At 72.9% G+C, this 43,332-nt stretch carries 17 protein-coding genes; 9 read left to right on the plus strand and 8 right to left on the minus strand.

The genetic code is table 11. The features are described 5' to 3' along the window. On the minus strand, positions 1–1,076 hold a 1,076-nt coding region (locus CCN51_RS10375; protein ID WP_245881600.1), incomplete at its 3' end, for an Nramp family divalent metal transporter. Positions 1,077–1,820: 744 nt separating this feature from the next. Here CCN51_RS10375 and CCN51_RS10380 point away from each other — a divergent pair. Together CCN51_RS10380 and CCN51_RS10385 are read left to right on the plus strand one after the other, a co-directional pair. Continuing rightward, positions 1,821–2,588, plus strand: coding sequence for an AfsR/SARP family transcriptional regulator (locus tag CCN51_RS10380; protein WP_014181000.1), 768 nt, complete (start codon positions 1,821–1,823; stop codon positions 2,586–2,588). Between the two features lie 337 nt (positions 2,589–2,925). Beyond that, positions 2,926–3,555 carry a GntR family transcriptional regulator gene (locus tag CCN51_RS10385; RefSeq protein ID WP_014180999.1) on the plus strand — a complete coding sequence of 210 codons (630 nt, stop codon included), beginning with the start codon at positions 2,926–2,928 and terminating at the stop codon, positions 3,553–3,555. On the opposite strand, the gene CCN51_RS10390 is transcribed toward CCN51_RS10385, so the two are convergent. Genes CCN51_RS10390 through CCN51_RS10400 form a run of 3 tightly spaced genes read right to left on the minus strand, consistent with a single transcriptional unit; the run spans position 3,530 to position 6,092 of the window. After that, positions 3,530–3,901 (minus strand): cupin domain-containing protein, encoded by a 372-nt coding sequence (locus tag CCN51_RS10390; protein ID WP_014180998.1) that lies wholly within the window; start codon positions 3,899–3,901, stop codon positions 3,530–3,532. The genes CCN51_RS10385 and CCN51_RS10390 overlap by 26 nt on opposite strands. After that, entirely contained in the window at positions 3,898–4,689 is a 792-nt protein-coding gene (locus CCN51_RS10395; protein WP_014180997.1) for a carbon-nitrogen hydrolase family protein, read from the minus strand. Before CCN51_RS10395 ends, CCN51_RS10390 begins: the two co-directional genes overlap by 4 nt. A gap of 47 nt (positions 4,690–4,736) precedes the next feature. Beyond that, positions 4,737–6,092, minus strand: coding sequence for an MFS transporter (locus CCN51_RS10400; RefSeq protein ID WP_014180996.1), 1,356 nt, complete (start codon positions 6,090–6,092; stop codon positions 4,737–4,739). 140 nt (positions 6,093–6,232) lie between these two features. Here CCN51_RS10400 and CCN51_RS10405 point away from each other — a divergent pair, with 140 nt between their 5' ends. After that, the gene (locus CCN51_RS10405) at positions 6,233–6,919 is read left to right on the plus strand and encodes a DUF2848 domain-containing protein (protein ID WP_014180995.1); all 687 of its coding nucleotides are present in this window, start codon (positions 6,233–6,235) and stop codon (positions 6,917–6,919) included. A 519-nt stretch (positions 6,920–7,438) separates the two neighbouring features. Beyond that, positions 7,439–8,068 (plus strand): response regulator transcription factor, encoded by a 630-nt coding sequence (locus CCN51_RS10410; RefSeq protein WP_238545499.1) that lies wholly within the window; start codon positions 7,439–7,441, stop codon positions 8,066–8,068. Here CCN51_RS10410 and CCN51_RS10415 read toward each other — a convergent pair. Both CCN51_RS10415 and CCN51_RS10420 read right to left on the minus strand, forming a co-directional pair. Continuing rightward, the gene (locus CCN51_RS10415; protein WP_014180992.1) at positions 7,974–9,173 is read right to left on the minus strand and encodes a hypothetical protein; all 1,200 of its coding nucleotides are present in this window, start codon (positions 9,171–9,173) and stop codon (positions 7,974–7,976) included. The genes CCN51_RS10410 and CCN51_RS10415 overlap by 95 nt on opposite strands. After that, a complete protein-coding gene (locus tag CCN51_RS10420; RefSeq protein WP_014180991.1) occupies positions 9,166–10,356 on the minus strand; it encodes a sensor histidine kinase in 1,191 nt (396 codons plus the stop codon). Before CCN51_RS10420 ends, CCN51_RS10415 begins: the two co-directional genes overlap by 8 nt. A 295-nt stretch (positions 10,357–10,651) precedes the next feature. On the opposite strand from CCN51_RS10420, the gene CCN51_RS10425 reads away from it, so the two are divergent. After that, positions 10,652–10,864, plus strand: a complete 213-nt coding sequence (locus CCN51_RS10425) for a DUF5988 family protein (protein ID WP_014180990.1) — start codon at positions 10,652–10,654, stop codon at positions 10,862–10,864. A 144-nt stretch (positions 10,865–11,008) separates the two neighbouring features. Here CCN51_RS10425 and CCN51_RS10430 read toward each other — a convergent pair whose 3' ends face one another. Further along, a complete protein-coding gene (locus CCN51_RS10430) occupies positions 11,009–11,749 on the minus strand; it encodes an AfsR/SARP family transcriptional regulator (RefSeq protein ID WP_014180989.1) in 741 nt (246 codons plus the stop codon). Between the two features lie 63 nt (positions 11,750–11,812). Then, positions 11,813–12,574 carry an AfsR/SARP family transcriptional regulator gene (locus CCN51_RS10435; RefSeq protein ID WP_014180988.1) on the minus strand — a complete coding sequence of 254 codons (762 nt, stop codon included), beginning with the start codon at positions 12,572–12,574 and terminating at the stop codon, positions 11,813–11,815. 689 nt (positions 12,575–13,263) lie between these two features. Between CCN51_RS10435 and CCN51_RS10440 the strand changes: the two genes are divergently transcribed. The 4 genes from CCN51_RS10440 to CCN51_RS10455 all read left to right on the plus strand — a co-directional run. Further along, positions 13,264–22,008, plus strand: coding sequence for a type I polyketide synthase (locus CCN51_RS10440; protein ID WP_086859474.1), 8,745 nt, complete (start codon positions 13,264–13,266; stop codon positions 22,006–22,008). Between the two features lie 44 nt (positions 22,009–22,052). Beyond that, positions 22,053–28,688: a type I polyketide synthase gene (locus tag CCN51_RS10445; RefSeq protein WP_425444754.1), complete on the plus strand. Its 6,636-nt coding sequence runs from the start codon at positions 22,053–22,055 to the stop codon at positions 28,686–28,688. A gap of 12 nt (positions 28,689–28,700) precedes the next feature. Further along, the gene (locus CCN51_RS10450; protein ID WP_086859476.1) at positions 28,701–40,832 is read left to right on the plus strand and encodes a type I polyketide synthase; all 12,132 of its coding nucleotides are present in this window, start codon (positions 28,701–28,703) and stop codon (positions 40,830–40,832) included. Positions 40,833–40,852: 20 nt separating this feature from the next. Then, a partial coding sequence (locus CCN51_RS10455) for a type I polyketide synthase (protein ID WP_143675767.1) occupies positions 40,853–43,332 on the plus strand: 2,480 nt, incomplete at its 3' end.

Consider the following 43,332-nt stretch of genomic DNA (forward strand, 5'->3'; position numbering starts at 1 on the left):
GGCGCGTTGGCCAACGCGCCCATGAGGTCTCTGCGGCGTGTGACGACCACGAGCGGGAGCAGGGCGAAGGGGATGCCGAATGCGAGGACGACCTGGCTGAATACCAGAGTGGAGGTGATGGGAAGACCGGCGGACAGGATGAACAGCGCCGGTGCCATCGTGATGATCCGTCGTGCGAAGAGAGGGATACGCCGACGCAGGAATCCCTGCATCACCACTTGGCCTGCGCACGTGCCCACACTTGCAGAAGAGATGCCGGAGGCGAGCAGGGCCACGGCGAAGGTCATCGCTGCCCCACCTCCGATGGTCCTGCCCAGGTCGGTGTGCGCGGCGGTGATGGCATCCACGTTCCCCAAGTCCGTGTCACGGAAAAGAGCCGCGGAAAGGCAGAGAATGCCGAGGTTGACGGCGCCCGCGATGGCGAACCCCAGCGCGCAGTCGATTCGCAGGTAACGCAGTAGAAAACGTTGTTCGCTCGGCTTGTCGGCCTGCACCCTGCGCTGTGTGAGCGCGGAATGAAGATAGACAGCGTGCGGCATGATGGTCGCCCCGACAATGGCTGCCGCGAGCAGCCCGGTGGTTTCACCGCGGAGATGGGGCACCATGCCTGCTGCGGCACTCGCAGTGGATTGATGGCCTACGATCAGCAGATCGTAGGAGAATCCGGACAGGACCAGGAGCAGCAAGGCGAAAACGGCGAGTTCGAAGAAGCGGCAGCCTTTTTGCTGGCAAGCCAGAACGGCGAACGACACCAGCGCCGTCACCAGCCCGGCGAGCGGGATCGGCATGGCGAACAGCAGGCTCAGCCCGAGCGCGGCGCCGGCGAATTCCGCCAGATCGGTGGCCATGGCGACCAGCTCTGCCTGTGCCCACAGCAGTCGGCTCAGCCATCGCGGCGCGAGTTCACGGCATTGTTCGGGGAGGTTTTTCCCTGTGGCCAGCCCGAGCTTCGCCGACATGTACTGCACGAGCATCGCCATGATGTTGGCAAGCACGACAACCCATACGAGCATGTAGCCGGTGCGCGCGCCCGCCTCGACGTTGGTTGCCACATTGCCCGGGTCGACGTACGCCACAGCCACGACGAAGGCGGGGCCGAGCAGGGCCAGTCGGAACCGCCACCTGCCTCGGGACCGGAGGTCGCAAAGCCTTCCGAGGACCTGGGAGCGTTCGTCCGGGACTGCGGTACGGGTCGGATGCGTGACCGCCGGAGCACTCATCGGTGCCGCCCGTATTCCGGGAGGCCGGGCGCGGAAGGGCCGGGCGTGGAAGGTGTCAGCCAATTATGGGCGAGGGGACGGCCAATGACGCGGCACATGAGAAAGGCCGCCAGCAGAAGTCCCCGGCCAGGCGAGTGGTGTGCCACGGCGAGAATGACGAGAAGCAGCAGCATCCCGTCGTAGATCTTGGTCGGAATTCTGGTGCGTCGGTGCGAATGGAAGCGCGCAGACCAGCAGAACGGTGGTGAGGATGCGAAGCGGTGCGTGAACACGGTGTCTCCCCTCGTCTCTTTGCCGTCCCCAGTGCCGGGTCACCAGCCAGGTCACTGAGAGGAGCTTGGTGGAACCGGATCACCGGCTCGTCACCACGACGTCACCCCCGCGCGCAGATGTGCCAAAAGTCTTGCGGTGTTCCAATGGGAGGTGCGGCACTGATACAGCGCGGCACGCGCGTCGGCAGAGCCCCAGGTGGCAGCCGCCAAAAGGCGCACCACGGATTTCGACGCGAAGTGCGCAATCCTCACCGAGGACCGCCGGAGCTGCCGCGCCAGGGATTCCCACTTCGCCCGCGACGGCTTCTTCGTGGTCTGAGGAGGCGCAATGCAGAAGCACTCCGACGAGTACCGCCTGCACCACCTTCCCCATTTGTCGCTCATGGGAAGTTTCGAACTTCGATACGAGGGACAGTCCGTGCTGATCGCCCCTGCGGGCCAGCGGTTGCTGAGCCTGCTGGTGCTGAGTCGCCGCACACTCACCCGTGAACACGTCGCCGAGAGACTATGGCCGGACGCCTCCGGCATCCGAGCGGCCGGCTGTCTGCGCTCAGCGCTGTGGCGGTTGCCCAAACTGAATCAGCCGTTGGTCGTCGCCACGCCGAGCACCCTTCAACTGTCACAGGACATCGAAACGGATCTGACGGCCACCGAGGACATCCTGCGCCGGGCGATTGCCTGGTCGGAACCGTCGGGTGGCCACATCCCGCGAAGAACGCCCCTTCCGGACGTGGAACTCGCCGATCAGGCTCTGAGCAGCGACCTGCTGCCGGAGGCGTGGGACGAGTGGGTCATCGTCGAGCGGGAGAGATTGCATCAGATGCGCCTTCATGCTTTGGAATCGCTGGCCTGTGTACATCGATCCGCGGGCAACTTCGGTCAGGCACTGGACGCGGCACTTCGGGCGGTTGCCGGAGAACCACTGCGTGAAAGCGCCCACCGGCAGGTCATCGAGACCTACCTCGCGGAGGGCAACACAGGCGAAGCCATCCGGCATTTCAGGGAACTGCGAAGCCTTCTCCGTAGCGAACTCGGACTTGAGCCGTCATCCCTGCTGTGTCGCCGCGTGGCAAGCGCAGCCGGCCGTGACGTCTAGGTGGCGGCAGAGCGCAACGCTGGGGTCATGACTGTTCTTCACACTCCCACCGGAGTCCTCATCGTTCGTGTCTGGTGGGAGCCGGGACAAGCACCGGCCCTGCGGGCACGCGTACTGGTTGCCAACAGCGCCCAGCAAGCACCTGTCGTGTATTCGACCTCCGCGGGCCTGGACGACATCTGCGAACAGGTACGCGGATGGCTTCAGAAATGGAGTGAGAGCGTGGAAGCCCCGGGCGAGTGACAACAACCGACGTCCGGCTGCATCAGCCAGCCCAGCCCATCGAGCGCGTGGTAGCGTCTGTATACGCTATGTATACGAGCCTCTGGGGGTTGCGGTGGCGTCCGGTCGGGAGACGGCGTACGCGTATCTGAAGGACACGGTTCTGACCGATCCCAGTATGCAGGGGGCGTTTCTGTCCGAGCAGGAGATCGCCGACCGGATCGGGGTCTCCCGGACCCCCATCCGGGAAGCGCTGCTCCTGCTCGCCGCCGAGGACCTGGTCGAACTCGTACCCAAGCGGGGCGCCCGGGTGTCGCCGCTGACGGGGCGAGACATCAGGGAGCTGATGGAGCTGCGGGGCATCGTGGAGCGATATGCCGCGCAGCAGCTCGTCACCACCGGACGGGTGCCGGTGCAAGAGCTGCGGTCACTGCTGGAGCGGCAGGATGAACTCACCGGCCCCGGCCAGGCCCGGGAGTTCATCGCGGTGGACCACCAGTTCCACGCGGCGCTGGTGTCGGCCGTGGGGAACACGTTGCTGGACCGGCACTACGAAGGCTTGCGCAGCCGCCAGGTCCGGGCCGGGGTGGTGGCCGTGTTCAATCAGCAAGGGCGGCAGGAGGCGGTGCTGAAGGAGCACCGGGCCATCGTGGACGCACTTGCCGCCGGTGACGCCGGGCAGGCGTGCGCCGCGATCGACCATCACCTGCAGTCGACGCTCAAGGTGCTGCTCGAGGGCGCCTAGCCGGTGGTCCGGGATAGGTGACCACGAGCATCGTGACGCCGTTCTCGGAGGTCCACGGGCCGTGCGGCATACCGGGCGGGCGGCAGGCGAACATGCCCGCGGTGAAGGTCTTGCCGAGGGTCAGGTCGTGCAGCGCCCCGTCGACGAGGTAGACCTCCTCCCAGAAGTCGTGGCGTGCCACGCCCTGCGCCGAGGTGTCGGTACCGGGCGCCCAGTGGACCAGAACGGTCCGGCCGCCGCCGTCGGGGTCGTCGGCCAGCACGCGTTCCCGCACGCCCGGACCGGTCTCCGCGGAAGTGGTCCACGGTCCGGCGGGCAGGTGGAATTCCAGCTCCGGCTTGCTCACTGCCATACCTCCGGCCGCCTGTTGGCCAGCACCGATGTCTTTTTCCGTACTGTCGTGACCTCGTCGATGTCGAGGTCGGCCACCAGCAGATCCGGTTCAGCGTCCAGGGCGTGCCGCACGGTTCCGTCGGGGCCGACGATCCGGCTGTACCCGATGCCGGTCGGCGCGTCTCCCGGGGCGGTGCCGGGGTCGGCCTGGTCGACGGCGGCCAGCCAGAGGGTGGCGTCCAGGGCTCGTGCCCGCACCAGCAGCTCCCACTGGTCGAGCTTGCCGGGCCCGGCTCCCCAGGAGGCCGCCAGCAGTGTCGCGGCCGCCCCGGCGTCGGCGTGTGCCCGGAACAGCTCCGGGAAGCGGACGTCGTAGCAGGTGGCCAGGCCCAGGCGTACGCCGTCCACGTCCATGACGGTGGTCCGCGAGCCCGCGGCGACGGTGTCGGACTCGCGGTAGCCGAAGGCGTCGTAGAGGTGGATCTTGTCGTACGACGTCTCGACGCCGGGGCCGGTGGCCAGCAGGGTGTTGGTCACCTTGCCGCCGTCTGCCGGGGTGAACATGCCGGCCACGATGACGGTGCCGGTGGCCCTGGCGATCTCCCGTACTCCGTCGGCCCACGGTCCGTGCAGGGGTTCGGCGAGCGCTGCCAGTGGGGTGCCGAAGCAGGCCATCGAGGCCTCGGGGAAGACGACGACACGGGCTCCGGCGTCCGCGGCGCGCTGTGCCCATTCCTCGATGAGCCGCAGGTTCTTCCCGGGGTCCGGGCCGGTGGTGAGCTGGCTCAGGGCGATCCGCATATTTCCTCCTCAGTGGGTCGGACGGCAGTGGGTCGGACGGCAGTGGGTCAGACGGCGTCGGCCGTGGCCTGGGCGGCCGGTGTGGCGAGCTGGGCGTCCTCGTCGACGGCGGCTTCGGGATCGCGGCCCAGGAGCACCCCCGCGAGGGAGACGGCCGCGGCGACGGCGATGTAGAGGGCCAGCGGCAGCCAGCTGCCGTAGGCGCTCAGCAGGGTGGTGAACAGCAGCGGGGCGATGGCGCCGCCGATGATGCCGGCCAGGGTGTACGCCAGCGATGAGCCGGTGTAGCGCAGCCGGGGCGAGAACTGCTCGGCGATGAAGGCGGCCTGCGGCCCGTACAGGAAGGAGTGGATCACGAGGCCCACCACGACGCCGAGCGCCAGCGGGATCCAGCTGCCACCGCCGATCATCGGGAAGAACAGGAACGGCCACACACCGGCGGCCACCGCGGCACAGCCGTACAGCACGCGACGGTTGATCCGGTCGGAGACGGCACCGGCCAGCGGCATCAGGAAGACCTGCAGCGAGGAGCCGATGAGGACGGCCGCGAGGGCGGAACCGCGCGACATGCCCAGCTCTCCGGTGGCGTACGTCAGGACGAAGACGGTGAACATGGCGTACAGCACGTCGGGGCCGACGCGGCAGAGGATCGCGGCGAGCAGGGCGCGGGGCTGGGTGGTGAAGACCTCGCGGATCGGCGCCTCGGGCCGGGACTGCTCGGCCTCCATCGCCCTGAAGACCGGGGTCTCCTCCAGCTTCGCCCTGATCCACAGGCCGAAGGCGACGAGGGCGCCGGAGAGCAGGAAGGCCACCCGCCAGCCCCATGCCTCGAACTGCGCCTCGGTCAGCAGCGCGCCGAGGGCGGCCAGGACGCCGTTGGCCAGGAGGTTGCCCGCGGGCGGGCCCACCTGCGCGGCGGAGGCGTAGAAGCCGCGGCGGCGCGGGTCGCCGAACTCGCTGGACAGCAGCACCGCGCCGCCCCACTCACCGCCGACGCCCACGCCCTGCGCGAACCGCAGCACGACCAGGGCGATCGGGGCGGCGACCCCGATCGTGGAGTACGTGGGCAGGACGCCGATCAGGAAGGTGGCCGCGCCGATCAGGACCAGTGTGGCGATCAGCACCTTCTTGCGGCCGATCACATCGCCGAGGCGACCGAAGACGACCCCGCCCAGCGGGCGCGAGATGTAGCCGACCGCGTACGTGGAGAAGGCCAGCAGCGTGCCGGTGAGCGGGTCCTCCGAAGGGAAGAAGAGATCGCCGAAGACCAGGGCCGCCGCGGCGGAGTAGACGGCGAAGTCGTACCACTCCAGGGCTGTGCCGGTCAGGCTTGCGACAAAGGCCCGCCGGACGCCGGAGCGCCTCTCGGACGCCCTCGGATCGTCCTTGGTGGTGTCGTGCATGGTTCCCATCCTTGCTCGGGGGACATCGACCTTCCGGCATACTTCTTGTATACAGGTCGTATGCGCAAGCCCTGCGCGAGAAGTTAACCGCGGAGAAATCCACCACCGCGGACCGTCACCCGAACTCTGGGAGTGCCTTCATGGCCCGCCTGACCTTCGAACTGCCGGACGGATCGACACGCGAGGTCGACATCGTCCAGGTCCTCAACGCCGGGTACGCCGGGCGCAGCCAGGACGACGTCGCCGCGCACATCGCCGAACTCGCCGAGCTCGGCGTACCCACCCCCTCCGTGACCCCGACCCTCTACCCCGTCGCCCCCTACCTCGCCCAGCAGACCGACCGCGTCGCGGTCCAGCACCGGCACACCTCCGGCGAGGCCGAGTGGGCGCTCGTCGTGGCCGGCGACGGCGAGCTGCTGCTCACGGCCGCCTGCGACCACACCGACCGCGACCTCGAGGTGCACGGCGTGGCCTGGAGCAAGAACGCCGGCCCCGACGTCCTCGCCCGCCGTGCCTGGCGGCTCGCCGACGTCGAACCACGTCTGGACGACCTCACCCTGCGCGCCTGGGTCACCCGCGACGGCACCGAGACCGAGATCCAGCACGGCACCCTCGCCGAACTCCTCACCCCCGCCTACTGGGTCGACGTCCTGCGCTCCCGCGACGCCCTCAACCCGGGCACCGTCCTCATCTCCGGCACCATCCCCATGACCCCGGGTGTCGACCAGTTCGCCGACGCCTGGCGCGTGGAACTGGGCGACCCCGCCACCGGCGACACCATCCGCCTCGCCTACGACGTGCACCCCATGCCGGAACCCATCGGCTGACGAGCCGCTGCGGCCGCCGCGCGAAGCTGCGGCCGCAGGAGCGGACCGCCACCGATATCGGGGCGTATCGTCGCGAAAAAGCTCTCTTGGCCCTCATGATTCCGGGCGAGCACCCCCGTCGATGAGACTGTTCCGGGGGGAAGTCGGTGAGATCGTGATCCGCAGGGGGGAGACCCTCAAGCGGGACATCGTCCCGCCGGCCGCTGACCTCCGCAGGTCGGCAGCGGCCTTGCGAAGGCTACGGACCACCATCCACACGACCCGGACATATGTTCACTTTGTCGAACATGCGTTCATTAACGGAATCTTTCGCCGCACTTCCGCATCCGAGGTGTGAAACCCGGGGAGTCTTTGAGCAGGATCGGCTCCGATTGCACGGGAACCCCAAGCATGACGTGAAGCATCACAGCAAGCAGGTCCATTCCACAAAACTCGGGGCACGTCAGTTTGTCTACTCGTTGTACAGGTTCTCTCACGAATGGGTGGGTGAGTGTGGAGTTAGGGATTCCCCTCAGCGTCGTGTTGGTCGATGATCACCCCGTGGTGCGCGCGGGCATCTCGGCATGGTGTGCCGCCGCCGACGTACCGATCAGCGTGGTCGCAGAGGGGGCGAACGTGTCGGTGGCCCTCCATGGTCCGGGCCGGGTGGCGGATGTCGTGGTCATGGATCTGTTGTTGCAGAACGGGCGGCCCGCGTACGACGAGCTGCAGGAGCTCGTGGCCCAGGAGCGCAAGGTCGTCGTCTACACCATGCGGGACAGCCAGGATGCGGCGTTGACCTGCATGGATCTGGGCTCGGCCACCTACATCACCAAGGCGGAGGGGCAGCGGCACCTGGTCAAGGCGATCCGGGCCGCTGCCGAGGACATCCCCTATACACCCCCGTCACTGGCCGGCGCGTTCGGCAGCGACACCCGGCAGAGCCGCCCCGTGCTGTCCGTACGGGAGGTGGAGGTGCTGGTGGAGTGGTTCCAGTCCGAGTCGAAGGCGGTGGTCGCCCAGAGCCTGGGGATCTCGGAGCGCACGGTGAACACCTATCTGGACCGGGTGCGCATCAAGTACGCGAACGCCGGCCGGCCGGCGACCACGAAGGCCAAGCTGGTGGCCAGGGCGGTTCAGGACGGTCTGATAGCTCTGGACGAGCTGTGATCCGGCACGCGGCCTCCACGAGGAGACGGTCCTCGGCGTGGACCGTGCGTACCCGGATCCCGTTCGCCTTCGGCTCGGGCAGCCGGTCCCGCAGCGCGTCCACCACGACGCCCACCCGCACCTGATCCCCGCCGCGGACCACGGTGACGCGCGCCGTCTGCCCGGCGGCGGCCAGCGCGGCGATGACCGGGTCCAGGAGCGCGCGGCGCAGGGGCAGGGGCAGTTCGAGGGGGTCGCCGCGGACGGCGAGTTGCACGGTGGTCCCGTTGCGCTCGGCGACGTCGATACAGGCGCGCATCTCGTGGACCAGTGGATCGAACGTACAGTCGCTCTCCGCGAACAGCCGCCTCAGCCGGGCGGCTTCCAGCGCGCAGGCGTGCCGCACCTCGTCGTCCTCCGGGTCGAGGGAGCCGCTGGCGAGCCCGGTGAGCAGGGGGAGCACGGTGGCGTTCAGCTCGGCGTACCGGCGGCGCTGGTCCGTCTGGATCTGCCGGGCGACGGCGATACGGGTGCGTACTCGCTCCTGGGCCCGTAGTGCCTGGCCGATGGCCGCGCTGCTGTCGAGGAGCAGCTTGGCGCCGGCGGCGATGGTCATCTGGAAGCAGCCGGCGGACAGGGCGCTCAGGGCCATGCTCGCCCCGACGGACCGCGAGGGCACCTCGACGGTCAGCAACAGGGCGACGGTGACGGCCAGATGAGCGCCGAGGAAGGCGCCGGAAACCAACGGTCCTCGGTGGCCGAGCAGGACGACGGTGAACCAGCCCGCGAGCGAGTAGGACCAGTGGAAGGAGCTGACGAAGTAGTGGTCCGGCGGGACCTGGCTGGTGGTGGCCACTGAGGCGACGAAGGTGCCGGCCAGCGCGCATGGCACCCAGCCGCGCGGCCAGGGGCGCCCGTCGAGGCCGAGGACGACGCTGCCGCCGAGGATCAGCGTGAGCAGGCCGTAGGCGGCCAGGGGGATCCAGGGGTACCGGTATTCGCCCAGGCCGCCCAGCAGGCCGGGCAGCGCGGACCCGATGTGCAGAGTGACCAGGATGACCAGCCCCCCGGCGCGGATGCCACGGAGCTGGTGACGGGTGATCAGCTGCCGGAAGTCCTCACCCACGCGGCCACTCCAGCCGCACCGTCGTACCGTGTCCGGGCCGGGACTCGACGGTGGCGCGGCCCCCCACGTTCCACATCCGGGCGCGGATCGAACGCTTGATCCCGATCCGCTGGCTGGGAATGTGCTCCGGGTCGAACCCCACCCCGCTGTCGGCGATGGTCACGACGATGACATGGTCCACGCGCTCCGCCGTGACCCGTACGGCATCGACGCCCGCGTACCGGGCCACATTGCGCAGCGCCTCGCCGAGGCCGCCGCGCAGGGCCGCCGCGATGGGGCGCCAGGCCGTGCCCAGTTCCACGTCGAACCTGTTGATGACGCGGAGGGGATGCGCGGCGATCTCGTCCAGCAGTTCGGCGGCCAGGTCCACCTCCCCCGCCACCGGCTGCTCGGCGCGCAGCCGGAGGAGATCTCTGGCGGCCTGGGCGCGCAGCGTCTCCGCCCGCATCGACGCCCATGGTGCCGACGCGATCAGCAGGGTCGCGCAGGCGGTGTCGTGGAGCGCGGCCAGGTGTTCCCGCTCCGCGGCGCAGCGGGCCTCCGCCGCCTCCCCCTGCTGCCGCGCCCGCGCGGCCCGGTCGGCGGCCTCGTCGGCCGCCCGGCTCTCGCTGAACACCAGCCGGACCACGGCCCGGGCCAGGGCGATGTTCACCACCACCCAGATGACACTGCGCAGCACACCGGACCACTCGAGGTTCGGGTGCAACGCGGTGCCCACCACATCCGCGCAGCACAGCCACAACGTGGCCAGAATCCCGGTGAGCGGCGGCTGCATCAGCTGGTACGCCACGGCCGTGAAGCTGACGGACACCAGGATCCAGGTGCCCGCATGCGTGGTCTGCGCCTCGGGGATCGTGAACCGCTGGCTCAGACACAGCGCCGTCATGACCGTCAGATCCAGGGCGAGCAGCGGCCTCTGCCGCATCGCCGAGGTGGTGGCGAGCCGCAGATGGATCCAGCTCCAGGCGAGTACGGCCACCGCGACCACCGCCGCGGGCGCCATCTCGTCCACCGGCATGGCCGCCACGCCCAGCACGGCGCAGGCGCTCATCACCCCGGCGCGGCCGTATAGCGCCAACCGCCGGTTGAACGCGACGTATTCGCGCGCCCAGGGGCCGGCCGAGCCGGGAAGGCGCGCCGAGGCCGGCGGGTCGATACCGGGCGACAGTGAGCTAATCGACATGGGTCATCCATCCTCGACGGCCATCAGTGTGACGGGGCGATAGCGGAATCCTCACGATCCGTGAGGGAATTGATGCCTTTTTGTCGGTCGAACGACCCTCACACCGGATGACCCGGCGCCTCTAGGCTGGACCGAGCGCAGTGGCTTTGGGGGAGCAGATCGGGATGATCTGGAAGCCCACCCATGCCGGGCCCCCACAAGCCCTTTGTGAGCAAGAAGTATGTCGCCCATCGGTGCGCTTTCCGCCTCATACCAACCTTCTCTTGGGTGTATAGCGAAGGGAATGCAGCCTCTTATGTCCGCATCTGCGCCCAACGTCATCCTGCGCGGCGGCCCCACGGAGCTGGCCGATCCGCACACGCGGCATGTCGATGACACCGAGTCGACCCTGAAGCTTCTCATCGGCAACGCGTACGAACACTTCGAACCCACAGGCCAGTTCGTGGAGCACCACGGACAGCATCTGCGGGTCTTCGAATGGATCCGCCGGACCTACGTCGCCGAGTAATCAGCCAAGTGGCCAACGGGTCAACTGGCCAACAAGCGGCCAAAGCCCGCAAGGGCCCGGAACATCGCCGGTGGGTTCACTCGCGGCATGCGAGGAAACCCCCGGCGAGCTCGGGCCCAGATGGCGTCCGCCTGGTGAGTTCCGTCAGGTCGAGGCGAGCACCGTGTGCCGGAGCTCCCTGAGCTTCCGGCCGGGTTCGAGCCCCAGTTCCCTGTCGAGAACACGCCGGGCGGACTCGTATATGCCAAGCGCCTCCGACTTCTGGTCGGAGCGGTAGAGGGCCAGCATCAGCTGCCGATAGAACGTCTCCCGGAGCGGGAACTCGGCGACCAGGGACCGTAGTCGGCCGACGAGTTCCCGATGGCGGCCGAGTTCAAGATGCGCCTCGGCCGACATTTCCGCACATTCGATGCGCATCTCGTCCAGCCGCTTCAGAAAGCCGGTCACAATCGGCCCGGTCTGGACGTTGCCGAACGCCGGGCCCCGCCACAGCGCCAGGGCCTGCTCGAAACAGAGGGCCGCCTGCGCGGGCTCCCCGTATCTGACACACTTCCGGCCGTCCGCGACCAGCTGCTGGAAGACATCGAAATCGCATTCGCTGGACGCTCTGCGCAGCATGTATCCACCGGGGCGGGTGATGATGGGATTCTGCTGGCCCGGCCGGCTCAGGAACTTGCGAAGCCGCGAAATGCAGACGTAGATGCTCGCGGTGTCGCGGCGCGGCGGCAGCTCGCCCCAGATCTCTCTGGTGAGCTGTTCCGCCATCACGACCTGATCCGAGCGGATCAGCAGGACGGCGAGAACGGCAGCGAGTTTCTGCGCTCTGAGCGGTGAACCGCCCTTTTCGTCGACTACACGGAGAGGTCCCAAAATCTCGTACCGCACGAATTACCCCCTGCTCTGCTATTCCTGGATGCGTGACGAGTCGGCGGTGCGCACGGGATTCGGCTATGCGGCTTCGAGTTCCGGGGCGTCGACGAGCACGGCGTGATGCAACCGCTTGAGAGCGGCGGACGGCTCCAGCCCGAGTTCCTCGCTCAGCACAGCCCGCGCCGAGTGGTATACATTCAGGGCGTCGGCCCTGCAGCCCGAGCGGTAGAGCGCCAGCATGAGTTGCCGGTAGAACGCTTCGTTCAGCGGAAGCTCCTCTATCCGGGCATAGAGGTAGCTGACGAATTCACGGTGCCGGCCGAGTTCCAGGCCGGCTTCCACGAACGACTCGACGCATTCCAGCCGGGCCTGCTCGGCCCAGCATACGAAGCCGTTGACGATCGCCCCGTCACGCAGGTCTTCGAGGACCGGCCCCCGCCAGAACTCAAGGCCCTCCTCGTATGCCTCGCAGGCCTCATGGGTACGCCCGGCCCGCTGCGCGGCCCTCCCCTGGCGCACCAGGCCCTGGAAGACATGGAAGTCCAGCTCGTCGTCGCCCAGCCGCAGCACATACCCGCTGCGAGCGGTGACGATGGGGCTCTCGGTGCGGTTGGGGCGCCTGAGGAACTTGCGGAGTTGGGACACGTACACATGGAGCGCCGCCACGGCCTGCCGCGGTGCCCGGGTGCCCCAGATCTCCTTCACGAGATCTTCGCTGCTCACCACCTCGTCGGCCCGCACGAGTAATGCGGCCAGCAGCACCTCGATCTTCCGGGCGCTGATTGAGGTGACCGAAGATCGGTCAACCACGCGCAACGGGCCCAGTATCTCGTACCTCATGATACGCGAACTCCCCCCGTTGCCAGCGTCTTGTCGAACCAGGAGGGCTCTCCATTTTGATCGAATTCAGCCAGCATTCGAAAAATTCACCCCGATTTTGGAAGCCTTTTTGGTCGCGCTTCAGACCTCAGCGTCGTTGCCTACCCACGCCATCAACAGCTTAGCCAGATCGCAGCCGCATCCGCGCATTTCACACGGCTGCAACATTGCCCCCAGTGAGATTTTCAGTCAGGTGGGAGGTGGTCTTCCGGCCATGGAGATCGACGGCGTTGCTCTGCGATCGGCGGCTGCACCGACTCATGGTGCCGAACTACGCTCGGCACCACGGGCCGCGGTCCCCTCCATTGGGCGAACAACCAGCAGCAATGATCGCAGAGAGGGCAACATCAACGCATCCTAACCGTGCGGCGCGCGCCAGTGTGAGGGTCAAAAGACCCACAACCAGATGGGTACATATCAGGATTCGTCGATCAGTGACCGTCGCCGTACCCCGCAGTTTCGGTAGCGATCCCCCCAGGTCACCAGTTCGATCCGAAGGATCACCGGGGCAAGTTTCGCCCGGCGTATACAAGGCGCTCCCTAGACATTCTCGGTTAGATCAACTTTAGAAATCATTCGGAGAATGAGCGCTGTTCGGGGCATCTCGTAAGCCATAACCAGCGGTTTTGCGATTCAGGTATGGGGGTGTCATGGCCGGGAGCAGCCCGAGCCACGCGCAGCAGGCGACGTCTCCCGTCGCGATCGTGGGGCTGGCCTGCCGGCTGCCCGGCGCACCCGATCCCGAGGCGTTCTGGCGCCTGCTGCGCGCGGGCGAGAACGCCGTCCTGCCCGTCCCGGACAGCCGCTGGCCCGCCGAGCCCGGTTCCCCGCCGTACTTCGCCGGACTTCTGGAGCACGTCGACACGTTCGACGCCGGATTCTTCGGCATCTCGCCACGCGAGGCCACGGCGATGGACCCGCAGCAACGACTGATGCTCGAACTGGCGTGGGAGGCCATGGAGGACGCGGGGCTCGGCCCCAAGAACCTGGCGGAGCGCCGGACCGCGGTGTTCACCGGCGCGATCTGGGACGACTACGCCACGCTCCTCCACCGGCACCGACCCAACGCCAGCGCCATCACCCGGCACACGATGGCGGGGCTGCACCGCGGCCTCATCGCCAACCGGGTCTCCCACCTGCTGGGCCTGCGCGGACCGAGCCTCACGGTGGACGCGGCCCAGTCCTCCGGGCTCGTCGCCGTGCACCTGGCCTGCGAGAGCCTGCGCCGGGGCGAGGCCGACCTGGCGCTCGCGGGCGGGGTGAACCTGATCCTGGCCGAGGAGAGCATGCGCATGGCCGAGGCCCAGTTCCAGGGCCTCTCGCCGGACGGCCGGTGCTACACCTTCGACGCGCGCGCCAACGGCTTCGTACGGGGCGAGGGCGGCGGAATGGTGCTGCTCAAACCGCTGGCCGCGGCCGTCGCCGACGGCGACCCGGTGTACTGCGTGATCGAGGGCAGCGCGGTCAACAACGACGGCGCCACCGACGGCCTGACCCGGCCGAGCGCCGACGCCCAGACGGATGTGGTGCGGCAGGCGTGGCAGCGGGCCGCGGTGTCGCCCGCCGAACTCCAGTACGTCGAACTGCACGGCACCGGCACCCCGGTCGGCGATCCGATCGAAGCCGCCGCGCTCGGTGCCGCGCTCGGTGCCGCGCTCGGTGATGCGCTCGGTGATGCGCTCGGTGATGCGCTCGGTGACGCGCTCGATGGGGACCACCGGGACCGCGCGGTGGACGCGCCGCTGCGGGTCGGCTCGGTCAAGACCAACGTGGGCCATCTGGAGGCCGCCGCCGGTATCGCGGGCCTGCTGAAGACGGCCCTGAGCATCCACCACCGGCGACTTCCGCCGAGTCTCAACTTCGCCACCCCGAACCCCGACATCCCGCTGGCCGAACTCGGCCTGCGCGTCCAGACCGCGTTCGAGCCCTGGCCCGACGAGGGGCGGCGGCTCACGGCCGGGGTCAGCTCCTTCGGCATGGGCGGCACCAACTGCCATGTCGTCCTGGCCGAACCGCCCGCCCCGGCCGTGCTGCCGGACCGGCCCACGGCGCCCGGGGACGTGTCCGCGCGCACCGCCCCGCCGGTCATGCCCTGGGTCGTCTCGGCGGCGAGCCCGAAGGCGCTCACGGCCCAGGCCGCCGCGCTGTGCGAACACCTGCGCGCACACCCCGGGCTCCACCCGGTGGATGTCGGCCACGCGCTCGCCACGACCCGTACGGCTTTCCCGCACCGAGCCGTCATCCTGGGCAGGGGCGAAGACGAACTGCTGGGTCGCCTCGACGCGTTGGCCTCCGGGACACAGACGGCGGGAGTGATCCGTGGCCGCGCGGGCGGGGGCGGGGTCGCGTTCCTGTTCAGCGGCCAGGGCAGCCAGCGCCCCGGCATGGGCCGCGAACTGTATGCGGCGTACCCGGTCTTCGCCGACGCGCTGCGCGAGGTGTGCGCGCACCTGGACCCCTTGCTCGACACCGACACCCCGCTGCTGGACCTCATGTTCGCCGAGGCCCCACCGGACGGCGAGCCGCCGCTGAACCGGACGGCGTACACCCAGCCCGCGCTCTTCGCCATCGAGGTGGCCCTCTACCGCCTGGTGACCTCGTGGGGCGTGACCCCCGACCACCTGATGGGCCACTCGGTCGGCGAGATCACGGCCGCGCATGTGGCCGGGGTGCTGTCGCTGCCCGACGCCTGCACGCTGGTGGCGGCCCGGGGCCGCCTCATGCAGTCCATCACCGCCCCCGGGGCGATGGCCGCCTGGCAGGCCACCGCCGAGGAGGCCGGGCAGGCGCTGGAGGCGTACGGCGGACGGGTGGGCCTCGCGGCCGTCAACGCACCCGCCTCCGTGGTGATCTCCGGCGACCGCGAGGCCGTGGCGGAGGCGACCGCCGCCTGGCGGGCGCGGGGCCGCAAGGCCACCGTGCTCAAGGTCAGCCATGCCTTCCACTCCCCGCACCTCGACGGCATCCTCGGGGACCTGCGCACGGTCGCGGCCGGGCTGACATTCGCCGCGCCCGCCATCCCCGTCGTATCCAATGTGACCGGCGGGCCGGCCACCGAGGCCCAGCTGCGCTCGCCCGACTACTGGGCCGACCATGCGCGGCAGGCCGTACGGTTCGACGCCGGTGTACGGCACCTGTGCGACGCGGGGGTCGACACCTTCCTCGAACTCGGCCCCGACGCCTCGTTGACCGGCATGGCGCGGGAGAGCGCCGCGGCATGGGCCGGCGACGCGCCCCGCCCGGTGGCGATCGCGGTGCAGCGCCGCGGCCGACCGGAGGCACAGAGCTTCGTGTCGGCGATGGCCCAGGCGCACGTACGGGGCGTCGGCGTCGACTGGGCGGCCGCCTTCGCGGGCCACGAGACCCGGCGGGCGCCCCTGCCGACGTACGCCTTCCAGCGCGAACGCCACTGGCCCGACGGGCTGGACGAGCGGGGGGCGGGGCGGCCCGGTACCTCGCCGGTCGCGCCGCCAACTGACCGGGAGCCGCTGGCCGTTGCCGCGTCCCCGGCCGTTGCCGCCTCCCCGGGCGAGCTTCTGGCGCTCGTACGTACCCACGCCGCCCTCGTACTCGGGCACAACAGCCCCGACGGCATCGACCCGACCCTGACCTTCAAACAGCTCGGCTTCGACTCACTGGCCGCCACGGAGCTGAGCGAACGCCTCAGCGCAGCCACGGACACCGAACTGCCCGCCACCCTCACCTTCGACCACCCGACGCCGAACGCCGTGGCGGCGTGGCTGCGCGCGGCGCACGAGGGGCAGCCCACCGCCGTCCCGACGGCGGCGACAGGGCCGTCCATGGCCGATGACCCCGTCGCCGTGGTGGCCGTCAGCTGCCGCTACCCCGGCGGGGTCGACTCGGGCGAGGCGCTGTGGCGCCTGGTGGACGAAAGGGTCGACGCCGTGGGCGAGTTCCCCGGCGACCGGGGCTGGGATCTGGCGGAGCTGTTCGGCCAAGCGCCGGACGGGAGCGGCAGCAGCGCGACGGGCCGGGGCGGCTTTGTGTACGGCGCGGGGGACTTCGACGCGGAGTTCTTCGGGATCAGTCCGCGCGAGGCGCTGGCCATGGATCCGCAGCAGCGCATACTGCTCGAACTCTCCTGGGAGCTGCTGGAACGGGCCGGGATCCCCCCGGCCTCGCTGACCGGCAGCGCGACCGGCGTCTACGTCGGGGCGACGGCGGTGGACTACGGGCCGAGGCTGCACGAGGCCACCGCCGAGCTCGACGGACACCTGCTGACCGGCTCCACGCCGAGCGTGGCGTCCGGCCGGGTGGCCTACGCCCTCGGCCTGGAGGGGCCGGCGCTCACGGTGGACACGGCGTGTTCGTCGTCGCTGGTGGCGATGCACCTGGCCGCGCAGGCGCTGCGGCAGGGCGAATGCGATCTGGCGCTGGCGGGCGGTGTGACGGTGATGGCCACACCGGGCATGTTCACCTCCTTCTCCCGGCAGCGCGGGCTGGCGCCGGACGGGCGGTGCAAGCCGTTCGCGGCCGCCGCCGACGGCACGGGGTGGAGCGAGGGCGCCGGGCTCGTCCTGCTCGAACGCCTCTCCGACGCGCGCCGCAACGGCCACCAGGTGCTCGCCGTGATCCGCGGCTCGGCGGTCAACCAGGACGGCGCGAGCAACGGCCTGTCCGCCCCCAACGGCCCCTCCCAGCAACGCGTCATCCGCCAGGCCCTGGCCAACGCCCGCCTCGAACCCGCGGACGTGGACGCGGTCGAGGCCCATGGCACGGGCACGACGCTGGGCGATCCCATCGAGGCCCAGGCCCTCCTGGCCACGTACGGCGGGCAACGCACCGACGACCGGCCGCTGTGGCTGGGCTCCATCAAGTCGAACATCGGCCACACCCAGGCCGCCGCCGGCGTCGCGGGCGTCATCAAGATGGTGATGGCCCTGCGCCACGGCCGCCTCCCGGCCAGCCTCCACATCGACGCCCCCAGCCCGCATATCGACTGGTCCGACGGCACGGTCAGGCTCCTCAGCGAGCCCATCGACTGGCCCGGGGCCGACCGGCCCGGATCCGGTCGGCCCCGCCGCACCGCCGTCTCCTCCTTCGGCATCTCCGGCACCAACGCCCACCTCATCCTCGAACAGGCACCCGACCACCCCGAACCGGAGCCCACCACCTCGGGCGGCGTGGTGCCCTGGGTGCTGTCGGCCCGTACCGCCGACGCGCTCCGCGCCCAGGCCGGCCGCCTGGCCGAGTGGGTCGCCGCCGACGCCCTGGGCTCCCCGGCCGCGGTGGCCTCCCCGGCCTCCCCGGCGGACGTGGGGTGGTCGCTGGCCACCACGCGGTCGGCGGACCGCCATCGAGCCGTGGTCAGCGGTACGGACCGGGACGAGCTGCTGTCCGGGCTGCGCGCGGTGGAGGACGGCCTCGCGCCCGCCGCCGTTTCGGCGGGGGCAGCCCCCGGCCCGGTCATGGTGTTCCCCGGACAGGGTTCGCAGTGGCGTGGCATGGGCGTGGAACTGCTGGACTCCTCCCCCGTCTTCGCGGCCCGCATCGCCGCGTGCGAGGCGGCGCTCGGCGAGTTCGTCGACTGGTCCCTCACCGCCGTGCTGCGCGGCGCGCCGGGCGCGCCCGAGCCGTCCCGGGTCGATGTCCTCCAGCCGTGCCTGTGGGCGGTGATGGTGTCGCTCGCCGCCGTCTGGGAGAGCTACGGCGTGACGCCCACCGCGGTCGTCGGACACTCGCAGGGCGAGATCGCCGCCGCGTGCGTCGCCGGGGGCCTGTCGCTCCGGGACGGCGCCAGGGTCGTGGCGCTGCGCTCCCAAGCCCTGCGCGCCCTCGCCGGCCACGGCACCATGGCCTCGCTCGCGCTGAGCGGCGAGGAGGCCGAGCGCTTCCTCGCGGACCTGGGCGCGGCGGCGGCGCGGGTGACGGTGGCGGTGTTCAACGGGCCGTACTCCACGGTGGTGTCGGGGCCCACCGACCAGGTCGCCGCGGTGATGGCGGCCTGTGAGGCGGCGGGCCACCGGGCCCGCACGATCGACGTGGACTACGCCTCGCACGGCCCGCAGGTCGACCGGCTCGCGGACACGATCCGCACCGACTTGGCCGACCTCTCCCCTGGTGCCTCGGACGCGGTGTTCTACTCCGCTGTCACCGGCGCCCGGCAGCCGACGGAGGAGCTGGACGCCGACTACTGGTTCACCAATCTGCGGCAGCCGGTGCGGTTCGCGTCGGCGATCGACGCCCTGCTGGCCGCCGGGTACCGCGTGTTCATCGAGGTCAGCCCCCATCCGGTGCTGATCCCCGCGCTACGGGAGTGCTTCGAGGAGGCCGAGGTGGCGGCGGCCACCGTGCCGACGCTGCGCCGGGACCAAGGCGGCCCGGATCAGGTGGTGCGCGCCCTGGGGGACGGCTTCGCGGCGGGGCTCGCGGTCGACTGGAGCCGCTGGTTCGTCGGCGACGAGGGTGATGCGGGCGACGAGGGCCACCGGCCGCGTACGGTCGAGCTGCCCACGTATCCGTTCCAGCGACGGCGGTACTGGCTGGCGCCGGACCACGGCCGCCGCGAGGGCCGCGCGGCCGGGGCCGGAACCCGGCCGGCCGGGCACGCCCTGCTGTCCTCGGCGGTCGAACTGGCCGACGGCGGCCTGGTGCTGAGCGGCCGGCTTCCCGGCGACGCGGCCTGGGTGGGCGCGCACACCGTGGCGGGCGTCCAGTTGGTGCCCGGCGCGGTCCTGGTGGACTGGGCGCTGCTCGCCGCCGATGAGGCGGGCGGGGCGTCGCTGGAGGAACTGCTGCTGCGCGCGCCCCTGGAGCTGTCCGGGGCGTCCGGGCTGTCCGGGGCGTCCGGGGGTGTGCTGGCGCAGGTCGCGGTCGGGGCGCCGGACGAGTCGGGCCGCCGTGAGCTACGGATCTCCTCCCGGCCCGCCGACGCGGGCGCGGGCGAGGGCTGGACATGTCACGCGGTGGGGTCGCTGGCCCCGGGCGGCCCGCCCGCTCCGGCGGACACCGGGACCGCGACCGTCCCCTGGCCGCCCGCGGGCGCCGAGGCGCTGGACCCGGCCGGGCTGTACGAGCGGGCCGAGCGGCGCGGCTACGGCTACGGGCCCGCGCTGCGGGGCGTTGCGGCGCTGTGGCGGGACGGCGCCGACCTGGTGGCGGACGTGGCGCTGCCCGAGGAGGCCGGTGGCGGCGGTGAAGGCGGTGCAGACGGCGACGGTACGGCCGGATTCGGCCTGCACCCCGTCCTGCTGGATGCCGCGTTGCAGCCCGCGCTGCTGGCCGAACCAGGCCATGAGAGAGCCGCCGGTGGCGAGAGGGACGAGGGAGCGGGGCCGGAAGCCCGGTTGTGGCTGCCGTTCGCGTGGAGCGGCGTCCGTCTGTGGGCGACCGGGGCGCGCGCCGCGCGGGTCCGGCTGTCGCCACTGGACGGAGACGGTGGGCATGCCACGGAAGAACGCGAGCTGCGGATCGAGGTGTCCGACCCGACCGGGGCTCCCGTGCTGAGCGTCGCGTCGGTGGTGCTGCGCCCGCGCACCGTACGGCAGGTGCGCGAGGCGAGCGGGGCCGCGGCGGGTGGTCTCTTCGCCCTCGACTGGACGCCGGTGGCGCCTCAGGAGCCGTCCGGCACCGAGGACGACGCCGGGTGTGTGGCCGTACTGGGAGAGGCGCCGACGGAGCCGGGCGTGGACGGATGCCGGGACACATATACGGATCTCCCGGCGCTGCTGGCCGCCCTGGACGCGGGTGCGCCCGCGCCCTCCGTGGTGATGTGGCGGCCACCGGCCGCCGACCCCGGCGCCGCGCCCGAGGACGCCGCCCTGTCCGCCGTACGAGGCGTGGCGGCGGCGCTGCGCGCCTGGATCGCCGAGCCGCGGCTGGCGGGCAGCCGGCTCGCGGTGGTCACTCGGGGTGCGGTCGCGGCGGGCGGCGCCGAGGGCGAGCCGGTGGACCTGGCCGCGGCGGCGGCCTGGGGCCATGCCCGTGGTGTCCAGGCGGAACACCCCGGCCGCATCGTTCTCGTCGACGTGGACGCGGACACCGACCCCGAGACCGACACCGACATCGGCGCGGCGGCGGGTCTGGCGGCCGCGCTTGGCGAACCAGAGGTCGCGCTGCGCGGGGACACGCTGCTCGCGCCACGCCTGGCTCGTTCCGTGGCCGCCCCGGGCGGTGTGGCATTCGACCCGGACGGCACGGTCCTCGTCACGGATGCCGGAGGCCCGCTCGCCCGTGCGGTCGCCGAGCATCTGGTGCGCGCCGAGTGCGTCCGGCACCTGCTGCTGGTCCGCTTCGAGGGCGCGGACGGCACCTACGACACGTATGACACGCAAGACGCCCAGGTGCACATGGTCACGGTGGATCCTCGCGACACCGACGCGCTGGAACGGGTGGTGGCGCAGGTCGATCCGGCCCATCCGCTGACCGGCGTCGTCCATGTCGCGGGACTGTCCGCCGACATCGAGACAAGTGACGCGGCACGCGGGTGGGCCGTGGCGGCCGGGGTGGTGCGGGCGCTGCACCACGCCACCGCCGGGCTGCCGTCCGTCCGGTTTGTGACCCTGTCCGACGCCGCGACGGCCTGGGACGGCCCGGTGGCCCCCGAAAGGGCGGCGGCCAGTGCGTTCTGCGCGGCCGTGATGGACGTACGGCGCCGGGCCGGACTGCACGGCCTGGACGTCGCGTTCGGGCCCTGGGCCGCCGCCGACGGCGATGGCGGCGCCGGTTCCGGCGGGCGCTGGACCGGGGTCCTCGGCGCCGACCGCGGGCTCGCGCTGCTGCGCGCGGCCTGTCGCGCCGACCGCCCGCGGCTGGTGGCGGCCGACATCCGTACCCGAGCCCTGACCGCCCGCCCGGCCCACGAGCTCCCGGCCGCGCTGCGCACGCTCAGTGCGAGTGCGAGTGCGAGTGCGGGCGGCCGGGCGCCGGTCCGCCCGGTCGCCGCCGCCGCGCCCGGCCGCACCACCGACTGGGCGAGCCGGCTGGTGGGCCTCGGGCCCGCCGAACGGCGCCGCGCCGTCCTGGAGCTGGTACGCGATCACGCCGCCGCCGTGCTCGGGCAGCCCGACCCAAAGGCCGTACGGGCCGACGCCTCGTTCAAGGAGCTGGGCTTCGACTCGGTGACCGCCGTCGAGCTGCGCGACCGGCTGGTGGCGGCCGGCGGGCTGCGGCTGCCCGCCGCCGTCGTCTTCCGCCACCCGACGCCGGAGGCGCTGGCCCACCGTATCGAGCAGCAACTCGCGCCCGACGACACGAATAACGCAGACAACGCGGACAGCGCAGACAACGCCGCAAAGAACACCGAGAGCAACGGCAACGGCACGGCGCTCGACGCGGCGGACAAGCTCGCGTCGGCCACGGCCGACGAAATCCTCGACTTCATCGACAACGAGCTCGGCGTGCTCTCCGAAGCGCGTCCGCGCCCCTCCAACTGAAGGCAGGTGACGACATGGTCAGCGAGGAGAAACTGGTCGAGTACCTGCGCCGGGTCACCACCGAGCTGCATGACGCCAGGACCCGGCTGCGGGAGCTGGAGGAGGGCGAGCAGGAGCCGGTCGCGGTGGTCGGCATGGCCTGCCGTTTCCCCGGCGGGGTGCGGTCCCCCGAGGACCTGCGCCGGCTCGTCCTGTCGGGCGGCGACGCGATCGGCGACTTCCCCACCGACCGCGGCTGGGACCTGGACGGTCTGTTCCACCCGGACCCGGCGCACTTCGGCACCAGCTATGTGAGCCAGGGCGGCTTCCTGTACGACGTCGACCGGTTCGACGCGGGGTTCTTCGGGATCAGCCCGCGCGAGGCGCTGGCGATGGACCCGCAGCAGCGGCTGCTCCTCGAGCTGTCGTGGGAGGCGCTGGAGTCCGCCGGGGTGGTGCCGGGCGCGCTGCGCGCCAGCCGGACCGGCGTGTACGTGGGGGTGTCCAGCGAGGACTACATCTCCGGGCTGCCGCAAATCCCGGAGGGCTTCGAGGGCTACGCCACCACGGGCAGCCTCACCAGCGTCATCTCCGGCCGCGTCGCGTACACCTTCGGCTTCGAGGGCCCCGCGGTCACCGTGGACACCGCGTGTTCGTCGTCGATGGTGGCCATCCATCTGGCGGGGCAGGCCCTGCGGCAGGGCGAGTGTTCCCTCGCACTGGCGGGCGGTGTCACGGTGCTGTCCACGCCGCTGATGTTCACCGAGTTCTGCCGCCAGCGGGCGCTGACGCCCGACGCCCGGTGCAAGCCGTTCGCCGCCGCCGCGGACGGCACCGGCTTCTCGGAGGGGGCCGGACTCCTGCTGCTGGAGCGGCTGTCCGACGCGCGGCGCAACGGCCACGAGGTCCTGGCCGTCCTGCGGGGCTCGGCCATCAACCAGGACGGCGCGAGCAACGGGCTGACCGCGCCCAACGACGTCGCCCAGGAGAATGTGATCCGGGACGCGTTGGCGAGGGCCGGGCTGTCCGGCGCGGATGTGGACATGGTCGAGGCGCACGGGACGGGCACCCGGCTGGGCGACCCCATCGAGGCGGAGGCGCTGATCGCCACGTACGGGGCGGACCGCCCGGCGGACCGGCCGCTGTACCTCGGCTCGATCAAGTCGAACATCGGCCATACGCACGCCGCGGCCGGGGTCGCGGGCGCGATCAACACCGTGATGGCGCTGCGGGACGGCAAGCTGGCCAGGACCCTGCACATCGACGAGCCGACCCGCCACGTGGACTGGAGCGCGGGCACGGTACGGCTGCTGACGGACCCGTACGACTGGCCGGTGGCCGACCGGCCGCGCCGGGCGGCGGTGTCGTCGTTCGGGGTGTCCGGCACCAATGCGCATGTGATCCTCGAACAGGCCCCGGACGCCGGCGCTCAGCAGGATGCTCGGCAAAGGGACGGCCACACGTTCCACGGCGTGGTCCCCTGGCCCGTTTCGGGGCGTACCGACGCGGCGCTGCGGGACCAGGCCGCGCGGCTGGGCACCTTCCTGACGGCGGACGGCGTAACGGCGAACGGGGCGGCGACCGGTGGGGTCGCCGACGTGGGCTGGTCGCTGGCGATGCGCCGCACGGCGTTCGAGCACCGGGCCGTCGTAATCGGCCGCGACCGGTCGGACCTTCTCGCCGCGCTCGAAGGTCTCGCGGCCGACGAGCCGGGCCCCGCGGTGGTGCGCGGGGTGGCGGCGGACGTGGGCGCGGGCCCGGTCATGGTGTTCCCCGGGCAGGGGTCGCAGTGGCTGGGCATGGGCGTGGAACTGCTGGACTCCTCCCCCGTCTTCGCGGCGCGTATCGCCGCCTGCGAACGGGCCCTGGCCGCGTATGTCGACTGGTCGCTGACCGATGTGCTGCGCGGCGCGCAGGGCGCGGCCGACATCGGCCGGGTCGATGTGGTGCAGCCGGTGCTGTGGGCGGTCATGGTGTCGCTGGCCGCGGTGTGGGAGGCGCACGGCGTACGGCCGTCGGCCGTGGTGGGCCACTCACAGGGAGAGATCGCGGCGGCGTGTGTCGCGGGCGCGATGACGCTGGAGGACGGCGCCCGCGTGGTGGCGCTGCGGGCGCGGGCGCTGCGGACGCTGGCCGGACACGGCGCCATGGCCTCGCTGGGCTGCGGCGTCGAGGCGGCGGAGCGGCTGACCGCCGTACACGCGCCGGACGTGGCGGTCGCGGCGGTCAACGGCCCGTCGTCCACGGTGGTGTCCGGGCCGCCCGAGCAGGTCGAGAAGCTGGTGGCCGCCGTGCGCGCCGACGGGCTGCGGGCCCGCGCGATCGACGTGGATTACGCCTCGCACGGCCCTCAAGTGGACCGTATCGCCGACGAGTTGGCCGACGTACTCGCCGGGGTGTCCGGCGCCGCCACGGACACCGCCTTCTACTCGACCGTGACCGGCGCCCGTATGGACGCCTCCGGTCTCGACGCCGGCTACTGGTTCACCAATCTGCGGCAGCCGGTGCGGTTCGCCGAGGCGGTCCAGGCGCTGCTCGACGCCGATTACCGGGTGTTCATCGAGGTCAGCGCGCATCCCGTGCTGCTGCTCGGCCTTCAGGAGTGCTTCGAGGCGGCGGGCCGACCGGCCGTGGCGATCGGCACGCTCCGCCGGGACGAGGGCGGCCCCGAGCGGCTGTGCCGGGCGCTGGCCGAGGCGCATGTCGCGGGCGTGGCGGTGGACTGGGCGAGCTGGTACGCCGATGGGCCCGCACCCGCGGCCGTACCACTGCCGGCGTACGCCTTCCAGCGGGAGCGGTACTGGCTGCCGGCCGGTGGCGGGTCCGGTCCTGGCGATGTCGCGGGCGCCGGACTCACCGCGGTCGGACACGCGCTGCTCCCGGTGTCCGTACGTCTGGCCGACGGAAGCCTGGTGCTCACCGGGCGGCTGCCGGAGGCGGCGCGGGGCGGCTGGCTGGCCGAACACCTGGTCGCTGACCTGCCGTTGCTGCCCGGCGCGGTGCTGGTCGAATGGGTGCTGCGGGCGGCCGACGAGGCCGGCTGCGGTGGTGTCGAGGAGCTGGCGCTCCAGGTCCCGGTGGCGCTTCCCGCATCCGGCGGGCTGGTGATCCAGGTGGTCGTGGACGCGGCCGAGGGCGACGGACGCCGTCCGGTGCGGGTCTACTCCCGGCCCGAGGAGGACTCGGGCGCGCCGGACGCATGGGTCTGCCATGTCTCGGGCACGCTGCTCCCCGGCACGGCCGGGCCGGTTCCGCCGTCCGGTCCGGGCGGGGCGTGGCCGCCGCCGAGTGCGCGGCCCGCGGCGATCGACGGCTTCTACGAGCGGGCCGAGGCGGCGGGTTACGGCTACGGCGCGTTCTTCCGGGGCCTGACGAACGTATGGCACGACGGCGAGGACACGCTGGCGGAGGTGGTGCTGCCCAAGGAGGCGGCGGAGCAGGCGGGTGGCTTCGGTATCCATCCCGCCCTGCTCGACGCGGCGATGCAGCCCGTACTGCTGGCCGGTCAGCTCCGTCAATGCGCTGCCGCGACGGGCGCGGACACGGCGTCCGGGACGGTGCTGCTCCCGTTCACCTGGAGCGGGGTGCGGCTGTGGGCGGGTGGCGCCACCCGGCTCCGCGTCCGGCTGTCGCCGCGGCCGGAGGGGCTGCGGGTGCTGCTGGCCGATGCCACGGGCGCCCCCGTACTGACCGCGGACGCGGTCGCGCTCCGCGAGACGGGCGTCCGGCAGTTGCGCGCGTCGAGCCGGGTGCGGGGGTCGCACGGGCTGTTCGCCGTCGAATGGGTGCCGCCGCTGTCCGCTACGGCGGGCGGGACGGCGCCCGCGACGCTCGCGGTGCTGGGCGACGACGCCCCGGACCTGCTCGATGCCGACCGTTACCCCGACCTCGACGCGCTGTTCCGCGCCGTGGCCGACGGCGCCCCCGCACCGGATGTCGTCATCGCTTCGGTGCGGACGGGCAACGACCCGGCGGGGGCGGACACCGGCTTGGCCACCGCCCGCCGGATGCTGACGCTGGCTCAGGAGTGGCTGGCCGGGAGCGGGGCCGACGGTGCGCGGCTTGCCCTGGTCACCCGGTCGGCGATACGGACCGGGGACGACGGCCAGGAGCGGGTGGACCCCTCGGCCGCCGCGGTGTGGGGGCTGATGCGCAGCGCCCAGACGGAACACCCGGGGCGTTTCCTCCTGATCGACACCGACACCGACGCCGACACCGACCAGGACGCGTTGCGGGAGGCGGTCCGTACGGACGAACCGCAGCTCGCGCTGCGTGGCGGGCGCGCGTTGGTGCCCCGGATGGCCCGGGTGGACGCCGAACCGGAGCTGGCGGCCCCGGCGGGCGAGCGGGCCTGGCATGTGGCGGCCGGCAAGACCGGCCCCGACGATCTCACGGCGGTGCCCAGCCCCCGGGCCTCCGCGCCCCTCGCGCCCGGCCAGGTGCGGATCGCCGTACGCGCCGCGGGGCTCAACTTCCGCGATGCGCTGATCGCCCTGGACATGTACCCGGACGCCTCGGCATCGATCGGCAGCGAGGGCGCGGGGGTCGTGCTCGAAGTGTCCGAGGGGGTGGCCGGGGTCGCCGTCGGCGACCGTGTGATGGGCCTGTTCAACGACGCGTTCGGCCCGGTGGCGGTGGCGGACGCCCGGATGGTCGCCCCGGTGCCGGGCGGCTGGAGTTTCCGGGAGGCCGCGGCGGCCCCGGTGGCCTTCCTGACCGCGTGGTACGGCCTGGTGGAGCTGGGCGGGCTGCGCTCCGGCGAGACCGTGGTGATCCACGGTGCGGCCGGTGGCGTGGGCATGGCCGCCGTCCAGGTCGCCCGGCACCTGGGCGCCGAGGTGTTCGCGACGGCGAGCCCGGCGAAACACCCGGTGCTGGAGGCCATGGGCGTGGACGTCGCCCACCGCGCGTCCTCGCGGGATCTGGGGTTCGAGGCGGCGTTCTCGTCGGCGACCGGCGGCCGGGGCGTCGATGTCGTCCTCAACAGCTTGGCCGGGGAGTTCACGGACGCCTCGCTGAGGCTTCTCGCGCCCGGCGGGCGGCTGATCGAGATGGGCAAGACGGACGTACGCGATCCGGATCAGGTCGCGCGCGAGCACTCCGTGGCGTACCGGGCGTTCGATCTGATAGCGGACGCCGGCCCGGAGCGCATCGGGCAGCTGCTGGCCGCCCTGGGCGAGCGGTTCGCCGACGGCGCGTTCACGCCCCTGCCCGTCACCGGGTGGCGGCTCGGCCAGGCCAAGCAGGCGCTGCGGCAGCTCAGCCAGGCCCGGCACACCGGGAAGCTGGTGCTGGACATCGATCCCGCCCCCGACCCGGACGGCACGGTGCTGATCACGGGCGGCACCGGCACCCTCGGCGGTCTGATCGCCGAACACCTGGTGCGCTCGCGCGGGGTGCGCCATCTGCTGCTGCTCAGCCGGCGCGGCCCGGACGCCCCGGGCGCCGAGGAGCTGATGGCCCGGCTCACCGAGCTGGGCGCGCGGGTGCGGGTGGCCGCGGTGGACGTCGGGGACGCCACCGCCCTGGGCGAGGCGGTCGCGGGCGTCGACCCGGCGCATCCGCTCACCGGTGTCGTCCACGCGGCGGGCGTGGTGGCCGACGCGATGCTGCCCTCGCAGGACGACGAACGCCTGGTGGCGGCCTGGTCCGCCAAGGCCGCGGCGGCGGCCCGTCTGCACGACGCGACCGCCGGGCTGCCGCTGGGCATGTTCGTACTGTTCTCGTCGTTCGCGTCGACCCTCGGCACCGCGGGGCAGGCCAACTACGCGGCCGCCAACGCGTACTGCGACGCCCTGGTCGAGCGGCGGCACGCCGAGGGTCTGCCGGGCGTATCGGTGAGCTGGGGCCTGTGGTCCGCCGCGAGCGGGCTCACCGGAGGGCTGACCGAGGCCGATGTGGCGCGGATCGCCCGCCAGGGCATCGTCCCGAACAGCACCGAGCAGGGACACGATCTGTTCGACGCGGCGCTCGGGCACGGGCGTCCTGCGCTGCTCGCGCTGAACCTGGACACCCGGGCGCTGGCCGCACAGCCCGTCGCGGCCCTGCCCGCGCCACTGCGCGCCCTGGCGGCCGACGCCCAGGCGGCGGGCGCCCGCTCCGGCGGCGCGGCGGCGCGGCCGACCGCGGCGGCGGCCGAGGAGCCCGGGGACTGGGCTGCCCGGTTGGGCGCGCTCGCCCCGGCCGAACAGCGGCGCCTGCTCACCGACCTGGTACGCAGGCACGCCGCCACCGTGCTCGGCCACGCCGACCCCGAGGCCGTACCGGCCGACGCGGCGTTCAAGGAGCTCGGATTCGACTCGCTGACCGCGGTCGAGCTGCGCAACCGCGTCACCGCCGCCACCGGGCTGCGGCTGCCCGCCACGGTCATCTTCGACTACCCGGAGCCCGTGGCGCTGGCCGAGCGTCTGCGCACCGAACTGGCCCCCGAGGAGGGGGCATCGGCGACGGCGCCGGACCTCTACGCGCCCGTGCTCAGCCGACTCACCGGCCTGGAGGAGACCCTGGCAGCACTGGCCTCGTCCGGTGTGAACGGAGGGGCCGACCCGGGCGCGGTGACCGCGCGTCTGGAGTCGCTGCTGGCCACCTGGAAGACGGCCCACGCCCCGAGCCGGAACGGCGGCACCGCGGCCGAACGGCTCGAAGCCGCGACGACCGACCAGGTCCTCGACTTCATCGACAAGGAACTCGGAGTGCAATGAGCGGGGGGCGCTGTGACCACTGAGACGAACGAAGAGCGGCTGGTCGATTACCTCAAGCGGGTCGCCGCAGATCTGCACGACACGCGGGCGCGGCTGCGCGAGGTGGAGGACGGACAGCGGGAACCGGTGGCCATCGTGGCGATGGCCTGCCGCTACCCCGGCGACGTCGCCTCCCCCGAGGCTCTGTGGGACCTCGTCGCCGCGCGCCGGCACGCGATGACCGCGTTTCCGGACAACCGCGGCTGGGACCTGGAGCGGCTGTTCCACCCGGACCCCGACCACCCGGGCACCAGCTACGCCCGCGAGGGTGGATTCCTGCACGACGCCGACCTGTTCGACCCTGAGTTCTTCGGCATCAGCCCCCGCGAGGCGGCGGTGGTCGACCCACAGCAGCGGCTGCTGCTCGAAGTGGCCTGGGAGGCGCTGGAGCGGGCGGGCATCGCGCCCGGGTCGCTCAAGGGCGCGCCGGTCGGCGTATACGCGGGCACCGCCCTGCCCGGCTTCGGCACCCCGCATATCGACCGGGCCGCGGAGGGCTATCTGGTCACCGGCAACGCACCGAGCGTGCTGTCCGGCCGGGTGGCGTACACCCTGGGCCTGGAGGGGCCCGCGGTCACGGTGGACACGGCGTGTTCGTCGTCGCTGGTGGCGATGCACCTGGCCGCGCAGGCGCTGCGGCAGGGCGAGTGCGAGCTCGCGCTGGCGGGCGGTGTGACGGTCATGACGACGCCTTACGTGTTCACGGAGTTCGCCCGGCAGCGCGGCCTGGCGGCGGACAGCCGGTGCAAGGCATTCTCCGAGGGGGCCGACGGCACGGCGTTCGCCGAGGGCGCGGGGCTGCTGGTGCTGGAGCGGCTGTCGGACGCCCAGCGCAACGGACACCAGGTGCTGGCCGTGATGCGCGGCTCGGCGATCAACCAGGACGGTGCGAGCAACGGGCTGACCGCGCCCAACGGCCTGGCGCAGCAGCGCGTCATCCGGCAGGCGCTGGCCGGCGCCCGGCTCTCCCCGGCGGATGTGGACGCGGTCGAGGCGCATGGTACGGGCACCACGCTCGGCGACCCGATCGAAGCCCAGGCGCTGCTGGCCACCTACGGTCAGGAGCGGCCCGAGGGCCGGCCGCTGTGGCTGGGCGCGATCAAGCCGAACCTCGGGCACACACAGGGCGCGGCGGGCGTGGCCGGCGTGATCAAGATGGTGATGGCGCTGCGGAACGCCTCGCTGCCCGCCCTGCTGCACGCCGACCGGCCCACGTCCGTGGTCGACTGGGACGGTGGCGCGGTACGGCTGCTGGCCGAGCCGGTGGCGTGGCCGGCCGGGGACCGGCGGCGCCGGGCCGGCGTCTCGTCCTTCGGTATCAGCGGGACCAACGCGCATCTGATCCTCGAGGAGGCCCCGCCACAGCCGGTCCCAGAGGACACCGCGGACACCGCGGACACCGCGGACACGCCTCAGCGGCCGGAGGGCACCGTCGTGCCGTGGGTGGTCTCCGCGCGGGGCGCGGCGTCGCTGCGCACTCAGGCCGCGGCGCTCGCCGAGCACATGGCCGCGCACCCGGGCACCCTGGTCGACGCCATCGGCTGGTCGCTGGCCACCACACGGTCGCCGCTCGACCACCGCGCGGTTGTGCTGGGCGCGGACCGCGAGGAGTTGTCCGCCCGGCTCGCCGACCTCGCCGAGGGGCGGACCCACCCCGATGTGACGCGGGCGTCCGCCCCGGCACGGCTCGGTGGCAGCGCGTTTCTCTTCACCGGGCAGGGCAGCCAGCGCCCCGGCATGGGCGCCCAGCTGTACCGGGCCTATCCGGCGTTCGCCGCCGCGTTCGACGAGGCGTGTGCGGCGCTTGACCCCCATCTGGGACGGTCGCTGCGGGAGTTGGTGTTCGCACCGGCCGACGCAGACGGAGACGGAGATGCGGACAGGGCGAGCGCGCTGGACGCGACGGAGGTGACCCAGGCCGCGCTGTTCGCGGTCGAGGTCGCCCTGTACCGGCTGGTCGAGTCGTTCGGTGTGGTCCCCGGCTATCTGGCGGGACACTCGGTCGGCGAACTGGTCGCGGCGCATATCGCCGGAGTGCTGTCACTGCCGGACGCGGCGCGGCTGGTAGCCGCCCGGGGGCGGCTGATGCAGGCGCTGCCCGAGGGTGGCGCGATGGTCGCGCTGGAGGCCGCCGAGGAGGAGGTGGCGCCGCTGCTCGCCGGGCGGGCGGACCAGGTGGCGCTGGCGGCCGTGAACGCGCCGACGTCGGTGGTGGTATCGGGGGACGAGGAGGCGGTCGAGGAGATCGCCCGTACGATCCGGGAGCGCGGACACCGGACCAGGCGGCTGCGGGTCGGCCACGCCTTCCACTCGCCGCGGATCGACCCGATGCTGGAGGAGTTCCGGCAGGTCGCCGCCTCGCTGACGTACTCCCAGCCCCGGATCGCCGTCGTCTCGAACGTCACCGGCGCGCTGGCCGGGGCCGAGCAGCTGTGCGACCCCGACTACTGGGTGCGGCATGCGCGGCAGCCGGTGCGGTTCCGCGACGGTATCGCCGCGCTGCGCGCGGAGGGTGTCACCCGCTTCCTGGAGCTCGGCCCGGACGCCGTGCTCACCGCCATGGCGCGCGACTGCCTGACCTCGGAGGCGGCCCCGGAGGTGGCCGCCGGGGAATCGGCTCAGGATGCCGGTACGTCCTCCGGCCCCGGCGCGCCGGTGCTCGCCACGGTGTTGCGCAAGGGCCGCGACGAGCCCCGTACGCTGCTGACCGCGCTCGCCCAGCTCCATGTGGACGGCGAGAGCGTCGACTTCTCCGCCGCCTTCCCGCCCGCCACCCAGGCCACCGACCTGCCCACCTACCGTTTCGACCGCCGCCGGTACTGGCGGGACGCCCCGCAGGCGGAGGCGGACGTACGGGCCGCGGGGCTCGAGGCGAGCGACCATCCGCTGCTGCGCGCCGCGCTCGAACCGGCGGACGGCGGGCTGCTGCTGACCGGCCGGCTGTCGCTGCGCGGCCAGCCCTGGCTGGCCGACCACGCCATCGTGGACGCGGTGCCGCTGCCCGGCACGCTCTTCGTGGAACTCGCCCTCCAGGCCGGGGAACGGGTCGGCTGCGACCTGATCGACGATCTCACCCTGGAGGCGCCGCTGCTGCTGCCCCCGGTGGGTGCGGTGGACCTCCAGGTGGCCGTCGGGGCCCCCGGCGCGGCCGGCCGACGGGCCGTCACCGTCTACTCGCGTCCGTCCGGCGGCGGTTCGGAGGGTTCGGAGGACCCGGGTGTCGCGGACGAGCCGGGCGACGGCCCATCCGGCGCGTACGGCCCGTGGCGCCGGCATGCCACCGCCACGCTGAGCGCCACGGCGACCGGCGCGGCGACCGGTGTCCCCGAGCCCGCGGCGCCACCGGCACAGTGGCCGCCCGCCGGGGCGGAGGCCATCGACGTGGCCGGGCTGTACGAGCGGCTGGCCGCCGAGGGCTACCGGTACGGACCGGCGTTCACGGGGTTGCGCACCGCGTGGCGGGTCGGCGAGGAGATGTTCGCCGAGGTGGGTCTCGCCCCCGGCCAGCGGGGCGACGGCGGGGCGTACGCCATCCACCCCGCGCTCCTGGACGCCGCCCTGCACCCGATCGGCGCACTGTTCACCGGCGTGGACCAGGCGGGCGGCGCGCCGGGCACGGTCCGGCTGCCGTTCTCCTTCGGCGGCGTACGGCTCCTCGCGCGCGGCGCGTCCCGGCTGCGGGTCCGGATCACGCCGACCGGTCCTGACACCGTGACCATGCGGCTGTCCGACGACACCGGCGCCGAGGTCGTGGCCGTCGACTCGCTCACGCTGCGCGCCGTTTCGGCGCAGCGGTGGCGGTCCGGGGCGGTCCCGGCGGACCGGCCGCTGTACCGGCTGGGCTGGGATGCCTTCGCGCTGCCCGCCGCCGCGACAACGGCGCCGGACCGCTGGGCCGTACCCGCCGCCGATGACACGAACGCCACGGACGCCGCCACGGCCTCGCTGCCTGCGGAACACGTCGCGCGCCACCCCGACCTCGCCGCGCTGAGCGCGTCGGTCGCCGCCGGGGCCCCCGCGCCCGATCTGGTCGTCATGGCCTGTCTCGGCGCCCCCTACGACACGTCCGACGACGGCGACGAGCCGCCCTCCCGGGTGCGCACCGCCACCCACCGCGTCCTCGCGCGGCTGCGGGAGTGGCTGACGGACGACGCCCTCGCCACCAGCCGACTAGTAGTCCTCACCGCCGGAGCCGTCGCCGCCGACCCGGCCGACGCGCCGCCCGATCTGGCGGGCGCGGCGGTGCTGGGCCTGCTGCGCGCCGCCCAGGCCGAACACCCGGGGCGGATCGTGCTGGTGGACACCGATGGCACCTCGGCGTCCCGGGACGCGCTGGCGGCGGCGGTGGCTGCCGCCGTGGCCGCCGGTGAGTGGCAGCTGGCGCTGCGCGACGGGCGCGCGCTGGTGCCCCGGCTGGTCCTGGCACACCCCGACCCCGACGCGGCGCCGGTGTTGCTCGACCCCGACGGCACCGTGCTGGTGACCGGCGGCACCGGGTCGCTCGGCCGGCTGCTCGCCCGCCACCTCGTCGAAAATCACGGCGCCCGGCATCTGCTGCTGGTGAGCCGGAGCGGGGCGGCCGCCGAGGGCATCGAGGCGTTCGCGGCCGGGCTCGCGGCCGACGTACGGATCGAGAGCTGCGACACCGCCGACCCCGAGGCGCTGGCCGCCCTGCTCGCCACCGTCCCCGGCGAACACCCGCTGACCGCGGTCGTGCACACCGCGGGCGTGCTCGACGACGGCGTGGTCACCTCGCTGACGCCCGAACAGCTCGACGCCGTCCTGGCGCCGAAGGTGGACGCGGCCTGGCAGCTGCACCGGCTGACCCGGGGCGCGGACCTCGCCTCGTTCGTCCTGTTCTCGTCCGCCGCCTCCGTGCTCGGCAGCGGTGGGCAGGGCAACTACGGCGCGGCGAACGCGTTCCTCAACGCCCTCGCCGAGCACATCCGCGCCGCGGGCGGCCCGGCCACCTCGCTGGCCTGGGGCCTGTGGGGGGTGGACGAGGGGATGACGGAACACCTCGCCACCGCGGACCGGGCCCGGATGGCGCGTTCGGGCACCGCCGCGATGTCCGGGGAGGCGGGCCTGGCCCGGTTCGACGCGGCGCTGGCCACCGCGCTGCCCGTACTGGTCCCGGCCAGGTTCGACCTCGCCGTGCTGCGCGAACAGGCTGCCACCGGCGCGCTGCCTCCGCTGCTGCGCCGCCTCGTACGCCTGCCCGTCCGTACCGCCGCGGCAGTGGCGGCGTCCCCCTCCTGGGCCGGGCGGCTCGCCGGGCTGCCGGAGACCGAGCAGGACCGGGTGATCGGGGAGCTGATACGCGACCGGATCGCCGCCGTCCTGGCGCATCCGGAGCCCGAAACCCTCGAACTGGGCCGGACGTTCGCGCAGCTCGGCCTCGACTCGCTGACCGCGCTGGAGCTGCGCAACGCGATCCATGAGGCGACGGGTGTCCGCCTCCCGGCCACCGCCATATTCGACTACCCGACCCCCGAGACCCTGGTCAGCCATCTGCGCACCGAACTGCTCGGCGCCACCGCGGCCACCGCGGCCACCACGCCGCTGTCGCCGGGGGCCGGGGCCCCGGCCCGGTCCGGGAGCGCAGACGACCCCGTCGTGATCGTCGGCATGGCCTGCCACTACCCGGGCGATGTGCACTCCCCGGACGAGCTGTGGCGGCTGGTGGCCGACGGGGTGGACGCGATTGGGCCGTTCCCCGAGGACCGTGGCTGGGATGTGGCCGGGCTGTACGACCCGGACCCCGAGCGCACGGGCAAGAGCTACACCAGGGAGGGTGGCTTCCTGCCCGAAGCGGCCCTGTTCGACGCGGAGTTCTTCGGGATCAGCCCCCGGGAGGCACTGGCCACCGATCCGCAGCAGCGGCTGTTGCTGGAGACGGCATGGCAGGCGTTCGAGCACGCCCGTATCGATCCGGCGGCGCTGCGCGGCAGCCGTACGGCGGTGGTCACCGGCATCATGTACGACGACTACGGCGCGCGGTTCCTGGGCCGGATCCCGGAGGGGTACGAGGGCCAGATCATGACCGGGTCCACGCCGAGCGTCGCGTCCGGCCGGGTGGCCTACACCTTCGGCCTGGAGGGGCCGACGCTGACCGTGGACACGGCGTGTTCGTCGTCGCTGGTGGCGATGCACCTGGCCGCGCAGGCGCTGCGACAGGGGGAATGCGACCTCGCCCTGGCGGGCGGTGTGACGGTGATGGCCACACCGAACACGTTCATCGAGTTCTCGCGCCAGCGCGGGCTGGCGCCGGACGGGCGGTGCAAGCCGTTCGCGGCCGCCGCCGACGGCACCGGGTGGAGTGAGGGCGCCGGGCTGCTGGTGCTGGAGCGGCTGTCGGACGCGCGCCGCAACGGGCACCGGGTGCTCGCGGTCCTGCGGGGTTCGGCGGTCAACCAGGACGGTGCGAGCAACGGGCTGACCGCGCCCAACGGGCCGTCCCAGCAACGGGTGATCGGCCAGGCCCTGGCCGTGGCGGGGGTGGATCCCGCCGGGGTCGATGTGGTGGAGGCCCATGGCACAGGCACGACGCTGGGCGACCCCATCGAGGCCCAGGCCCTGCTGGCCACGTACGGCCGGAACCGCCCCGCCGGACAGCCCCTGTGGCTGGGGTCCATCAAGTCGAACATCGGCCACACCCAGGCCGCCGCCGGGGCCGCGGGCATCATCAAGATGGTCATGGCCCTGCGCCACGGCCGGCTGCCCGCCACCCTGCACGTGGACGAGCCGAGCCCGCATGTGGACTGGGCGAGCGGAAGCGTCCGGCTCCTCACCGAGGCCACCGACTGGCCGGAGGCCGACCGGCCCCGCCGCGCCGCGGTCTCCTCTTTCGGCATCTCCGGCACCAACGCCCACATCATCCTGGAACAGGCCCCTGACCAGCCCGAACCGCTCCCGGAACAGTCCGCGTCAGCCGCCGCGGGCGGCATCGTGCCGTTCGTGCTCTCCGCCCGTACGGCCGAGGCGCTGCGCGCCCAGGCCGCGAACCTGGCGGCGCGGCTCCCCTCGGCCGAGGTGGCGGAGGTGGGCTGGTCGCTGGCGACCACCCGGTCGGCGTTCGAGCACCGGGCGGTGATCGTGGCCGAGGACCGGGACGCGCTGCTGGCCGGTCTGGAGAAGCTGGCCGCCGACGAGCCCGATCCGGCGGTGGTGGCGGGAGCCGCGACCACCGCGGCCGCGGGCCCGGTGTTCGTCTTCCCGGGCCAGGGGTCGCAGTGGCGCGGCATGGGCGTGGAACTGCTGGACACCTCGCCGGTGTTCGCGGCCCGGATCGCGGAGTGCGAGCGGGCCCTGGCGCCGTACGTGGACTGGTCGCTCACCGCCGTACTGCGCGGTGCCGACACCACCACCGACCCGCACCGCGTGGATGTCGTCCAGCCCACCCTCTGGGCCGTCATGGTGTCCCTGGCCGCCCTCTGGCAACACCTGGGCATCGCCCCGGCCGCCGTCATCGGACACTCCCAGGGCGAGATCGCCGCCGCCTGTGTGGCGGGAGCCCTCACCCTCGACGACGCCGCCAAGGTCGTGGCCCTGCGCAGCCAGGCGCTGCGCGCCCTGGCCGGCCACGGCACCATGGCCTCCCTCACCCTCGGCGCCGACGACACCGCCGGGCTCCTGGAGGAGCTGGGCGAGCAGGCCGACGACGTCACCCTGGCCGCCGCGAACGGCCCCGCCACCACCGTCATCTCCGGTGCGGTGGAGCAGATCGCCACCGTTCTGGCGGCGGCCGAGGCGCGCGGCGCGCGGACCCGCACCATCGATGTGGACTACGCCTCCCACGGGCCCCATGTCGACCGCATCCGCGAGGACATCGTCTCCGCCTTGAGCGGCCTCGCGCCCACCGTGTCAGAGGTCGCCTTCTACTCGACGGTGACCGCCGAACGCCTGGACACCGTCGGGCTCGACGCCGACTACTGGTTCACCAACCTCCGCCGCCCGGTCCGCTTCGCCGACACCCTCGCCACTCTCCTCGCCCATGGACACCGGCACTTCATCGAGGTCAGCCCGCACCCTGTGCTGATCCCCGGGATGCAGGACGGTTTCGAGGCGGCCGACGCCGCCGCCACCGCCGTCCCCACCCTCCGCCGCGACCAGGGCGGGCCCCACCAGCTCGCCCAAGCCGTGGCCCGCGCGTACACCGCCGGTCTGGCCATCGACTGGGCCCCCTGGTATCCGGCCGAGCCGCACACCACCGACCTGCCCACCTACCCCTTCCAGCGCCGCCGGTACTGGCTCGGTATGGACGGCGGGCCGGGCGATCTGCGCAGCGCCGGGCTCATCTCGGTGGCGCACGCCCAGCTCGGCGCCGCGGTCGAACTGGCCGATGGCGGACTGGTGATGACCGGCCGGCTGCCCGCCGCCGGGAGCGGCGGCTGGCTGGACGACCACGTCGTCGCCGACACTCCCCTGGTGCCCGGCACTGCCCTGGTGGAGTGGGTGCTGCGGGCGGCCGACGAGGCGGGGTGCGGCGGGATCGAGGAGCTGGCGCTCCATGTCCCGATGACGCTGCCCGCGTCCGGTGGGCTGCGGATCCAGGTCGTGGCGTACGCGCCGGACGGGGACGGCCGCCGCGAGGTACGGGTGCACTCCCGCCCCGACGCGGAGGACGGCTGGTCGCCCTGGACCTGCCACGCCACCGGACACCTCTCCCCGACCGCCCCGACCGCCCCGGGCGCCGCGGACCCGGCTCAGGCCGGAGTGTGGCCGCCGCGGGACGCCGAACAGATCGACGTGGCCGACTTCTACGGCCGCGCCGAGGCGATCGGCTACGGCTACGGACCGGCCTTCCGGGGCCTGACCGCCGCCTGGCGGCAGGGTGACGACCTGCTCGCCGAGGTGGTGCTGCCGGAGGCGGCGCACGAGGGCTCCGACGGGTTCGCCCTGCACCCCGCGCTGCTCGACGCGGCCCTGCACCCCTTGGCTCTGGACGGGCAGGGGGAGGACGGGCAGATGCGGCTGCCGTTCGCCTGGAGCGGTGTGTCGCTGTGGGCCACCGGCGCTCGCGCGGTCCGGGTCCGGATGTCCCCGCTGGAACACGGCTTCCGGCTGGTGGTGGCCGATGCGGCGGGCCGGCCGGTGCTCAGCGCCGAATCCGTGGTCGTACGCCCCACCAGCGCAGGGCAGTTGCGCGACGCGGGCGCGCGGCGGGTGGACGGGCTGTACGAGGTGGCGTGGGTGCCCCTGCCGCCGTCGTCGGACACCGAGGCTGAGACGGAGACGCGGGGCGTAGAGGGGTGGGCGCTGCTGGACGGCGGCCCGCTTCCGTTCGACCCGTCAAAGGCCGGATCCCTGCCCCGCTACGCCGACATCGACGCCCTGCTGACCGCCGCCGCCCTGCCGTCGACAGTGCTCGTCGGCGTTTCCGGCGCCGTGGGCGCCGCGGGAGCCGAGGGCGACGAGGATTCGGCCGAGGTCGCGTTGGCCGTGACCACCGGTGTGCTGGCGCCGGCGCGGCGGTGGCTGGAGACACCGGAGCTGGCCGACGCCCGGCTGGTGCTGGTCACGCGGGGAGCGGTCGCAGCTGCGGAAACCGACGACGGCCCCGACCCGGCGGCGGCCGCGGTGTGGGGTCTGCTGCGCAGCGCACAGGCGGAGAACCCGGGCCGTTTCCTGCTGTGCGACATCGACGACGGCGCCGGGCCCGACGATGTGCTCGGCGCCGTCACCCGGGCGGTGGCCCTGGACGAGCCGCAGGTGGCGGTGCGCGATGGCCGTGTGCTGACGCCCCGTCTTGAGTGCGCGGGCGCCGCTGGGTTGGCTCCGCCGCCGGGTGCGCCTGCCTGGCGGCTGGCGGCCGATGACACCGGCACCATCGACAGCGTGTCGGTCGTGGCCTGCCCCGAGGTGCTGGAGCCGCTGGCGCCCGGGCAGGTGCGGATCGCGGTGCGGGCCGCGGGCATCAACTTCCGCGATGTGCTGATCGTGCTCGGGATGTATCCGGACGAGGGGGTGTTCCGGGGCAGCGAGGGCGCGGGCGTGGTGCTGGACGTGGCCGACGATGTGACGTCGGTGGCCGTCGGCGACCGTGTCTTCGGGCTGTTCGAGGGCGCCTTCGGGCCCGTGGCCGTCGCCGACGCCCGCGCCGTCGTCCCGATCCCGCCGGGCTGGACGGACCAGCAGGCCGCGGCCGTCCCGACGACGTTCCTGACCGCCTGGTACGGGCTGGTGGACCTGGCCGGCCTCAAGGCGGGCGAGTCGGTCCTCATCCATGCCGCCACGGGCGGTGTGGGCACGGCGGCCGTGCAGATCGCCCGCCACCTGGGCGCCGAGGTGTACGCCACCGCCAGCCCTGGCAAACACGCTGTGCTGGAGGCGATGGGTATCGACGAGGCCCACCGCGCCTCCTCCCGCGACCTGGACTTCGAGGACGCCTTCCGCACCGCCGCCGGCGGCCGCGGCTTCGATGTGGTCCTCAACAGCCTTGCGGGCGAGTACACCGACGCGTCCCTGCGCCTGTTGACAGGCGGTGGGCGCTTCATCGAGATGGGCAAGACCGACAAGCGCGACGCCGAGCAGATCGCCGACACGTACCCCGGCGTCCGCTACCGCTTCTACGATTTGGTCCCGGACGCCGGTCTGAACCGGGTCGCGGAGATGCTGACCACGCTGGCAGGCCACTTCGCCCAGGGTGTCCTGGCGCCGCCGCCGGTCCGGGCGTGGCCGCTGACCGAGGCCCGGCAGGCGCTGCGGCAGATGAGCCAGGCCAGGCACACCGGCAAATACGTCCTGGACATGCCCCGTACGCTCGGCCCGGACGGCACCGTCCTGATCACTGGCGGCACCGGCACCCTCGGCGCCCTCGTCGCCGAGCACCTCGTCACCACCCACCACATCACCCATCTCCACCTTCTCAGCCGCCGCGGACCCGACGCCCCCGGCGCCGCCGAACTGACGGCCCGGCTCACCGAACTCGGCGCCACCGTCCGCATCACCGCCACCGACACCGCCGACCCGCAGGCCCTCCGGCAGGCCCTCGACACCGTCGACCGCGACCATCCGCTCACCGGTGTCATCCACGCCGCGGGGGCGCTGGACGACGCGGTGCTGACCGCGCAGACACCGGAGCGGCTGGCGTCGGTCTGGGCGGCGAAGGCGACGGCCGCGGCCAATCTCCACCGGGCCACCAAGGACCTCCCGCTGGCCATGTTCGTGATCTTCTCCTCGGCCGCCGGCACCCTCGGCACACCGGGGCAGGCCAACTACGCCGCCGCCAACGCCTACTGTGACGCACTCGCCGTCCGGCGACGGCAGGCGGGGCTGCCCGCCACCTCCATCGCCTGGGGGCTGTGGGCGGCCACCAGCGCGATGACCGGGCATCTGGCGGACGCCGACCTGGCCCGGATGAGCCGCACCGGCTTCACCCCGCTGGCCACCCCGATGGCGCTGGCGCTGTTCGACGCCGCCGGGCGACACGGCGGCGCGACCCCGCTCGCGCTCGACCTCGATCCGCGTACGCTCGGCGCCCAGCCGTCCGACGCCGTGCCCGCGGTGCTGCGTACCGTCGCCGCCGCGGGAGCGCCGGTCCGGCGTACCGCCGCCGTCGCACAGTCCACCGACTGGGCCGGCCGACTGGCCGCGCTCTCGGCCGCCGAGCGCCACCGCGAGCTGGTCAACCTGGTACGTACGCATGCGGCGACGGTGCTCGGCCACAGCGACCCCGCGGCGCTCCGCGCGGACACCTCGTTCAAGGAGCTGGGGTTCGACTCGCTGACCGCCGTCGAGCTGCGCAACCGGCTCTCGGCCGCGACCGGTCTGCGGCTGCCCGCCGCGCTCGTCTTCGACTATCCCGACGCGGAGACCATGGCCCGCTTCCTGGACCAGAAGCTCGCCCCCGCGGACCGGACGGAGGCGGCGGCGGTCGACCACCTCGCCCCCGTCCTGAACGACTTGGCCCGGCTGGAGTCCACCTTGGGCAGCCATGACGTGGACGGGAAGGCCCGCGAGACGATCGCGGGCCGGCTCCACGCCCTGCTGTCCCGGCTGGAGGGGAGCACGGCCAGTGCGGCGGACATCGACGGCGAGGCGCTGGAGTCCGCCTCGGACGACGAGATGTTCGCGCTCATCGACCAGCAACTGGGCTCGTCCTGACGAGAAGTGGGGGAGGACCAATGTCGTCCACGGAAGACAAGCTGCGCCAGTACCTCAAGCGGGTCACCGTCGACCTGGGCGAGGCCCGAGCGCGCCTGCGCAAAGCGGAGCAACGCCAGCACGAGCCCATCGCCATCACCTCCATGGCCTGCCGCTACCCCGGCGGTGTCACCTCCCCCGAAACCCTGTGGGAGCTGGTCGACAGCCGCACCGACGCCATCGGCCCCTTCCCCACCAACCGCGGCTGGGACCTGACCTCCCTCTACCACCCCGACCCCGACCACTCCGGCACCAGTTACGTCCGGGACGGCGGCTTCGTCCACGACGCCGATGAATTCGACGCCTCCTTCTTCAACATCAGCCCGCGCGAAGCCCTCGCCATGGACCCGCAGCAGCGGCTCCTCCTCGAAACCGCCTGGGAACTCCTCGAACGGGCCCATATCGACCCCACGGCCCTCAAGGGCACCCCCACCGGCGTGTACACGGGCTGTGGTGTGCCCGGTTTCGGCACACCGCATATCGAGCGGAGCGCCGAGGGCTTCCTGCTGACGGGCAACGCGCTCAGCGTGGTGTCCGGCCGTATCGCCTTCACCCTCGGTCTGGAGGGCCCGGCGGTCACGCTGGACACGGCGTGCTCGTCCTCGCTGGTGGCGATGCACCTGGCGGTCCAGGCGCTGCGGCAGGGCGAATGCGACCTGGCGCTGGCCGGCGGGGTGACGGTCATGTCGACCCCGAACGTGATCGTCGAGTTCTCCCGGCAGCGCGGCCTGTCCCCGGACGGGCGGTGCAAGCCGTTCGCCACGGCGGCCGACGGCACGGGCTTCTCCGAGGGCGCGGGCCTGGTGCTGCTGGAGCGGCTGTCGGACGCCGAGCGCAACGGGCGCCAGGTGCTCGCCGTCATCCGGGGTACGGCCGTCAACCAGGACGGCGCGAGCAACGGGCTGAGCGCCCCCAACGGACCCTCGCAGCAGCGGGTGATCCGCCAGGCGCTGGCCAACGCCGGGCTGGCCACGGTCGAAGTGGACGCGGTGGAGGCCCATGGCACGGGCACCACGCTCGGCGACCCGATCGAGGCCGAGGCGCTGCTGGCCACCTACGGCCAGGAGCGGCCGGAGGACCGTCCGCTGTGGCTGGGGTCGATCAAGTCCAACATCGGCCATACGCAGGGCGCCGCCGGGGTCGCGGGCGTCATCAAGATGGTGATGGCCCTGCGCCACGGCTCGCTGCCCGCCACCCTGCACGTCGACGAGCCCACGTCGCATGTGGACTGGGACCGGGGCACGGTACGGCTGCTGACCGAGCCGGTCGACTGGCCGACGGCCCCCGACCGGCCGCGCCGGGCGGGTGTCTCGGCGTTCGGCATCTCCGGCACCAACGCCCACATCATCCTGGAGGAGCCGGGCCTGCCCACGGCGGCGGAGGCTGAGGCTGGGACTGAGGCTGAGGGCACCGCACCGGAGGAGGACACCGTAGAGCCGGCCCTCCTGGGCGGCGTGGCGCCCTGGGTGGTCTCGGCCCGTACCCGGGAGGCCCTGGCCGACCAGGCGCGCGGGCTCGTCCGGGCCGTCGCCGACACCGACACCCCGTACGCCTCGCCCGCCGAGGTGGCCTGGTCGCTGGCCACCACCCGCGCCACGTTCGACCACCGCGCCGTGGTCACCGGCACCGACCTCGCCGACCTCACCGCCGCGCTGGAGGCCCTGGCCACCGGCGGTGAACACCCCCACCTCATCCGCGGCACCGCCCTCGACCCGCAGGAGGGCCCGGTCTTCGTCTTCCCCGGCCAGGGCTCCCAGTGGCCCGGTATGGCCGTCGGGCTGCTGGACTCCTCCCCCGCCTTCGCCACCCGGATCGCCGCCTGCGAACAGGCCCTGGCCCCGTACGTCGACTGGTCGCTCACCGCCGTCCTGCGCTCCGCCGACACCACCACCGACCCCCACCGCGTGGATGTCATCCAGCCGACCCTCTGGGCCGTCATGGTGTCCCTGGCGGGTCTGTGGCAGGACTTCGGCATCACCCCGGCCGCCGTCATCGGCCACTCCCAGGGCGAGATCGCCGCCGCTTGTGTGGCCGGGGCGCTCAGCCTCGACGACGCCGCCAAGGTGGTGGCGCTGCGCAGCCAGGCGCTACGCGCCCTCGCCGGCCACGGGGCCATGGCCTCCCTCACCCTCGGCGCCGAGGACACCGCCCGCGTCCTGACCAGCCTCGGCCGGCAGGCGGAGGACGTCGCGGTCGCCGCCCACAACGGCCCCCGCTCCACCGTCGTCTCCGGGCCCCCCGACCAGATCGCCACCGTCCTGGCGGCCGCCGAGGCCGAAGGCGCGCGGACCCGCACCATCGACGTGGACTACGCCTCCCACAGCCCGCACGTCGACCGCATCCGCGACACCATCCTCGCGCAACTCGCCGATCTGGCCCCCACCGCGCCCACCATCCCCTTCTACTCCACCGTCACCGCCGAGCCGCTGACGACCACCCCGCTCGACGCCGACTACTGGTT

Origin of the sequence: Streptomyces milbemycinicus, from assembly GCF_002154605.1 — a bacterium.
GTDB lineage: Bacteria > Actinomycetota > Actinomycetes > Streptomycetales > Streptomycetaceae > Streptomyces > Streptomyces milbemycinicus.

Bases quoted from the DNA above. Each gene is read 5' to 3' on its own strand.
- CCN51_RS10435 (WP_014180988.1), bottom strand. From the start codon at position 12,574: ATGAGGTACGAGATACTGGGCCCGTTGCGCGTGGTTGACCGATCTTCG.
- CCN51_RS10400 (WP_014180996.1), bottom strand. From the start codon at position 6,092: ATGCACGACACCACCAAGGACGATCCGAGGGCGTCCGAGAGGCGCTCC.
- CCN51_RS10425 (WP_014180990.1), top strand. From the start codon at position 10,652: ATGTCCGCATCTGCGCCCAACGTCATCCTGCGCGGCGGCCCCACGGAG.
- CCN51_RS10440 (WP_086859474.1), top strand. From the start codon at position 13,264: ATGGCCGGGAGCAGCCCGAGCCACGCGCAGCAGGCGACGTCTCCCGTC.
- CCN51_RS10380 (WP_014181000.1), top strand. From the start codon at position 1,821: ATGCAGAAGCACTCCGACGAGTACCGCCTGCACCACCTTCCCCATTTG.
- CCN51_RS10420 (WP_014180991.1), bottom strand. From the start codon at position 10,356: ATGTCGATTAGCTCACTGTCGCCCGGTATCGACCCGCCGGCCTCGGCG.
- CCN51_RS10395 (WP_014180997.1), bottom strand. From the start codon at position 4,689: ATGCGGATCGCCCTGAGCCAGCTCACCACCGGCCCGGACCCCGGGAAG.
- CCN51_RS10405 (WP_014180995.1), top strand. From the start codon at position 6,233: ATGGCCCGCCTGACCTTCGAACTGCCGGACGGATCGACACGCGAGGTC.